The sequence below is a fragment of the Streptomyces sp. NPDC085460 genome, from assembly GCF_044541975.1.
In the GTDB taxonomy this organism is placed as follows: domain Bacteria; phylum Actinomycetota; class Actinomycetes; order Streptomycetales; family Streptomycetaceae; genus Streptomyces.
The window spans coordinates 225,375-281,951 of sequence record NZ_JBITTO010000010.1; the positions used below are offsets into that span (position 1 = coordinate 225,375).

Consider the following 56,577-nt stretch of genomic DNA (forward strand, 5'->3'; position numbering starts at 1 on the left):
GCCGCCGCTGACCTGGGCCTGGGTGTACTCCAGGAAGGAGATCAGGCCGAGCTGGTAGACGGGGTAGACGAGGAGGGCGCCGAGGACGGCGAGGGCGGGCAGGAGGTAGAGCCAGGGGGTCCAGGCGGAGGTGCCGGTACGGCTCCGGGGGCGGCGCGCGGGGCGCTTCGGGGCGTCCGCCGGGGCGGGCGGGGCGGGGGCGGTGAGCGTCATGCGGGTCAGCCCGCCTCGGCGAAGGCCGCGTCCATCTTCTTCGCCGCGTCGGCGGCGGCGGTCTTGACGTCCTTCCGGCCGCTGGCGATCTCCTGGAGCATCGTGGGGACGACGAGCGAGGAGTCGACGCGGCCCCAGGCGGCGGTGGCGGGGACGAACTTCGTGCCGGCGGCGAGGGTGTCGATGAAGGGCTTCACGAAGGGCTTGCGCTCGGCGGCGGCGGTGCGGACGTCGGTGAAGGTGGGCAGGAAGCCCATCGCGTCGAAGAGTTCGGCCTGGGTCTCCTTGCCGGTGAGGCTCTTCATCAGCTCCACGGCGAGGGTGCGGTGCGAGGTGGACTTGAGGACGCCGACGTTGTTGCCGCCGGCGAAGGCGGGGGCGATGGAGCCGGGGGTGGTGCCGGGCAGCGGGACGACCGCGTACTTGCCCTTGACCTGGCCCGCCTCGACGGCCGCGTGGCTGAAGTCGCCGCCGATGGCCATGCCGGCCTTGCCGGCGGCGAAGGCGGTGACGGTGGCGTTGCCGCCCATCTGGGCGCAGGTGGCGGCCGGGCAGTTGTCGTCGGCGAGGAGCGAGGTGTAGGTGCCGAGGCCCTTGAGGGCGGCCTCGGAGGTGAGCGCCGCCTTGTAGGCGCCGGAGCCGTCCTCGGTGGCGAGGTCGCCGCCGGCGGCCCAGACGAAGGGCAGGGCGCCGTAGGTGTAGGCGCCGCCGACGGCGATGCCGTACAGCTCGGGCTCGGCCTTGCGGATCTTCCTCGCGGTCGCGACGAGCTCGTCCTGGGTCTTGGGGGCGGTGAGGCCGTGCTCGCGGAAGACGTCGGTGCGGTAGTAGAGCGCGCGGACGCCGACGAAGAGCGGGGCGCCGTAGACCTTGCCGCCGACGGTGACGGACTCCCGGGCGGTGGGGTCGGTGTCGGCGGCCTGGTCCCAGGCGGAGAACTCGGCGGTGACGTCGGCGAGTCCGCCGTCCTTGACGTAGCCGGCGGTGTCGGTGTTGCCGAACTCGATGACGTCGGGGGCGGACTTCGGGTCGTTGAAGGCCGCCTTGACGCGCTGGGCGCGGGTCTCGACGGGGATGTACTCGACCTCGACGTCGGCGCCGGGGTGCTTCTTCTCGAAGGCGGCGACGGCCTTGTCGACGACCTTCTCCTTGGGCTGGTTGGCGACCTCCTGGAAGAGCCAGACGCGCAGGGTGCCGCTCTTCTCGTCCCCGCCGGCGGCGGGGGCGGAGGTCTGGGGCGCGCAGGCGGCCAGGACGAGGGCGGCGAGCGGCAGGGCGACGGGGGCGGTGATCCGGGCAGGAAGCTTCATGGGTTCCCCTCCGAGCAAGCGTTGCAACATACGCAACGGGCGTTTCGCAGTGCACAACAACAGCGGTGAGGTTAGGCGCGCCCGGCGATCACGACAAGAGGTCTCGACCACTTCGGGCCGGGGCGCGGCGTCCCGCGCGGGCCCGGAGCGGCGTGCGGCACGGCCCGGCCCGGCCTCCCGTTCGCTCCCGGCCCGGCCTCCCGCACGGCCCCCGGAAGCGCGTCCGCGCGGCCCCGGAAACGCGAAACGGCCCCCGTCGCGCGCACCGCTGGTGCGCGTGACGGGGGCCGTTCCCGACGGGACCGGAGAGGGGTTACTTCCCCTTGCCGCCCTTGTCCTTGTCCTTGTCGCCACCCGAGCCCATGGACTCGTAGATCTCCTTGCACATGGGGCAGACGGGGTACTTCTTGGGGTCGCGCCCCGGCACCCAGACCTTCCCGCAGAGGGCGACGACGGGAGTGCCGTCGAGGGCACTCGCCATGATCTTGTCCTTCTGGACGTAATGGGCGTAGCGCTCGTGGTCGCCGTCACCGTGGGACACCTGCGGCGTCGGCTCGACGAGGGTCCCCGTACCTGCCCCGCGCTCGGGCTCGAGAGTGCTCATGGCACCCAAGGGTACTGGGAGCGGCGGGCCTCAGTTGAGCGACGGGTCGTCCGGGTAGGTCGCGATCATCGCGAGCTCGCCGCGCTGCCGGCGGAGGACCTGGCGCCAGAGGGTCTCGGGGGTCGGCGAGGAGACGTCGCCGGGCTCGGACTCGACGACGTACCAGGCACCCTCGGTCAGTTCGGTCTCCAGCTGGCCGGGGCCCCAGCCGGCGTACCCGGCGAAGATGCGGAGCGCGCCGAGGGCGGGTCCGAGGAGCTCGGGCGGGGTCTCCAGGTCGACGAGTCCGATCGCGCCGAAGACCCGGCGCCAGCCGAGCGGCCCCTCGTCGCCGGGGATGACGGCGAGGCCGAGGGCCGCGTCGAGGGAGACCGGCCCGCCCTGGAAGACGACGCCCGGCTCGCCGGCGAGACCCGCCCAGGGGGCGAGCACGTCGCCGACGGTGACGGGGGTGGGCCGGTTGAGGACGACGCCGAGCGAGCCCTCGTCGTCGTGGTCGAGCAGCAGCACCACCGCGCGGTCGAAGTTCGGGTCCGCGAGGGCGGGGGTGGCCACGAGCAGCCGTCCTGTGAGCGAGGACACCTCGGTCATGCGACACATGATCCCGCATCTTCGGCCGTCGCGGGGGTTCTCGGGCACGATGCCGGGAAAGCGGTGGAGGCGGGACGAGCCTCGCAGGTCGGGAGGGGCGGGACAGGACGCCCCCGACCGCCCCGCCCGAACAACCGGACGGTGACAGTCCGCAAGATCGCGGAAACGGAGGGTGTTGTGCCGAATTCATTACATCTGCCAGGCACCCCGACCGGCCCGATCAGGGTCCAATGGCCCCTTACCCTTTTCTCTGGCCACCCGACCGACGACTCCGGAACGCGAGATTCATGACCGGCACAGACAGCCATGATGTACTGCTCGTCCATGGCGGAACCCCGCTGGAAGGCGAAATCCGCGTTCGCGGCGCGAAGAACCTCGTGCCCAAGGCGATGGTCGCCGCCCTGCTCGGCAGCGGCCCCAGCAGACTGCGCAACGTGCCCGACATCCGTGACGTCCGCGTCGTCCGCGGACTGCTCCAGCTGCACGGAGTGACGGTCCGGCCCGGCGAGGAGCCCGGCGAGCTGGTGCTCGACCCGACGCACGTCGAGTCCGCCAACGTCGCCGACATCGACGCCCACGCCGGCTCGTCGCGCATCCCGATCCTCTTCTGCGGCCCGCTGCTGCACCGCCTCGGCCACGCGTTCATCCCCGGCCTGGGCGGCTGCGACATCGGCGGCCGGCCGATCGACTTCCACTTCGACGTGCTCCGCCAGTTCGGCGCGACCATCGAGAAGCGGGCCGACGGGCAGTACCTGGAGGCCCCGCAGCGCCTTCGCGGCTGCAAGATCCGCCTCCCGTACCCCTCGGTCGGCTCGACCGAGCAGGTGCTGCTCACGGCGGTCCTCGCGGACGGCGTCACCGAGCTGTCGAACGCGGCCGTGGAGCCCGAGATCGAGGACCTGATCTGCGTCCTGCAGAAGATGGGCGCGATCATCTCCATGGACACCGACCGGACCATCCGGATCACCGGTGTCGACAAGCTCGACGGCTACACCCACCGGGCCCTCCCGGACCGCCTGGAGGCCGCCTCCTGGGCGTCCGCGGCGCTCGCCACCGAGGGCAACATCTACGTGCGCGGCGCCCAGCAGCGCTCGATGATGACCTTCCTCAACACGTACCGGAAGGTCGGCGGCGCCTTCGAGATCGACGACGAGGGCATCCGCTTCTGGCACCCGGGCGGCTCGCTGAACGCGATCCACCTGGAGACCGACGTCCACCCGGGCTTCCAGACCGACTGGCAGCAGCCCCTGGTCGTCGCCCTGACCCAGGCGTCCGGCCTCTCCATCGTCCACGAGACGGTGTACGAGTCCCGGCTGGGCTTCACCTCGGCGCTGAACCAGATGGGTGCCCACATCCAGCTGTACCGCGAGTGCCTGGGCGGCTCCGACTGCCGCTTCGGCCAGCGGAACTTCCTCCACTCGGCGGTCGTCAGCGGCCCCACCCGGCTCCAGGGCGCCGACCTGGTCATCCCGGACCTGCGCGGCGGCTTCTCGTACCTGATCGCGGCCCTCGCCGCCCAGGGCACCTCGCGGGTGCACGGCATCGAGCTGATCAACCGCGGCTACGAGAACTTCATGGAGAAGCTCGTGGAGCTCGGCGCGAAGGTCGAGCTGCCGGGCAGCGCGCTGGTCTAGCCACACGGGCCACGTGGCCTGGAGACGCCCTCGGGGCGTCTCCAGGCCCTGGAAGGCCCTGCGGGGCCTTCTCCCGGACGAACGGAAGGGCGGCCACCCCTGGAGGGGTGACCGCCCTTTCGCGCGCCTACAGGCCGCTTACTTGCCCTTGGCGGCTTCCTTGAGCTTCGAGCCCGCGGAGACCTTCACGCTGTAGCCGGCCGGGATGTTGATCGGGTCGCCGGTCTGCGGGTTACGAGCGGTGCGAGCGGCACGGTGGGTGCGCTCGAAGGTCAGGAAGCCGGGGATGGTGACCTTCTCGTCGCCCTTGGCGACGACCTCGCCGACGGTCTCGGCGAGGGCGGCCAGCACGGCGTCGGCGTCCTTGCGGGTCACCTCGGCGCGGTCGGCCAGCGCGGCCACCAGCTCACTGCGGTTCATGTTGTTACTCCCGTGTTCTTCTTGCCTGTGAGGCGTGAGATCGAAGCCGATGCTGCCAGGGGCCTCGGACAGTCCCCGGAACCGGGGCTGCCTCTCGTGGATCCCTCGCGCCCTGGGGGTTCCCCCCTGGACGAAGTCCTCGGGGGAGCATCCTGCCCCCACCAGCGGCGGGAACGCCAATCCGGCACCCCCTGGGGTCACACGAAAAGCGCCGGAGCCCCCTGGTGGTGACGTAGCGTCGACTCCCCGCAAACGGTGCGGAGCCGAAAAGCCACCCTAAAGGCGGGTTTACGGCTCCGCGAATCGCGACACGCTCGGGGTACCGCTCCCCGGTGACGTCAGGCGCCGGCGCCCGCGGCCTTCGCGGCGGTGCGGACCGCCCCGGCGACGGCGCCCGCGACCTTGTCGTTGAAGACCGACGGGATGATGTAGTTCGGGTTCAGCTCGTCCTCGGTGACGACGTCCGCGAGGGCGCTGGCGGCGGCGAGCATCATCTCGGTGTTGACCGTGCGGGACTGGGCGTCGAGCAGACCGCGGAAGACGCCGGGGAAGACCAGCACGTTGTTGATCTGGTTCGGGAAGTCCGAGCGGCCGGTGGCGACCACGGCGGCGGTCTGCCGGGCGGCGGCCGGGTCGACCTCCGGGTCGGGGTTCGCGAGCGCGAACACGATGGAGTCCTCGGCCATCGCGGCCACGTCCTCCGCGCCCAGCAGGTTCGGGGCCGACACGCCGATGAACACGTCCGCGCCGACGACGGCCTGCTTGAGGGTGCCGGTGACGCCCTCGGGGTTGGTGTTGTCGGCGATCCAGCGCAGCGGCGAGTCGGCCGGGGCGGCCACCAGGTCCTCGCGGCCCGCGTGGACGACGCCGTGGATGTCGGCGACGACGGCGTGCTTCACACCGGCGGCGAGCAGCAGCTTCAGGATGGCCGTACCGGCCGCGCCGGCGCCGGACATGACGACCCGTACGTCCCCGACGCCCTTGCCGACCACGCGGAGCGCGTTGGTGAGAGCGGCGAGGACGACGATCGCGGTGCCGTGCTGGTCGTCGTGGAAGACCGGGATGTCCAGGGCCTCGCGGAGCCGGGCCTCGATCTCGAAGCAGCGGGGCGCGGAGATGTCCTCCAGGTTGATGCCCGCGAAGCCGGGGGCGATCGCACGGACGATGGCGACGATTTCGTCGGTGTCCTGGGTGTCCAGGCAGATCGGCCAGGCGTCGATGCCGGCGAAGCGCTTGAAGAGGGCCGCCTTGCCCTCCATGACGGGCAGCGCGGCCTTGGGGCCGATGTTGCCGAGGCCGAGGACGGCGGAGCCGTCGGTGACGACCGCGACCGAGTTGCGCTTGATGGTGAGGCGGCGGGCGTCCTCGGGGTTCTCGGCGATCGCCATGCACACGCGGGCGACGCCCGGGGTGTAGATCATGGACAGGTCGTCACGGTTGCGGATGGGGTGCTTGGACGCCATCTCGATCTTGCCGCCGAGGTGCATCAGGAACGTACGGTCGGAGACCTTGCCGAGGACGACGCCCTCGATGTCCCGCAGCCGCTCGACGATCTCGTCGGCGTGCGCGGTGGAGGTCGCGGCGATGGTGACGTCGATCCGGAGCTTCTCGTGCCCCGAGGCCGTGACGTCGAGGCCGGTGACGGAACCTCCGTGGGACTCGACCGCCGCCGTGAGCTGCGAGACCGCGGTGCCGCTCGCGGGCACCTCCAGCCGGACCGTCATCGAGTACGAGACGCTGGGCGCCGTTGCCATGGCCGGGTTCCTCTGCTTTCCCTAGCTTCGTTGCTACGCCGCCCCGGCTCGTTGCCTGGCGGCGCCCTCCGATCGTCGCACCTACCTGCCGGTAGCAGGTAATGCGGTCATTTTGTTTTCGGAAAGTAGTTTCCACCATACGAGAGTCGTGCGAACAACAGAAGGGGCCCCGGTCATCGGAAGACGACCGGGGCCCCAACTTCGTATGTATGTCTAAGTGACACCGACCCGCCATGCTCGCCTCGCGGCAAGTGGTCCCTCTGAGGGACGAAGGTTGGGCCCGGGGGCTTGGATCGAGCCGGTGTCACGGACAAGGCTAACAAAGCCTCCGCGAAGGTGATTCCCCCGGCGCGTGTTGACCTGAATTCGCCACCGGGACACCCCCGTCCGGCCCCTGGATCCGCCCCGGGGAGCCCGTCCGGCCCCCCGCTCGGTCCCTCAGGAGGTCCGGCCCTCCGCTCAGTCCCTCAGCAGGTCCGGGACGCCCGCCTCGTCCGGCAGGTCGCGCTCCCCCGAGAGCACCGTGAGCGCCTGTGTCGAACGGGTGAGGGCGACGTACAGGACGCGCAGCCCCGCCGGGGACTCGTCGGCGATCTCGGCCGGGGAGACGACCAGGGTGGCGTCGTACTCCAGGCCCTTCGCCTCCAGCGAGCCCAGCGCCACCACCCGGTCGCCCAGGCCGCCGAGCCAGCGGGCGGCCTCCGCCCGGCGGTCCATGGCGACGACCACGCCGACCGTGCCCTCGACCTCGGCGAGCAGCCGCTCCGCCTCGGACCGCACGGTTCCGGCCAGATCGCCGCCCTTGGCGACGGCGACGAAGCGCGGCTCGACGCCGGTCGAGCGGACCGCCTTCGGCGACTCCTTGCCCGGCATGGCGAGGGCGAGGACCTTGGCGGCCAGCTCGGCGATCTCGGCCGGGTTCCGGTAGTTCACCGTCAGCTCGAAGCGGCGGCGCGGCCGGGAGCCCAGCGCCTCGTCCCGGGCGGCGGCGGCCTCGTCGGGGTCGGACCAGGAGGACTGGGCCGGGTCGCCGACGATCGTCCAGGTGGCGTGCCGGCCGCGCCGGCCGACCATCCGCCACTGCATGGGCGTCAGGTCCTGCGCCTCGTCGACGATGACGTGGGCGTACTCGGTGCGCTCGGCGGCGAGCCGCTCGGCCCGTTCGCGCTGGGTCTCCTCCCGTACCGGCATCAGCTCCTCCAGGCCGGTCAGCTGGTCCAGCGGGTCGTACTCCCGCTTCCGCTTCGGCCGGGCCGGGGCGCCGAGCAGGGTGTGCAGCTCGTCCAGGAGGGCCACGTCGTGGACGGAGACGCCCGGGCGGCGCAGCGAGCGGGCGATCCGGCGGACCTCGCCCGGGTTGAGGACCCGGCGGGCCCAGCGGCCGAGCCGCTTCTCGTCGGCCATGGCGTCGAGGACCTGGCGCGGGGTCAGCTCCGGCCACCAGGCGTCGAGGAAGCCGAGGAAGGAGTCCTCGGTGGAGACGTCCTCGTCGAAGGAGGAGCGCAGCTCGGCGGCGAGCTCCGGGTCGCTGTGCCGTCCGGCCGCGCCCGAGCGGGCGTACAGGGCGTCGAGGAGGAGCCGGCGGGCGCGCGGGCGCAGCAGGTTGACGGGCGCGGTGCCGGAGAGCACGTTCTGCCGGATCCGCCGCAGCTCGCCCTCCTCCAGTTCGAGCCGCCGCCCGAAGGCGACGACGCGGAGCAGCTTCGGCGTGTCGGGCCGGTCCAGGGCGCCTCGGGCGGCCTTGCGGAGCACGGCGAGCATCCGCGACGACCCCTTGATCCGGGAGACGGCGGGCTCGTCGTAGGTATCGGCCACGCTCCCGGCCGCGTCCTCGGCGAGATCGCCGAGCGCCCGGATGGCGACCTGCCCCTCCTCGCCCAGGGAGGGCAGCACGCCCTCGGTGTACGAGACGAGCAGCGGGGTCGGCGAGACGATCAGGATGCCGCCGGCGTACCGCCTGCGGTCCTGGTAGAGCAGGTACGCGGCCCGGTGCAGCGCCACGGCGGTCTTCCCGGTGCCCGGCCCGCCCTCGACGTACGTGACGGAGGCGGCGGGCGCGCGGATGACGAGGTCCTGCTCGGCCTGGATGGACGAGACGATGTCCCGCATGGTGTGGGAGCGGGCCTGCCCGAGGGCGGCCATCAGCGCGCCGTCGCCGATCACCGGCAGTTCGGCGCCGCGCAGGCTCGCCTTCAGCTCGGGGCGCATCAGGTCGTCCTCGACGCCGAGGACCCGGCGCCCCTTCGACCGGATGACCCGGCGGCGGACGACCCGGCCCGGCTCGACGGGCGTGGACCGGTAGAAGGGCGCGGCGGCGGGGGCGCGCCAGTCGATGACGAGCGGGGAGTAGTCGGCGTCCAGGACGCCGATGCGGCCGATGTGCAGGGTCTCGCCGATGTCGGCGGTGTTGTCGGGCCGGATGGCGTCGTCGGCGGGCTCCACGGACGTGTAGGCGCCGTCCGGCCCCTTCACCCCGTCCTTCCCGTCCAGCAGGTCGATCCGGCCGAACAGGAAGTCCTCGAACTCGTTGTTGAGCCGGTTGAGGTGGACTCCGGCGCGGAATACCTGGGCGTCGCGCTCGGCCAGGGCGCCGGGCGTGCCGACGTGCCCCTTCTGAGCGGCGTCGTTCATCAGGAACTCCGCCTCGTGGATCTTCTCCTCCAGGCGGCGGTAGACCTGGTCCAGATGTTCCTGCTCGACGCCGATCTCACGGTCTCTGACCGTGTCGACGGCTTCCTGCGCGGCCACTCGGGCCCCCTTCTGACGTGCACTGGGCAGCCGTCAAAGGTACGCCACCGGTGGCCGCCGTGTCAGGCGAGGGGCGGCGCCTCGTCGTGCAGGATCCGCTGGAAGAGGTGGTGGTCGCGCCAGGCGCCGGCGATGTGCAGGTACCGGGGCGCGGTCCCGATCCGCTCGAACCCGCTTTTGGCGAGGACGCGCTGGGAGGCGTGGTTGTCGGGCATGGCGCACGCCTCGATGCGGTGCAGGCCGAGCGTGTCGCGGGAGGCCCGCAGGACCTCCTCGGTGAGCGTGGTGGCGATGCCCCGCCCGTTGTACTCGCCGTCGACCCAGTACCCGAGGCTGGCGCTGCGGAACGGCCCGAGCACGATGCCGGAGAGGATTGCGGCGCCGACGATCCGCTCCCCGTCGACGGCGAACCACCGCCGCCCGCCGTCCGCCAGCCGCTCGGCCTGCGCCTCCGCGGTGTAGTACGCCTCCGCCCTGACGGGCTCGTACGCCCGCATGTGCGCGCGGTTCCGCGTGAGCGCGTCGGCGAGCGCGTGCGCGTCCCCGGCGACCGCTTCCCTGACCATGACCCCGTCAACCATGCCCGTACGCTACCGCCGCCCCGCTCCACGCCGCGCCCGCCGTACCGTCGCGGGCCTACCCCCCGCCGCCCTCCCCGTCCTCCGCCAGCGGGTCCAGCGACAGCCGGTAGCCGCGTTTGACGACCGTCTGGATGAGCTTCGGCGTGCCGAGCGACGCCCGCAGCCGCGCCATCGCCGTCTCGACCGCGTGCTCGTCGCGCCCCGCCCCCGGCAGCGCCCGCAGCAGGTCCGCGCGGGACACCACCCAGCCGGGCCGCCGGGCCAGCAGCCCGAGCAGCGCCATCCCGGCCGGCGGCACGGGCCGCAGCGCCCCGTCGACCAGGACCGCGTGGCCCCGGATCTCGACGCGGTGGCCGGCGACGGGCAGCACCCGGGACCGCGCGGGCAGCTCGGTGCAGAGGAGCTGCACGAGCGGACCGAGCCGGAACCGTTCGGGCTGGTACGTCGGGATCTCCTCGGCCTGGAGCGGCAGCGCCGTCACCGGCCCCACGCACACCGCGAGCGTCTCGTGCCGCAGCGCCTCGACGACCCGCTCCCGTACCCCCCGCTCCGCCGCCCGCGCGAAGAGCGACGCCGCCGCCGGGGCGCTGGTGAAGGCGACCGCGTCGACGGAGCCGGCCACCACCGCGTCGATGAGCCGGTCGAGCGGCCCGAGGTCCTCCGGCGGCATCCACCGGTAGACGGGCACGCCCACCACGCTCGCCCCGGCCGCGGTGAGCGCCTCGACGAAGCCGGGGAGCGGTTCGCCGTGGAGCTGGAGGGCGATCCGCCGCCCGGCGACGCCTTCGGCGAGGAGCCGGTCGAGGACCTCGGCCATGGACTCGGAGGAGGGCGACCAGGACTCGGTGAGTCCGGCGGCCCGTACGGCTCCCTTGACCTTGGGTCCGCGGGCGAGGAGTTCGACCCCGCGCAGCGCGTCGAGGAGTTCGGTGCCGTACCCCCAGCCCTCGGCCGCCTCGACCCACCCGCGGAAGCCGATCGCGGTGGTGGCGACGACGACGTCCGGCGTGTTGCCGATGATCTCCTTGGTGGCGGTGAGGAGTTCGGTGTCGTCGGCGAGGGGGACGATCCGCAGCGCGGGCCCGTGCACGACGGCCGCGCCGCGCCGGCGCAGCAGGGCGATGAGTTCGTCCGCGCGCCGGGCCGCGGTGACGCCGACGGTGAAGCCGGCCAGGGGTCCGTGTTCGTGCTGGTCCATGGGCATCGAGGGTGGCGCGGACGCGTGACGGTCGGGGTTCACGCGTATTTCCTGGTCGTTACGGTACGCGCCCGGCACCCCGTCTCACACCTTCGCGTAGCCGGGCCGGGTCTCCGGGTCCTCCGCGCCCTCCGCGGTGTCGGGGACCACGGGCGGGCGCCGAAGGTATACCGCCCAGGTGACGGCCATGCAGGCGGCGTAGAAGGCGAGGAAGGCGACGAAGGCGCCGGTGCCGGTGCCGACGGTCTGGAAGGACTGCCGGAAGGCGAGGTTGATGCCGAGGCCGCCGATGCCTCCGACGGCCCCGATGAGGCCCATGGAGGCGCCGGAGAGCCGCCGTCCGTACGCCTCGGCGGTCTCGCCGCTCAGGCCCTTGCGGTGCCCCTGGGCGAGGAAGATCGCCGGGATCATCTTGAAGGTGGAGCCGTTGCCGAGGCCGCTGAGGACGAAGAGGGCGATGAAGCCGACGAGGAAGACGGTGAGCGACTCGATGACGGAGGCCCAGATCACGACACCGGTCGCGGCGGACATGGCGGCGAAGGTGGCGAGGGTGATGCGGGCGCCGCCGTGCTTGTCGGCGAGGGAGCCGCCGAAGGGGCGGATCAGGGAGCCGAGCAGGGGGCCGATGAAGGTGAGCGAGGCGGCCTGGAGCGGGGTGCGGCCGAACTGGGTCTGGAGGACGAGGCCGAAGGCGAAGCTGTAGCCGATGAAGGAGCCGAAGGTCCCGATGTACAGGAACGCCATGATCCAGGTGTGGCGGGCCCGGACGGCCTCGCGGAAGGCCCCGGTGTCGTTCTTCACGGGCGTGAGGTTGTCCATGAAGAGCGCGGAGCAGACGGTCGCGACGATGATCAGCGGCAGGTAGACGCCGAGCACGATCCTCGGGTGCATGGCCCCCGCGGTGCCGATGACGAGGAGGCCGACGAGCTGGACGACGGGGACGCCGATGTTGCCGCCGCCGGCGTTCAGGCCGAGCGCCCAGCCCTTCTTCCGGAGCGGGAAGAAGGCGTTGATGTTGGTCATGGAGGAGGCGAAGTTGCCGCCACCGACGCCCGTGAGGGCCGCCACCAGGACGAAGGTGGAATAGGACGTGCCGGGTTCCATCACGGCGAAGGCGAGACCGGTCGGCAGGAGCAGCAACAGGGCGCTGAAGACGGTCCAGTTGCGGCCGCCGAAGCGGGCGACGACGAAGGTGTACGGGATGCGGATCAGCGCACCGACGAGGGTGGCGGTGCCGATGAGGAAGAACTTCCCGGCGGGGTCGATGCCGTACTCCGGCCCCATGAAGAGGACCATGACGGACCACAGGCTCCAGATGGAGAAGCCGATGTGCTCGGAGAGGACGGAGAAGACGAGGTTGCGACGGGCGATCCGCTCGCCCTTCTCCTTCCAGAAGGTCTCGTCCTCCGGTTCCCAGACGTCGATCCAGCGCCCGCGCATCTCGCACCTCCACGGTGTCGGATCCACTTCCGGATCCTGGTGCCCCCGACCCTAGGCAGGCCGCGTTTCAGGGCCGTGCCGCGAGGTGACGTCGGCGGAACCGTGCTCTCACCCGTACGAGGGGGGCCGTGTGAGCGCCGCGGCGGGGCTACCCCGGCACCCCGGGCTCCCCCTCGGGCAGCCAGGAGCCGGCCGGCCGGTCGCGCCAGCCCTCCCGCTCCCCCAGTTCGGCGGCGGCCGCGCGGAGGGCGTCGAGGCCGGGGTGGCGCAGGCCCTTGCGCCAGACGAGGCTGACGGGCGAGAGGGGGACGGGGTCGACGAGGGGCCGCAGGACGCAGCCGGGCATGGGCGGGAAGCCGACGACGGCGAGGACCGGGTGCCGGTGCTTGGCCATGATCCGCCGGAACTCCTCCTGTCCGACGGCGAGCGGCGCGGGCGGCGAGAGGTGGATGCCGCGCCCGTCGAAGAGCCGGACGGCCAGGTCGGTCCACTCGGGGGTGCGGTCGTTGCCCGCGCCGGCGTAGAGGTGTTCGCCGGCGAGCCGGCCGAGCGGCACCTCGGGCAGTCCGGCGAGCGGGTGGTCCTCGGGCAGGACGACCGCCATCGGCTCGTACCGCACGAACTGCGCGTCGAGCCGGGCCCGCAGGCCCGGCGCGAGTCCGCCGTACCGTCCGAAGGAGGCGTCGAGGCGTCCGGCCAGGATCTCTCCCGCGGCGCCGGTGAGCCCGGACTCGAAGCGGGCCATCAGCTCCTGTTCGGGGGCGAGTTCGCGGGCGCGGCGCAGGATGCGGTCGTGGACGAGGCCGGGCGAGTTGAGGTCGACGAGGAGCGGCCGGTGCTCGGTCCCGAAGGCGTCGCGGAGCGCGTCGTGGGCGTCGAGGACCCGCCGGGCGTACGGGAGGAGCCGTTCGCCGTCCGGGGTGAGGGCGACCTGCCGGGTCGTCCGCGCGAAGAGCGGGGCGCCCACCTCGCGCTCCAGGCGCCGGATGTCCCGGCTGAGCGCCTGCTGGGCGACGAAGAGGCGGCCGGCGGCGCGCGTGAAGTGCAGTTCCTCCGCGACGGCGGTGAAGGCGCGCAGCAGCCGGGGTTCGATGTCGTACGGTGTGACCACCCGCCGCATTCAACAACACAGGTGCGTGAATGGCGACCGTACAGGTGTTGGACGGTCCCGGCGGGCGGGCCCGAGCCTGGTCCCATGCCGCACCAGCTTCTCGTCCCCACCCCTGCGGGCCCGGGCCTGGCCCCCCGCTACCGCGAGCGCCCCGCCGCGCTCCCCCGCAACCCGTACCTCCGTCTCTTCGCCCTCCCCGGCACGCGCGCGTTCACCGCCGGGAACCTGATCGCCCGGCTGCCCTCGGGCATGTTCGGCATCAGCGCGGTGATCATGATCTCGGCGGCGTACGACTCCTACGCCCTGGCGGGTGCGGTCACCGCGACCGGCCTGGTGGCGGGGGCGCTGACGGCGCCCTGGACCGCCCGGCTGATCGACCGGCACGGACAGGCCGCGGTCGCCGTGCCGGCCGCCGCCGTCGCCGTCCTCGGGCATGTGCTGCTCCTGCTGTGCGTCCGGGGGCACGCGCCCGCGTGGGCGCTGTTCAGCGCGATCGCGCTGACCGCCACGACCCCGAACACGGGCGGCATGTCCCGGGCCCGGTGGGCGCACCTGCTGCGCGGCGACCCGGCGGCGCTGCACACCGCGAACGCCTTCGAGCAGGCCGCCGACGAACTGTGCTTCATGCTCGGCCCGGTGCTCGCGGCGGTGGTCTGCTCGGCGCTCTTCCCGGAGGCGGGCACGCTGGTGGCCGCCGTCCTGCTGCTCACCGGGGTGCTGCTCTTCACCGCCCAGCGCGCGACCGAGCCGCCGGTGGCCCCGCGCACGGCGGCGGGCTCGCCGCTGCGGGCGCCGGGGATGGTCCCGCTGCTCGTGGTCTTCGTCGCCACCGGCGCGATCTTCGGTTCGATGGAGGTGACGGCGCTGGCGTTCGTGGACGGCCCGGTCGCGGGCCCCGTCCTGGCGCTCCAGGCGGCGGGCTCCTGCGCGGCCGGCCTGCTCTACGGCCGGGCCCGCCGCACCGCGGGCCTGCGCGCCTGCCTGGCGGCGATGACGGTGGTGATGGCGGCCCCGCTGCTCGCCGCCTCGACGGGCTCCCTCCTGGCGCTGGCCGCGGGTCTTCTCGTGGCGGGCATGGCGACCGCGCCGACGATGGTCACGGGCATGGCCCTGGTCCAGCGGCTGACCCCGCCCGCCCAGCTGAACGAGGGCATGACCCTGGCGGTGACCGCCCTCCTGGCGGGCATCGCCACGGGCTCCGCCACCGCCGGCTGGACCGCCGACCACGCCCCGACCCCGCTCCTCGGCTTCGCCCTCCCGGTGACGGCGGCGGCCGTGGCGCTCGCGCTGTGCGCGGCGACCGGCGTCGGCCGCCGGGCTCGGTAGGGGACGCGGGAACGACAGAGGCCCGGCGGTCGCTCGCGCGACCACCGGGCCTCTGCCCACATGGGATGAGTGGAGATGGCGGGAATCGAACCCGCGTCCAACGGTGCGGAACCAGGGCTTCTCCGTGTGCAGTCTGGTACGAGTTTCTCAGCCCTCCGGATCACCCAGACAAGTCCGGAACGGGCTCAGTCACTGTGTGATTTCCCTCTTCACCCCGTGACCGGGATCAAGGTTTAGTCCCCTTCATGATGCCAGGATCCGGGTCGGGAACAGCCCCGGGCTGACACTTCGCAAGTCGCTACTTAGGCAGCGAGGGCGAAGGAATCGCGCTTGGTGTTGGCGATTATTGGTTTCGGCGCGTGGTTTACGAGATCATTGCCGCTTCCTCGACACGCTTCCCCTGCTTCGACATCCGCTGTCGAAACCGATCATCCCCATGTTGTTTTTTCAAAAGACGCGCCCTCGGTGGGGTGCGCTGCCCATCGTACGTGACCGGCGGCCACGGTTGCCAGCGGATTAACGCGCCTGGGCGGCCCGCTGGCGCCGCTTCGCCGCCGCGATCGCCCGCGCGGTCTCGCGCGTGTCCTGCTTCTCGCGGAGCGTCTGGCGCTTGTCGAACTCCTTCTTGCCCTTGGCGAGCGCGATCTCGCACTTCACCCGGCCGCCCAGGAAGTACAGCGCGAGGGGCACGATCGTGTGACCCGTCTCCGACGCCTTCTGCTCCAGCTTGTCGATCTCCGCCCGGTGCAGCAGCAGCTTCCGCTTCCGCTTCGCCGAGTGGTTGGTCCAGCTGCCCTGCATGTACTCGGGGACGTGGATGTTGTACAGCCACGCCTCATGGCCCTCGATCTGGACGAAGCCGTCCACCAGCGAGGCCCGCCCCATCCGGAGCGACTTCACCTCCGTACCCATGAGCGCCACGCCCGCCTCGTACGTGTCGAGGATGAGGTAGTCGTGGCGCGCCTTCTTGTTCTGCGCGATGAGCTTGCGCTCCGGCCCCTTGTCCTGGGCCTTCTTGGCAGGCTTGCCCTGCACGTTGACGAGTCCCTTAGCCATAGTGCGGTCATTTTCGCACTACGAGCCCCCTCCGAGGCCACTCAATACCGTGCGGGCCCGCTCCTCCGCCGCTTCCCCGGCCGGCAGGTCGGGCGCGATGCCCCGGCCGTCTACGTCGTGCCCGGCCGGGGTGCGGTAGTGGCCCACGGTCAGCTCGGCCACCGAGCCGTCGGGCAGGGTGCTCGGCATCTGCACCGATCCCTTGCCGAAGGTCCTGGAGCCGACGGTGACCGCCCGGCCCCGGTCCTGGAGCGCCCCGGTGAGCAGCTCGGCCGCGCTCATCGTCCCGCCGTCGATCAGCGCGACCAGGGGCCGGCCGGTGTCGCCGCCCCGCTCCGCGTACACGGAGCGCTGCTCGCCCTCGACGTCGTACGTGGCGACCAGTCCGCCGTCGAGGAAGGCGGAGGCGGCGGCGGCCGCCTCGTCGACGAGTCCGCCGGAGTTCCCGCGCAGGTCGAGCAGGACGCCCGCGCCGGCCGGGGCGGTACGGACCGCCTCCCGCACCCGCTCACCGGCGCCCTTGCTGAAGGCGGCGACCCGGATGACGACGGTCCGCGGGTCGGGGCGGGAGACCGTGACGGGATCGGTCGCGAGCCGCTCCCGGCGCAGGGTCTGGGTCCAGGTCATGCCGGACCGCCCGACCCTGAGGGTCACGGTGGAGCCGGGCACGCCGTCGCCGCGCAGCAGGGAGACGACCTCGGAGACGGACAGGCCGTCGGTCTCGCGTCCGTCGACGGCGAGCAGCAGGTCGCCGCTCCGCACCCCGGCCCGCGCGGCGGGCCCGCCGTCCCGCACCCGGGTGACCCGGACTCCACCGTCCCCGGCCCCGTTCCTGTCCCCGTCCCGGGCCCTGTCCCCGTCCTCGGGGGGCGTACGGCCCTGCTCGCGGTCCGCCGTCCCCGCGGAGAGGCCGACGCCGGTGTAGGCGCCGTCGAGGGACCGCTCGAACTCGGCGTACTCCCGCGGGTCGTAGACCGCGCCCCAGCGGTCGCCGCTGCGGCTGACGAACTCCTCGGCGGCCTGCTTGCCCGACTTGCCGTCGGCGGCGGCCTCGGCGGCGGCGCGGTGCAGGGCCGCCCGGTCGTAGACGGCCCGGTCCCCGGCGCCGGCCCGGGGCTCCGGCCCGGCACCGTCCTCCCGGGGGAGCGCGCCGGTCGCGGCGGCGGTGGCGAGGACTCCGGCGAAGACCAGCGTGAGAACGGCCCCGCGGACGACACCGCGGGGCCGGAGACAGAGGGGCACGGGGCCGGCCGGCATGGCGCCCACTCTAGGACAAGGCGGCGGCGCCCCTGAGGCTTTGGCCTCAGGACGCCATCCACCACCGAAGGTCTCTTCTCACACCTTCAGGTACTTGCGCAGCGCGATGAACGCCGCCACGGACGGCATCAGCAGGCCGATGACGATCACCAGCGGCAGCTGGGCGAAGACCACGTCCCAGCCGATGAAGTTCACGAGCGGCATCTGCTCGGCGAGGTTCAGGCCGTGGTCGACGAGGAAGTACCGGCCGGCGAGGAGCAGCACGCAGGCGAAGGCGCCGCCGATCAGGCCGGAGAACGCGGCCTCCATGATGAACGGCATCTGGATGTAGAAGCTGGAGGCGCCGACCAGCCGCATGATGCCGGTCTCGCGGCGGCGGCTGAAGGCCGAGACGCGGACCGTGTTGATGATCAGCATGAGCGCGATGACCAGCATGAGGAGCATCAGCGCGACGGCCGCGTAGTTGACGCTCCGCATCATGTTGAAGAGCGTCTCAAGGATGGAGCGCTGGTCCTGGACGGACTCGATGCCGTCCCGGCCGGCGAAGGCGGTGGCGACCACCTGGTACTTCTCCGGGTCCTTCAGCTTCACCCGGATCGACTCCTGCATCTGGTCCGGGGTGATGACGGAGGCGATGGCGGTGTCGCCGTACTGCTCCTTGTAGTGCTTGAAGGCTTCCTCGGCCGTCTCGTGGATGACGTTCTCCACGATGTCCATGTCCTTGAGATCGGCCTGGATCTGCTCGCGCTGCTGCTTGGTGACGGCGCCCTTGGCGCACTTCGGCGAGCCCGCGGCGTCCGTCTTGTTGCAGAGGAAGATGGAGACGTTGACCTTGTCGTACCAGTAGTCCTTCATCGTGGAGACCTGCTCGCGCATGAGCAGGGCACCGCCGAAGAGGGCCAGCGACAGGGCCACGGAGACGATGACCGCGAAGGTCATCGTCAGGTTGCGCCGGAGACCGACGCCGATCTCGGAGAGCACGAACTGAGCGCGCATGGTGTTCTGGTTCCCCCGCCGTCAGTGCTGGTAGCCGTAGACGCCGCGCGCCTGGTCGCGGACGAGGCGGCCCTTCTCCAGCTCGATGACGCGCTTGCGCATCTGGTCGACGATGTTCTGGTCGTGGGTCGCCATGACGACGGTGGTCCCTGTCCTGTTGATGCGGTCGAGCAGCTTCATGATGCCGACGGAGGTCTGCGGGTCGAGGTTGCCGGTGGGCTCGTCGGCGATCAGCAGCATCGGGCGGTTGACGAAGGCGCGGGCGATGGCGACGCGCTGCTGCTCACCACCGGACAGCTCGCCCGGCATGCGGTCCTCCTTGCCGCCGAGACCGACCAGGTCGAGGACCTGGGGGACGGCCTTGCGGATCTCGCCGCGCGGCTTGCCGATGACCTCCTGCGCGAAGGCCACGTTCTGCGCGACGGTCTTGTTCGGCAGCAGGCGGAAGTCCTGGAAGACGGTCCCGAGCTGGCGCCGCATGTGCGGCACCTTCCAGTTGGACAGCCTGGCGAGGTCCTTGCCGAGGACGTGCACCTGCCCATGGCTGGCGCGCTCCTCACGCAGGAGCAGCCGGAGGAAGGTCGACTTTCCGGAGCCGGACGAACCGACGAGGAAGACGAACTCCCCCTTCTCGATCTCCAGGGAGACTTCCCGGAGCGCGGGGCGGTTCTGCTTCGGATAGGACTTGGAGACGTTGTCGAATCGGATCACGGATGCACCACGGTCGGCCGGGAGTAGGTGTGCGTGACCTTACGCGAACCGGGAAGCCCCGCGCAGTCGCGCTCCGGGCTTGCGCGCTTTATCCTTTTTGGCCCTTCGGGGCGGGAGAGAGGCGTTCGCGGCCGGGGCGCGCCGGAACCTCGCGAAGCTGGCAGAGTGGTAGGGGGAACGTCCGGATCCTTCCGGACGTTGTCCTGGTGTGAGCCCCGTGCGGGAGGAGGAGAGCGTATGACCTACGACCGACTGGTGTGCGCCAACTGCGCGGCCCCGGTCGCCGAGGGTCGCTGCCCCGTCTGCCGGGCCAACCGTGAGCGCCTGGAGCCTCAGGGGCTGTCCCCCGCGATGGTACTGACGCTGGTGATCGCCCTGCTGGCGACGCTGGCGCTGCTGGCGGCGGTCCGCGCGGTGTAGCCCTCACCGGCCCCTGGGGCCGCGGAGGGCCGGGGAAAGCCCGGGAAAGCCGTACACGAGCCGGAAACGGTCGAAGGGCCGGGGAGGAAAGCCTCCCCGGCCCTTCTGTGTACCGCTAGGTCACTCAGGCGGCGGCGCCGCGCCCGCCCGCGACGAGGCGCGGGAGGAAGCGGAAGCCGATGCCGCCGGCGATCATGGTGGCGGCGCCGATGATCAGGAACGAGGTCTCGGCCGCACCGGTCTCGGCGAGCTCCTCCTTGGCCTCGCCCTGCTGGACCGGCTGGGAGCCGGCCTGCTGGGTGTCGGTGTTGTTGTTGGAGCCGGTCGAACCGTTGGAACCGGTCGAGCCGTCGGCGACGCACTCGACGCCGTCGAGCTCGACGGTGCAGTTGCCGGAGCCGCCGTCGGTGGCGGAGCCACCGTCGGTCGAGCCGCCGGTCGTGGTGGTGGAACCGGAGTCCGAGCCGGAGCCGGAGCCGCTGCCGTTGCCGGAGCCGCTGTCGGAGCCGTTGCCGGAGCCGTTCGAACCGTTGCCACCGTTGCCGGAGCCGTTCGAACCGTTGCCACCGTTGCCGGAGCCGTTCGAGCCGTTGCCGCCGTTGCCGGAGCCGCTGTCCGAGCCGTTGCCGCCGTTGCCGCTGGAACCGGAGTCCGAGCCGCTCGACGAGTTGCCGCCGTCGGTGGACGCGCCACCGTCGGTCGAGGCACCGCCGTCGGTGGACGCGCCACCGTCGGTGGAGGCACCACCGTCGGTCGAGGCACCGCCGTCGGTGGACGCGCCACCGTCGGTCGAGGCGCCACCGTCGGTGGACGCGCCACCGTCGGTCGAAGCGCCACCGTCCGTGCTGGCACCACCATCGGTGGTCGCGCCGCCGTCGGTCGTGGCACCGCCGTCGGTCGTGGCACCACCATCGGTGGTGGCACCGCCGTCGGTCGTGGCACCACCATCGGTGGTGGCACCGCCGTCGGTCGTGGCACCACCATCGGTGGTCGCGCCACCGTCGGTCGTGGCACCACCATCGGTGGTGGCGCCGCCGTCGGTCGTGGCACCGCCGTCGGTGGTCGCGCCACCGTCGGTCGTGGTGCCGCCGTTCTCGCCGCCCTCGATGTCACCGATGCTGGTGTTGCCGTCGCTGTCACCCAGCGCGCCGACGGTCACCTCAAGGGTCGAACCGTCGTTGCCGCTGCTGACAGCCTGCGCGGCGCCCGCCGCGGTCAGGGACGCACCGGCGATGATCACGGCACCGGCCGCGACTCGCGCCAGGCGGACTCGCGTCTTGTTGGTCATCTGGTTGCTACCCCCAGTAGCTTCATCTCGTCATGGGGCAGCGCCAGGGGCCCCGGGCACGGGAGGCGTCATGGTTACTGGACCTGCCCCCGTTCACACGCGCCCCAGATATGCGCATGCCATCCAGCCACCCTTCCGAGTTTCCGATGCAGCGTCAAGGCCGTTGCGCGTGCGATGCCCGAAAGATCACCAGTTGGCCGTCATATGACGATGCAACTGTGACGTAAACCCGGAACTACAGGCCCCGCGGCGGCAGTTCCCTTGTCGACAAAGCGTCCCGCCCACCCCCGAACCGCTTGCACCGGCGAACGCGCCGGGCCCCGCACCGAGAGGTGCGGGGCCCGGAAACGAACGCTGCGGGGTTACTTCGTCTGCTCCTGCTGCTTGCGCCAGCGGATGCCCGCCTCCAGGAAGCCGTCGATCTCGCCGTCCAGGACGGACTGCGGGTTGCCGACCTCGAACTCGGTCCGGAGGTCCTTGACCATCTGGTACGGGTGGAGGACGTACGACCGCATCTGGTTGCCCCAGGAGCTGCCGCTGTCCTTGAGGGCGTCCATCTTGGCCCGCTCCTCCTGGCGCTGACGCTCCAGCAGCTTGGCCTGGAGGACGTTCATGGCGCTCGCCTTGTTCTGGATCTGCGAGCGCTCGTTCTGGCAGGAGACCACGATGCCGGTCGGGAGGTGCGTGATGCGCACGGCCGAGTCGGTGGTGTTGACGCCCTGGCCGCCGGGGCCCGAGGCGCGGTACACGTCGACGCGGAGGTCCGACTCCTCGATCTCGACGTGGTCCGAGGACTCGACGACGGGGAGGATCTCGACGCCGGCGAAGGAGGTCTGGCGGCGGCCCTGGTTGTCGAAGGGCGAGATGCGCACCAGGCGGTGGGTGCCCTGCTCGACCGAGAGGGTGCCGTAGGCGTACGGGGCCTTGACGACGAACGTGGTCGACTTGATGCCGGCCTCTTCCGCGTAAGAGGTCTCGTAGATCTCGGTCGAGTAGCCGTGGCGCTCGGCCCAGCGCAGGTACATGCGCTGGAGGCGCTCGGCGAAGTCGGAGGCGTCGACGCCGCCGGCCTCGGCGCGGATGTTGACCAGCGCCTCGCGCTCGTCGTACTCGCCGGAGAGGAGGGTGCGGACCTCCATCTCGTCGAGCGCCTTGCGCACGGCGGTGAGCTCGGCCTCGGCCTCGGCGCGGGTGTCCGCGTCGTCCATCTCCTCGGCGAGGTCGAAGAGCACACCGAGGTCGTCGATGCGTCCGCGCAGCGCCTCGGCCTTGCGGACCTCGGCCTGGAGGTGGGAAAGCTTGCTCGTGATCTTCTGCGCCGCCTCCGGGTCGTCCCAGAGGGACGGGGCCGCGGCCTGCTCTTCGAGCACGGCGATGTCTGCCCTCAGCTTGTCGAGGTCCAGGACGGCCTCGATCGACCCCATGGTCGAGGAGAGGGACTTCAGCTCTTCGGATACATCGACGACTGCCACGCGTCCAGCGTAACGGCTCCCGGCCGGGAGCCGAACCTGTGCCCGTCCGGCCTTTGGGCGGACGTGGTCACGGCTGCGCGGGCCCCGAGGACGGCCGGGAGTCCTGGGGCGGGCTTCCGCCGTCCCCGGCGAGCGCCAGATAGCCGCCGACGCCGAGCGCGCCCGCGGCGACGGCGGCGGCGATGCCGAGGGCGATCCGGCGCTTGCGGACCGCGCCGGAGCGGTTGCGGGCCGAGCCCGGTCTGCGGGCGCCGGCCGGGCGCGGGGCGCGGGCGGTGCCGTGCGGGCCGCCGGACAGCTCCTCGGGGCCGGGCACGCGCATGGAGGTGTGGGTGTCGCGGTGCGAGTCGGCGGAGGCTCCGGGCACCAGCGGGACGGCGGCGCGGCGGCGGCCGGTGTCGGTGGGCGCGGCGGTGGAGGTGGCGTACGCCGGGTCCTCGTACGGCTCCTGCGGCGCGGGCTCGGCGTCGGGCTCGTCCACGTCCAGCGGCGGGATGCCCTTGAGCAGCGGCAGGACGTCGGCGAGGCGGGCGGCCAGCTCGGAGGCGCGCAGCCGGGAGGCGGGGGCCTTGGCGAGGCACTGGACGAGCAGCTGCCACAGCTCCTCGGGGATGCCGGGGAGCGGGACGACGGTCTCGGTGACGTGGCGGCGCAGGACGGCGCCGGGGTGGCCGCCGCCGAACGGGGTGAAGCCGGCGAGGAGTTCGTACAGGACGGTGGCGAGGGCGTAGATGTCGACGGCGGCGCGCGGCGGGAGGCCCTCGACGATCTCGGGGGCGAGGTAGTCGGGGGTGCCGATGATCCGGGTGGCCTTGGTGCGGCCGGGGGTGTCGATGAGCTTGGCGACGCCGAAGTCGGTGAGGAGGGCGGGGTGGGCCCCGCCGGGGCCGATCGGGCCCTCCATGTCGAGGAGGATGTTCTCCGGCTTGACGTCCCGGTGGACGACGCCGGCCGCGTGGGCGGCGGCCAGGCCCTCGGCGACGTCGCGGATGATCGCGACGGCGGCCTCGGGGGCGAGCCGGCGCTCGCGGTCGAGGCGGGTGCGCAGGTCGGTGCCGCGGACCAGGTCCATGACGAGGGCGAGGTCGTTGCCGTCGACGACGAGGTCGCGGACCTTGACCACGCGCGCGTGGTCGAGCCCGAGCAGGGCGGTCCGCTCCTGCACGAAGCGGCCGACGAGCTCCTGGTCGGAGGCCAGGTCCTCGCGCAGCAGTTTGACGGCGACGGGGCCCTCGGGCCCCTCGCCGAGCCACACCGTTCCGGCGCTGCCCCGCCCGAGGATCTGGTGGGTGGTGTAGCGGCTGCCGATGTTCCGTGCCAAGACTGCTCCCTCAGCGGCTGCGGTTCGCGTCAAAGTTACGCGTCCGCGGGCGCCGGGCGGCACTTCCGAGGGGAAATCACCCCTCGGAAGTCGACAAATCGGCAGAGTTGCCTGCTCCGACCCCTGGTTACCGCCGGTAATCAGGGGGTGGTGGTGCCGCCCGATCCGGAGGATCCCGTGGCGTCGCCGATGGTGGAGATCCAGTCGGTCACCGTCGCGATGCCGTCCCCGATGGCCTGCCAGTAGCCCTTGCCCTGGGCGATCCAGTCCTGGAGCGGGGTGAGCTCCCAGACGAGCCAGCCGGCCACCACGAAGAGGACGATCATGACCAGGCAGCCCTTGAGGCAGCCGAGGCCGGGGATCCGCACCGGGTTGGCGCTGCGGCGGCGCGGCTCGCGCGGGGCGGGCGGCTGGGGCTGCGGCTGCTGGGGCTGCTGCGGCGGCGCGTACTGCTGCTGGGGCTGCGGCGGCGGGGCGTACTGCTGCTGCTGAGGGGCGGGCTGCTGGTACTGCGGCGGGCGCGGCGCGGGGCGCTGCTGCTGCTGGTACGGCGGCTGCTGCGGCTGCTGCCGGTAGGGCGGCGGGGGCTGCTGCTGGTACTGCTGCGGCGGCGGGCCCTGCTGGTACGGCGGGGCCTGCGGCGGCTGCTGCGGGCGGCGCGCGGGGCGGCGGCGCAGCGGGTCCTCGCTGGGGTCCAGGTACTGGACCTGGGTCTGCTCGTTGCGGTCCCGGGCGGCGCGGAGCTGGCTCTGCCAGGGGTGCGGGTCCTCCGCCGGCGGGTTCGGCGGCACGGCGGGCATGACGGCGGTCGGGCCGGCCGCCCCGGCGGGGGCGCCGGTGGGCAGCACCGTCGTGGGGTCCGCGGCGCCGGCCGGTCCTCCGGTGGGCAGCACGCTGGTGGCCGCGGCCGGGTCGAACTGTCCGCCCGCGCCGGCGGGCAGCACCTGGGTCGGGTCGGCGGCGCCGGGGGTCCCGGGGACCTGCGCCGGGTCCGGGTCGGGGGCGAGCAGGGCGCCGACGCCCTCGGCCGCCTCGATCTGGGCGGGCGAGGAGTGGACGCCGATGCCGGCGGCGACCGTGCGCAGGCCGCGCGCCAGGTTGACGGCGCTGGGCCGCCGGTCGGGGTCCTTGCTGAGGCAGCGCTCGATGACCGTCCACAGGGGCGCGGGCACCGTGGAGGGGCGCCGGGGCTCCTCGCTGAGGTGCATGTGGAGGACTTCGAGGGCGGTGCCGCCGGCGAACGGCGGACGGCCGGTGACCAGCTCGTACAGGAGGATGCCCGCGCCGTAGATGTCGACGGCGGAGGTCTGCGGGCGGCCCTCGGCGGACTCCGGCGCCACGTACGCGGGCGTGCCGACGAACTCGTGGGTGCGGGTGAGGCCCGGGGAGTCCGCGAGGCGCGCGATGCCGAAGTCGGTCAGCATCGGGTGCATGGCGCCGTCCCGCTCGGCCAGCAGCACGTTGGCCGGCTTGAGGTCGCGGTGGACGACCCCGTCGGCGTGGCTGGCGGCGAGCGCGTCGGCGATCTGCGCGGTGAGCAGGGCGGCGGCCACCGGGGTCAGCGGGCCGTTCTCCCGCAGGTAGCGGTGGAGGTCGGGGCCCTCGACGAGGTCCATGACCAGGGCGAGGACATCGCCCTCGACGACCAGGTCGCGGGTGCGCACGATGTTCGGGTGCGTCAGCCGGAGGAGGACGGACCGCTCGCGCAGGAAGCGCATCACGATGTCCGCGTCGTTGGCCAGCTCCTCCTTCAGGACCTTGATCGCCACGGTCTCGCCGGGCTGGCCGGCCACGGCCGCCTCGGCGCCCGCCGTCTCCCGCTGGCGGGCTCGCCAGACGGTGCCCGTGGCGCCGCGGCCGAGCGGCTCCTCGAGCAGGTACTTGCTGCCGATTGGCCGCACGTCACGCGCTCCCTGCTGATCGTGGTCCTGGGTGGCCGGTCCCGCTCGGCGCGAGCCGAGCCGGGGCCCCGGAGGTCCTCTTGCTTCTCTGTTGTGACCCGTCCGGGTGTCCGACCCACTCTAGTGCCGCCGAACGGGTCACAGCCCGGTCGTCCACAGGCCGATTTCCGCTGGCGTGTCCGAGGGCTCCGGACCGCCGGACGGCGGGCCCGCCCGCCGGTGACCGCTGCCGGAACCCCACCCGGGTTCCGTCCGAACTTGTCCGGAAGAAGACGCTCCTGCGGCCGGGATGGTTGCCGCACCGGCCCCGCCGCCCGGGACGACCTGGCGCTTTCGCGTCACACCCGGCGGTTCCGGGCGAGGGTTCAAGATCACTCCGGGGTGACCCGGCGGCGGGTTGTCGGCGGCAGGTGCGAGGATGCCTCCAGCACGTCGCATCGGTGGGGTCGGGAGCCCCCCGCGCCGTGCCGACCTGTACCGGGCGACGCGTCCGTGCCGGGTGGGGGGAGACACGGGGCGGTCCCCTGCCGGGCATGTCGCGCAGAAGGGACCGCTGACGGCGATGCAGATCCGGCTGACCGTCCTCGCGCCGCACGCCGGCCACGGCGCCGGCCGCGCCTGCGACGTGCTCGTCACGGCCCCCGCGGGCACGGCGCTGTCCGCCGTGGCCTCGAACCTCGCCGCCGCCGTCACCGGCCCCGACGCGGCCGGCACCGGCACGCCCGTGCTGTACGCGGGCGCGGAGCGGCTGGACGCCCGCCGCTGCGTGCTGGGCGAGCCGCCGCTGGTCGACGGGGCCGTCCTCGCGCTCCACGCCCCGGACCCGGACGACCGGGCCGGCCTCGCCGCCACCGCCTCCTCCGCCGCCCGGCTGCACGTGGTGGCGGGACCCGACGCGGGCGGGGTGCACCTGCTGCACGGCGGGGCGATCCGCATCGGCAGGTCCGTGGAGGCGGACGTGCCGCTGGACGACCCCGACGTCTCCCGCGCCCACTGCACGGTGACCGTCGCCGGTGACGGCCGGGTCACCGTCGCCGACCTCGGCTCCACCAACGGCACGACGCTCGACGGCGCGCCCGTCGGCGACCGCCCGGTCCGGCTGCGCCCCGGGGCCCTCCTCCGGCTCGGCGAGTCCACGCTGCGGCTCTCCGTCCCCGGCGAGGCCCCGGCGGACTCCGGGACCCTCCCCACCTCCCCCGACGGCGAGGGCCACCTGCGCGTGCCCCTGCCGGAGCCCACCGCCACGCCGGACGCGGACGCGGCCGGCGCGTTCCCCGGGCGCGCCCCGGAGCCGGACGCGGGCACGCGCGCGTGGAGCGGGCCGGGCGGGACCACGGGCCGTACGGGCGCCGCCGACCCGTCGCCCTCCTGGACCGGGCACGGCCCCGAGACGCACGGCGCGGCCCGTGGCGTGCCGCTCACCGACGCGTGGACGGACGCCGGGCACCCGCGCGCGGGGGAGCCCGGCGGCGGTGACGGGGGCGAGGCCCCCGCCCGGTCCCGTACGGGCTCCGAGGGCGCCGACCCGGCCACCCGCAGGACCGGCCGGCGCGGGCTCGGCGCCTGGGCCCGGCGGCTCGCGGGCGGCCGCGAGGCGGACCCCGCGACGCCCGGCGCGCCCGCACCCCCCGGCTCGCCCGGCACGGCCCGGCCCGACGCGCCCGGCGACACCGCCGCGCCCGACACCTGGCCCGATCCCGCGGCCGTCCTGCTCACCGCGCTCGGCCCCGGCCCCCGGCTGTGGGAGCGGGCCCCGGACCATCCCGAGGCGCTGGTGGTCCGGCTGGGCACCGCCGACCGCGCGGAGCTGTCCGGGGTGCCCGTCACCGTCGGACTGCGCGAGGCCGGCTCCCTGGGCCTCGCGGGTCCCGCGGACCGCCTGGCCGGCCTCGCCCGGGCCGTGGTGGCCCAGCTGGCCGCGCTGCACTCCCCCGCCGACCTGGAGATCGTCCTCGTCAGCGCCGACCGGAACCGCTCCCTGGAGGAGCGGCGGCGCGCCTGGGGCTGGCTCGGCTGGCTCCCGCACGTGCGGCCCGCGCACGGCCAGGACTGCCGGCTGCTCCTCGCGTACGACCGCGAGCAGGCCCAGGCCCGTACGGCCGAGCTGACCCGGCGCCTGGACGACGGGCCGCTCGGGCCCGGCTGGGCCAGCGCGGACCGGGCGGCCGTCGCGGAGGCCGCCGCGCGGTACGCGGGCCCGGCGACGGTCGTCGTCGTGGACGGCGACCCGGGCACGGCCGCGCTGCGCGAGACCGTGGCCCGGCTCGCCGGGGCCGGCGCTGCGGCCGGCATCCATCTGCTCTGCCTGGCCGAGGCCCCCTCGGCCTCCCCCGCCTCGCCGGTCGCCGCCACCTACGAGGCGGCCTGCGCGGCCTCCCTCGCCTTCCGCGAGTGCGGCGCGGCCGCCCTGCTCAGCGGGGACGTGGCGACGGCGCTGCGGCTGCTGCGGACCTCCGGCGGCCGGGCCGCGGGCCACGGCACGGTCGGGGTCGTGGACGCGGTCTCCGTCGCCTGGGCGGAGCGCTTCGGCCGGGCACTGGCCCCGCTGCGCACGGACGCGGCCTCGGCCGTGCCGGGGCGGGCAGCCGCCCTGCCGCCGAAGGCCCGGCTCCTGGACGAGCTCGGCCTGGCGCGGGCCACACCCGCGTCCCTGATGGCCCGCTGGGCCTCCGCCGGGGAGGGGACGGCCGTCCTCGGCGCGGGCCCGCGCGGCCCGCTCTCCGTGGACCTCACGGCGGAGGGCCCGCACCTGCTGATCGAGGGCCCGGCGGGCAGCGGCCGCACGGAGCTGCTGCGTTCGGTCGCCGCCTCCCTCGCGGCCGGCGCCCGCCCCGACCGGCTCGGGCTGCTCCTGGTGGACGGCGCGGGCGGCGACCGCGGCGAGGGCCTCGCGGCCTGTACGGAGCTGCCGCACGTCACCGAGCACCTGGTGGCGTCGGACCCGGTCCGCATGCGGGAGTTCGCCCAGGCCCTGGGCGCGGAGCTGAAGCGCCGCGCGGAGCTGCTGGGGGACGCGGACTTCGCCGACCGCCGGAGCACGCGCGCGGTGATCGGCCAGCGGAGCCCGAGCGCCGCCGAGGCGGTCCCGCAGGGCGTCCGTGCGGGCCTCCGGCTCCCCGACCCGTCGGACGTCGGCGAGCGCCCGAGCGGCCGCACCCTGCGCACGGGCGCGGGCGCGGTGGGCGACACCCCGCCGGGGCTCCGGGCCCCGTACCAGGGCGCGGACGAGCTCGCCGACCGCCCCTCGGCCCGGGTCCCCCGCCCGGCCGACGAGCTCCCCGCCACCCCCAGCGACCGTCTGGCCGGCCGCGCGCCCGTGGGCGACCTCCCGGCCACCTTCGGCCGCCCGGGCGGCCGCGTCACCGACCTCCCGACCCGCCCCAGCAGCCGCACGCTCCACACCGACACCCCCGCCCCGGAAGCCCTGGGCGACACCCCGAGCGGCCGTACGCCGTACCCGGGCGCGGGCGACGTGCCGGGCGCCGGCAGCGGCCGTACTCCGTACCCGGGCGCGGGCGACCTTCCCAGGACCCCGAGCGGCCGTACGGCGTACCCGGGCGCGGGCGACGTGCCGGGGGCGTCCAGCGGGCGTACGGCCTACCCGGGCGCGGGCGCGGGAGACGTGCCGGGCGCCGGCAGCGGCCGTACTCCCTACCCGAGCGCCTCCGACCTCTCCAGGACCCCGAGCGGCCGTACGCCGTACCCGGGCGCCGGCGACGTGCCGGGCACCGGCAGCGGCCGTACGGCGCGGGGTGACGGCGGGCCGGGGGCGGGGGGCGCGCGCGTGCCGCGGCCGGGCGGCGAGGAGGACCACCTTCCGCGGCCCGCCGGCGGGCGGGTGCCGCTGCCGCGGCTCATCGTGCTCGTGGACGACTTCGACGCCCTCGTCGCCCCTCCCCTCGGCGCGGCGGGGCGGCCCGCCGCGGGGTCCGTCGTCCGGGCCCTGGAGGCGGTCGCGCGCCACGGCGAACGACTCGGGGTGCACCTGATCGCGACCTCCGCCCGGCCGGACAGGACCGCCGACACGGACCTGGCGCACGGCGCACGGCTCCGCGTGGTGCTGGACGCGCCGGCGAGCGCGCCCGGGCCCGACGCGCCGGCGCCCGGCCGGGGGCGGCTCGGCCATCCCGACGGGCGGGTGACACCGTTCCAGGCGGGCCGGATCACGGGCAGGATCCCGCGCACGGCGACACTGCGGCCGACCGTCGTCCCGCTGGAGTGGGAGCGGATGGGCGACCCGCCCGCGCGCCGCCCGGTCCGCGAGCTGGGCAACGGCCCGACGGACCTGGCCCTGCTCGCCAGCGCCCTGGACCGCGCGGCCCGCTCGGTGGAGGCCGCCCCGGTCCCCCCGCTCACCCACGCCTGATCCGGGTCCCGTCAGGCCGCCGGGCCCCTCACGCGGCCGGCGGCAGCGTCCGCAATCCCGCCACCGCGGCGCGGACGAGGTCCTCGACGTACCCCGCCGGAAGGTCGGTGCGGACGACGACCAGACGCCAGTAGAGCGGCCCCACGACGACGTCGAGGGCGCGGGCGGGGTCGGTCCCCTCGGGAAGCTCCCCGCGGGCCACCGCCTCGCGGACGATCTGGGCGACCACGCCCTCGTGCCCGTCGAGGAGCGCCGCGCGGACCGGCGCGGCGATCTCGGGCTGCCGGGCGGCCTCGACGAGGAGTTCGGGGATGACCTGTGACGCGATCGGGTGGCGCAGGGCGTGCGAGGCGACGGTGAGGAGGGCCCGTACGTCCCCCTCCAGCGAACCCGTGGCGGGCGCCGGCAGCCCCTGCGCGGCGACGGCACCGACCAGGTCAAGGACGAGGGCGAGCTTGGACTTCCAGCGCCGGTAGACGGCGGTCTTCCCGACCCCCGCGCGGCGCGCGATGCCCTCGATGGACATCCGGGCGAAGCCGACGGCGGCGAGCTCCTCGAAGACGGCGGCGCGGATGGCCTCGGTGACGTCCTCGCGGAGCACGGCGGCTCCGGCGGGAGCGCGGCGGGGCGTGGGGGTGCTCATGCACGGCATCCTAACCAACGGCGACGTCACGACGATACGGTTGCGTTCCGACGTCGAGGCGGCCTAGTCTCCTTCTCACGACGATACGAACCCGTCCCGTCGCAACGCCTACGTCCTGACGCCCCGCCACCGGCGAACCGGTCCCGGCGCCACCCCACCCCCCCTCCGTCGAAAGCGCCCGCACGTGACCCTGACGACACTGCCCCCGCCGCCGACCGCGACCCCCGCCTCCACCACCACGTCCTCCGCCACCACCGCCCGGCCGGCCCCCGCGCCCTCCGGCGAGGAGCTCCAGGCCCTCGCCCGCCGCCACGGCCTGTCCGTCAGCGGCGCACGCCCGTCCCTCCCCGCCTACGTGCGGCAGCTCTGGGCCCACCGCGACTTCATCGCCGCCTTCGCGACGGCCCGGCTCACCGCCCAGTACAGCCAGGCCCGGCTCGGCCAGCTGTGGCAGCTGATGACCCCGCTGCTCAACGCGGCCGTGTACTACCTGATGTTCGGCGTCCTGATGAACGTCCAGCACGGCATCCCCGACTACCTCCCGTTCCTCCTCACCGGCGTCTTCGTGTGGACCTTCACCGCCAACACGCTGACCGCCGGCACCCGCGCGATCAGCGGCAACATCGGCCTGGTCCGCGCCCTGCACTTCCCCCGCGCGAGCCTCCCCCTCTCCCTCGCGGTGCTCCAGCTCCAGCAACTGCTCCTGTCGCTCGGCGCGCTCGTCGTGATCCTGCTCTGCTTCGGGGAGTTCCCGACCTGGAGCTGGCTGCTCGCGGTGCCGGCGATCGCGCTCCAGGCCCTGTTCAGCGCCGGGGTCTCGCTCGCCCTCGCCCGGCTCGCCGCCCGCACCCCGGACATCAGCCAGCTGATGCCGTTCGTGCTGCGCACCTGGATGTACGTCTCGGGCGTGATGTGGTCGATCGGGTCGATGGCGTCGAGCGGGCGCTTCCCGGACTGGGTGGTCCTCGCCCTCCAGTGCAATCCGGCGGCGGTCTACATCGACCTCGTCCGTTTCGCCCTCGTCGGCAGCTTCACGGCGGAGAACCTGCCGCCCCACGTGTGGGCCCTGGCCGCCGGCTGGGCGGTGCTCGCCTTCGCGGGCGGCTTCGTGTGGTTCTGGAAGGCGGAGGAGACGTACGGCCGTGGCTGACCCCGAAACGACGACACCCGACCCCACCCCCACCCCCGACCTCGGCCCCGACTCCGGCTCCGACTCCGACTCCGACTCCGACTCCGACGCGACGACACCCGACCCCACCGTCATCGCCGACCGCGTCCACGTCTCCTACACCGTGCCGACCGGTCCCCGCGGCAGCCGCCGGGTGCACGCCGTGCGGGGCGTCGGCTTCGTCGCCCGGCGCGGCGAGGCAATTGGCCTGATCGGTTCGAACGGATCAGGGAAATCCACCCTCCTGAAGGCCATCGCGGGCCTCCAGCCGGTGGAGAGCGGCACGATCTACACCCGTGGCCGCCCCGCCCTCCTCGGCGTCGACGCGGCCCTCATGGGCGACCTCTCCGGCGAGCGGAACGTGATCCTGGGCGGGCTCGCCCTGGGCATGCGCCGCCCGGAGATCGAGTCCCGCTACGACGACATCGTCGACTTCTCCGGACTCGCCACCGGCAACCCCCTCGACGACCCGCTGTCCCGCCCCATGCGCACCTACTCCGCCGGCATGGGCGCCCGCCTCCGCTTCGCGATCTCGGCCACCGCCAGGAGCCACGACGTGCTCCTCATCGACGAGGCCCTGGCCACCGGAGACGCCCGCTTCCAGCGCCGCAGCCGCCGCCGGATCGACGAACTGCGGGCCGCGGCGGGCACGGTCTTCCTCGTCGCCCACTCCCACGCGACCATCCGCGACACCTGCGACCGGGCCCTGTGGCTGGAGTCGGGGTCGCTGCGGATGGACGGCCCGGCGGACGAGGTGGTGGCGGCGTACGAGGAGTTCACGAGAACCGGCACCGGCACGCCCTGACGACCGACCCCTCGCACGCCCCCACGCCCGCCCCCCGGCCCGCCCTCGGGCCGGCCCCCCGACCGCCCCCACGCCCGCCCCCCGGCCCGCCCCCGCGCCCGACCCCCTGAGCGGCCACCACCCCCCTCACCCCCCACCCCCCGGCAGCGCGCCACACAGCCGAACAAACCACGCATACCACCCATCCCGGACCTAAGGTCGGAGCGTGACGACGCCCGATCCCCCACCCCCCGGCTCGACCTCCACCGGCCCCGCCTCCGCAGGCCCAGCCATCTCCGCAGGCCCAGCCACCCCCGCCGGCCCAGGCGCCCCCGCCACCCCCGCGCCCCCCTCGCTCACCCGCTCGCCCTTCGACTCGGACACCTTCACGTCCGCCACCTTCGTCACCGTCGGGCACGGCCCCGTCCTCGCGCTGGCCGCCGTCTGGCTGGTCACGCGCCTGGGCATGCTGGCGCTGCTCGCCACCGACAGCCTCGGGATCGGCGGCGTCGGCCACGAGGTCCAGCTCCTCTACCGCTACTGGTACGGGCTGTTCGCCGACGGCACCTTCCCGCCCTCCGACCCCACCTGGCAGTACCCGCCCGGCGCCGGGCTCGTGATCATGGCGCCGGGGCTGCTGACGTCCTGGCTCGACTACACCCAGGCGTTCGTCGTCCTGACGCTGGTCGCCGACGCCGCCATCACCCTGGGCCTCGCGCTCGCCGACCGCTCCCGGCTCACCCACGGCGCCTGGTACTGGGTCTGCGCCCTGCCGCTCCTCCTCCATCTGCCGCTCGCCCGCTACGACGTCATGGCGACCGCCCTCGCCGTCCTCGCCCTGCTGCTGTTCAAGCTCCGCTCCCCGGCCGGCCACCGGCTCGGCGGCGCGCTCGCCGGGCTCGGCGCGATGGTCAAGGTGTGGCCGGCGCTCGCGCTGATCGGCACGCCCCGGGGCCGTACCACCAGGGAGGCGTGGACAGCCGCCGCCGTCACCGCCGTCACCCTCCTCTGCGTGCTCGCGCTCTGCTTCTCCGACTCGCTCGGCTTTCTGCGCCGGCAGGGCGCCCGGGGCATCCAGGTCGAGTCCCTGGGCGGCACCGCGCTCGCCCTCGCCCGCTCCGCGGGACTCTGGCCGGGGACGGCGGAGATCCGCTACGGGGCGTACGAGTACGTGGGCCCGTACGTCTCCACGCTCGGCCACCTCTTTCTGCTGCTCACCGTCGCCGCCGTCCTGTGGCTGGTGCTGTGGCGGCTGCGCGCGAGCCGCTGGTCCGAGGCCACCCCGCTCGACGCGGCCCTCGCCGCCGTGCTGCTCCTCACCGTGACGAGCCGGGTGATCAGCCCCCAGTACATGATCTGGCTGCTCGGCCTCGCCGCCGTCTGTCTGACCTCGCGCCGGACCGTGATGCGCCCGGTGGCGCTGCTGCTGCTCCCCGCGGCGGCGCTCAGCGCCCTGGCGTACCCGGTCCTCTACGCCGACGTCGTGCTCGGCACCCCGGCCGGTCTCGCGGTGATTGTCCTGCGCAACGGCCTCCTCCTCGCCGCGGCCGCCCTCGCCGCCCACCGCCTGTGGCGGGCCACGGTCGCCCCCGTACGGGAATAGACGGGAGGGCCCCGCCGGAAGCGCGAGGCTTCGGGCGGGGCCCTCCCGTCGGTCGACCGTCAGCTGTGCGTGCGCAGCAGCGTCCGCATCGTCCGCATGGCCACCGACAGGTTCGCCAGGTCGAAGGTGTCCGAGCCCTGGATCTCCTCCAGGGTCGTCCGCGCGCGGCCCAGGATCGCCGCGTTCTTCTCCTCCCACGCCTTGAAGCGCTCCTCCGGCGTCGAGGTGCCGTTCCCGGCGACCAGGACGTCCGAGGTCAGCGCCGCGTGCGCGGCGAAGAGGTCCTCGCGGATGGAGGCACGGGCCATGGACTGCCAGCGGTCGGCCCGCGGCAGCTCGATGATCCGGTCCATGAGGTCGGTGATCCGGAGCCGGTCGGCCAGGTCGTAGTAGACCTCGGCGACGGCCAGCGGGTCCTTCTCGATCCGGTCGGCGATCGCGACGATGTCGAGCGTCGGGAAGGCGGACGAGAAGCCGGCGACGCGCAGGGCCAGCTCCTCCGGGACCCCGAAGCCGGTCAGCTCGTCGAGGATCGACTGGTACCACTCGGCGTCCGAGCCGCGCAGCAGCTGCGGCAGCCGCTCCCACACCTGCTGGACCCGCTCGGCGAAGAAGTCGATGGTCTCGCCGATCGCGAGCGGCTGCGGCCGGTTGTTGAGCAGCCAGCGGGTGCCGCGCTCGACGAGCCGGCGGGAGTGCAGCCGCATCCGGGTCTGGACCTCGGCCGGGACCCGGTTGTCGAGGGCCTCGACGGCATCCCAGACCTCGCCGAGCCGGAAGATGGCCCGGGCCGCGGTCTGGGCGCGGACGATCTCCTCCAGGGAGGCGCCGGTCTCCTCGCGGAGGCGGTGCAGGAAGGTCGAGCCGCCGGTGTTGACGGTGTCGTTGACCAGGACGGTGGTGATGATCTCGCGGCGCAGCGCGTGCCCGTCGACGGCCTCGCCGAACTTCTCGCGCAGCAGCGTCGGGAAGTAGGCGTGGAGCAGGCCGGCCAGGTACGGGTCGTCGGGCAGCCCGGTGCCGATCAGCTCGTCGGCCACCGTGATCTTGGTGTACGCGAGGAGGACGGCGAGCTCGGGCTGGCTGAGGCCCCGCTCGGTGTTGAGCAGCTCGCGGATCTGCCGGTCGTTGGGCAGGAACTCCAGGGAGCGGTCGAGCGCCCCGTCGCGGCCCAGGCGGCGCATGAAGCGCTGGTGGGCGTGGAGCAGGGAGGGCGACTGGGCGACGGCGTTGGCGAGGGCGGTGTTCTGCGCGTAGTTGTTGCGCAGGACGAGCCGGCCGACCTCGTCGGTCATCTCGGCGAGGATCTTGTTGCGCTGCTTGACGGTCATGTCGCCCTCGGCGACGAGTCCGTTGAGCAGGATCTTGATGTTGACCTCGTGGTCGGAGGTGTCGACGCCGGCACTGTTGTCGATGGCGTCGGTATTGATCTTGCCGCCGGTGCGCTCGGGGCCGCCGGCGCGGGCGAACTCGATGCGGCCGAGCTGGGTGGCGCCGAGGTTGCCGCCCTCGCCGACGACCTTGGCGCGGACGTCGTGGCCGTCGACGCGGATGGCGTCGTTGGCCTTGTCGCCGACGTCGGCGTTGGACTCGGCGGAGGACTTCACGTAGGTGCCGATGCCGCCGTTCCACAGCAGGTCCACGGGGGCCTGGAGGATCGACTTCATCAGCTCGGCGGGGGTCAGCTTGGTGACGCCGTCCTCGATGCCGAGCGCGGCCCGCATGTGGGCGTTGACCGGGATCGACTTGGCGGTACGGGGGTGGATGCCGCCGCCCGCCGACAGCAGCGAGGTGTCGTAGTCGGCCCAGGAGGAGCGGGGCAGGTCGAAGAGGCGGCGGCGCTCGGCGTACGAGGTGGCCGCGTCCGGGTTCGGGTCGACGAAGATGTGGCGGTGGTCGAAGGCGGCGACGAGGCGGATGTGCTCGGAGAGCAGCATGCCGTTGCCGAAGACGTCGCCGGACATGTCGCCGACGCCGACGACGGTGAAGTCCTCGGTCTGGGTGTCGTGGCCGAGCTCGCGGAAGTGCCGCTTGACGGACTCCCAGGCGCCGCGGGCGGTGATGCCCATGCCCTTGTGGTCGTAGCCGGCGGAGCCGCCGGAGGCGAAGGCGTCGCCGAGCCAGAAGCCGTACGACTCCGCAACGCCGTTGGCGATGTCGGAGAAGGTGGCGGTGCCCTTGTCGGCGGCGACGACGAGGTAGGTGTCGTCCTCGTCGTGGCGGACCACGTCGAGCGGGGGCACGACCTCGCCGGCGACCATGTTGTCGGTGATGTCGAGCAGGGCCGAGATGAAGGTCTTGTACGAGGCGATGCCCTCGGCCAGCCACGCGTCCCGGTCCAGGGCGGGGTCCGGGAGCTGCTTGGCGACGAAGCCGCCCTTGGCGCCGACGGGCACGATGACGGTGTTCTTCACCATCTGCGCCTTGACGAGGCCGAGGATCTCGGTACGGAAGTCCTCGCGCCGGTCGGACCAGCGCAGGCCGCCTCGGGCGACCTTGCCGAAGCGCAGGTGGACGCCCTCGACGCGGGGCGAGTACACCCAGATCTCGAAGGCGGGGCGCGGGGCCGGCAGGTCGGGGATGGCCTGCGGGTCGAACTTCATGGAGACGTAGGAGTGCGGCTGCCCGTCCGCGGCCTTCTGGAAGAAGTTGGTCCGCAGGGTCGCCTTGATGACGGTGAGGAAGGACCGCAGGATCCGGTCCTCGTCCAGGCTGGCGACCTGGTCGAGGGCGCCGTCGAGCTCCTCCAGGATGCCGTCGGTGAGCTCGGTGCCGGCGCGCTGCCGCTCCGGGGCCATCCGGGCCTCGAAGAGGGAGACGAGGAGCCGGGTGGTGTGGACGTTGTCGCGGAGGGTGTCCTCCATGTAGTCCTGGCTGAACATGGCGCCGGCCTGCCGCAGGTACTTGGCGTAGGCGCGGAGCACCATCGCCTCGCGCCAGGTGAGCCCGGCGGAGAGGACGAGGGAGTTGAAGTTGTCGTTCTCGGCCTGGCCGGTCCAGGTGGCGGCGAACGCCTCCTGGAAGCGCTCGCGGGCGTCGTCGCCGGCGTAGTCGCCGCCGTTGCCGGTGGCCGCCGGCATCCGCAGGCCGAAGTCGTAGATCCAGGCGTGGGTGCGGTCGGCGCAGCGGAGCTCGTACGGGCGCTCGTCGGTGACCTCGACGCCGAGGCGGTTGAGGACCGGCAGGACGGCGGAGAGGGAGACCTGCTCGCCGGTCTTGTAGATCTTGAAGCGGCGCTCGCCGGGGCCGGCGGCGACGGGCTCGTAGAGGGAGAGCGCGAAGTCCTTGCCGCTGGCGGCGAGGGCTTCCATGCGGACGAGGTCGGCGACGGCGGCGCGCGGCGAGTGGTCCGCCTTGTAGCCCTCGGAGAAGGCGTTGCCGTAGCGGCGGAGCAGCTCGGCGGCGCGCTCCTCGCCGAACTCGGCGTTGAGGGCCTCGCCGAAGCCGTCGGCCCAGGAGCGGGCGGCCTCGACGAGCCGGGCCTCGATGCGGTCCACGTCGGCGTCGGTGAGGGCGGCGAGCTCGGTGCCGGGCTCGACGCGGATGACGAAGTGGAGGCGGGAGAGGATCGACTCGGTGTTCCAGGCGGTGAAGTCGACGGAGGCGCCGTTCAGCTCCTCCTTGAGGATGTCGATGATCCGCAGCCGGACACGGGTGGTGTAGCGGTCGCGCGGCAGGTAGACGAGGGCCGAGTAGTAGCGGCCGTACTCGTCCTGGCGCAGGTAGAGCCGGAGGCGGCGCCGTTCCTGGAGGTAGAGGACGCTGGTGACGACGGACTGGAGCTGGTCGACCGGGGTCTGGAACAGCTCGTCGCGCGGGTAGGTCTCCAGGATCTGGAGCAGGTCGCGGCCGTCGTGGCTGTTCGGGGAGAAGCCGGCGCCGGCGAGGACCTCCTGGACCTTGCGCTTGACGACGGGGACGCGGCGGACGGACTCGGTGTACGCGGCGGACGAGAAGAGGCCGAGGAAGCGGCGCTCGCCGATGACGTTGCCGTCGGCGTCGAACTTCTTCACGCCGACGTAGTCGAGGTACGAGGGGCGGTGGACGGTCGCGCGGCTGTTGGCCTTGGTCAGGATGAGCAGCTTGTGCTCGCGGGCCTTGGCGCGGGCGTCGGCGGGGAGCCGGCTGAAGGACGGGGAGACCGGGTGGGCGTGGTGGCCGGACTCGCCGTCGGTGTGGTGCGGGTCGGAGCGCAGGATGCCGAGGCCGGTGCCGGGGACGGCGGCGAGCGCGTCGCCGTCGACGAGCTCGTACTCGCGGTAGCCGAGGAAGGTGAAGTGGTCGTCGGCGAGCCAGCGCAGCAGCTCCTGGGCCTCTTCGACCTCGGTGGGCCGCAGGTCGGAGGCGGTGGGCTCGGAGCCGAGGCCGTCGGCGATGCGCAGCGCGGCGTCGCGCATCTTCTCCCAGTCCTCGACGGTCTCGCGGACGTCGGAGAGGACGCGGAGCAGGTCGGCGGTGATCTGCTTGAGGTCGGCCTTGTCGGTCTCGCGGTCGATCTCGACGTGGATCCAGGACTCGGCGAGCGCGTCGTGCGGCAGCTCGCCGTGGATCTGGGCCGACAGGACCTCGATGAGCTTGCCGGTGATGTCACGGCGGACGAGGACCTGCGGGTGGATCACGACGTGGATGCCGCGGCCCTGGCGGGAGAGCTCGTTGGTGACGGAGTCGACGAGGAAGGGCATGTCGTCGGTGACGACCTCGACGACGGAGTGGCTGCTGGTCCAGCCGTTCTCCTCGACCGTCGGGGTGTGCACGCGGACGTTCGCGGTGCCCTGGGGGCGGTTCTCCGCGAGCCGGTAGTGGGCGAGCGCGGCACCGAACACGTCGTCCGGGTCGCGGTCGGTGAGGTCCTCGGGCGCGGTGTGCAGGTAGTAGCGCTGGAGGTAGTCGAACACGGTGTCCCGGTCCGGGCGGCCGCCCTCCGGGCCCGTCGGAAGTCGCCCCCCGACCGGGCTGTGCTCAGCTACACGGGCGGCCCTCTCGAGCAGCTCGGCCTTTGCTTCGTCCAGCTTGGTCTGCATGTCCTCTGACTCCTGTCGCGCGCCGTTGCGTGACGTCGGTGGGTAGGGCAGAACGCCTCGACGCGGTGATTCCGGTCGAAGTCGACGTTATGCCCGGCTGAGAGATGCCCGGACGGAATCCGGCCACGGAGGGCGGCGATTCCGGACGGAGGGGATCGGCGCACGCACGGGCGGCCCGGCCGCGTGAGCGGACCGGGCGGCAGCCGGGGGCAGCATTGCCCCCGCGGCGTATCGCGCTGATCACGGGAAAAGCCTATCGCTCAAGCCCCCTGCCCCGTCATGAGCCGTATGTGTACAAAAGCGGGGGTGGAAGTTTGACGTTCTGGACAGCGACACATGCACTGTTGGCGGATCGCGCGGAACGGTGCAGCGTGGACGCGAGCACGACGAAGACCGACCAGCCCTGAGACCAGGAGAGTCATGGCGAAGATCTTGATCGTGACGGGGGACGCGGCCGAGTCCCTGGAGGTGTTGTACCCGTACCAGCGTCTGCTCGAAGAGGGGTACGAGGTCGACATCGCCGCTCCGGCGCGCAAGCAGCTCCGGTTCGTGGTCCACGACTTCGAGCCCGGTTTCGACACGTACACGGAGAAGCCGGGCTACACCTGGCCCGCGGACCTGGCGTTCTCGGAGGTCGATCCGGGCGACTACGTGGCGGTGGTGATCCCCGGCGGCCGGGCCCCGGAGTACCTGCGCAACGACCCGGAGCTCCGCAAGATCCTCAAGTCGTTCTTCGACGCGGACAAGCCGGTGGCCCAGATCTGCCACGGGCCGCTGCTGACGGCGGCGGTCGGCGGCCTGGTGGGGCGCCGGGTCACGGCGTACCCGGCCCTTGAGCTGGACATGCAGTCGGCGGGGGCCGACTTCCAGGACTCGGCGGCGGTCGTCGACGGGCTGCTGGTCTCCTCGCGCGCCTGGCCGGACCACCCGACGTGGATGCGCGAGTTCCTGAAGGTGCTGCGGACGAAGGGCTGAGGGACGCGGACGGGGGCCGCCCCTCGGACGGCCCCCGTACGCCTCGCTACACCAGCTCCTCCGCGACGGCGACGGCCTCCTCCAGGGAGTCCACCACCGGCACGCCGACCCGCTCCAGCGAGGCCCGGCTGTGCGACCCGCCGGTGAAGAGCACGGCCTTGGCGCCGACGTGCGCGGCGGCCACGGCGTCGTCCGCCGCGTCGCCGATGACGACGATCCGCTCGGCCGGGACGCCCAGCGCCTCCAGGTGACGCACCATGTTCGCGGACTTGCCGTCCGTGGACCGGTCGGTGCGCCCGTCGACCCGGACGAACCGCTCCGCGATCCCGTGCCGCCGCACCAGCGGCAGCAGCTCGGCGTGCGGCGCCAGCGAGAGCAGCGACTGGGTGGCCCCGGCGGCCTGCCGGGCGGCCAGCAGCTCGGCGGCGCCCACCGTCAGGCCGCAGCCCTCCGCCCGCTCCCAGTAGTACCGGTGGAAGATGCCGTCCATCAGCGTCCACTCGGCGTCGGTGGGCAGCCGGCCCATCAGCCGCTCGTAGAACTTCGGCACCGGGACGGTGTACAGCTCGCGGTACCGCTCCAGGGTGAGCGGTGCGAGGCCGAGCTCCGCGAAGGCGGCGTTGGTGGCGCCGATGACGGCGGCGATGTCGTCGAGCAGGGTGCCGTTCCAGTCCCAGACCAGATGCTTCCCCGTGTGCTTCCGCATGTGCTGCTTCCCCATGGACCGACGGTACAGGCCGCGGCCTCAGCCGAGGAGAGAGGGGATCTCCTGGACTCCGAACCAGAGCAGCTCGTGGTCCTCCGCCCCGTCCACGACGAACCGCGCGTCGTCGTCGCCCTGGTCCGCGGCGCCCAGCGCGGCGGCCGCGGCGGTGACGTCCGCCTCGGCGTCGTCCGCGTCGGCGTGTACGGCGGCGGCCTTGGCGAGCGCCACGGCGGACGCGATCCGCACCTCGCCGATCGCGCCGGCGTCGAGCCCCCGGTCCGGGTCCGCGACGGCCTCCTGGTCGGCGACGTCGACGGCGACGACCACCCGGCGCCGCGGCGCCTCCGGGTCCCCCGCGACCAGCCGCAGCGAGGCGGCGGCGGCGCGGCTGAGCGCCGCGTACTCCAGCTCCTCGATGTCGTCGGAGACGTACCACTCGCGCAGCGCGGGCGTGACGGCGTAGGCGGTCAGCGGGCCGGGTCCCAGCTCGCCCGCCTTGTGCGCCTGTGCGAGACCGGGAAGGGTCAGAGGGACGTACACGCGCATGGCTGGCCGCTTTCGTAGTCGGAAACGCCCTCAGGATACGTCCGGCCCCACCACCCCGGGATGTCCACCCGTGGCCGGGAACCCCCCTGATAGGTGAATCACTCACCGTGTCCGCCCCGGCCGCCACGACCCTTGCGACGCCCGAACCGCCCCCAGTACAAGATCCCCACGGAAAGTTACCGACCGGTACCACCCGGTCACCCTCCGAAGGGACCCCCATGCGCCACCCCCAGCCGACTCCGCTCCCCCACCCCCGCACCGAGCCCCCCGCCGCCCTCCGCACGGCCCTCCCGCCCACCACCGAACACCCCGCCGCCCGCCACCCGGCCCCAGCGGTGGCCGGCCCCCGCCCGGCCACCGGCACCGCCGCCCGCAGGCCCGGGGGCCCCGCCGACGGCCTCGGGGGCCGCCCGCGCGCCACCGTGCCCGCGCAGGGCGCGGCCGGCGGGAGGTCCCGGTGCGCCGGGGCCGGCGCGGGCCAGGCCCGGCGGACACGGCCCGTGCACACCGCCTTCGCGGAGCGCCTCCTCGCGGTACTCAGCGGAGACCGGCCCGTCCACTCCATGCTGGGGCTGACCGTCGGAGACGCCTACGAGCAGCTGGTCCGCCTCGCGCCCAGGACGGCGGCCCGCGGCCCGGGACCCCGCCCGGTGCTCCGCAGGTGCGCCGCCCAGCCGCACTCCGGCGACACCGTCCTGGAGGTCTTCGCCTCCCTCGCCGCGGGCCACCGCGTCCGCGCCCTCGCCTTCCGCCTGGAACTCGGCCCCGACCACCGCTGGCGGTGCGCCGCCGTCGAACTGGACGGCCTCGGCCGGCTCGTCGGCGGCGCCGCCCACCCATGACGAAGGGCCCCGCCGGAACACCCGGCAGGGCCCTTCACCGACTCACCTCGAACCGACCCGTCCTCGGGCCGACCCGTCCTCGAACCGACCCGCCCTCGAACCGACCCGCCCTCGGGCCGGCCCGCCCCGGCCCGAGTCACCTCGGGCCGAGTCACCTCGGACCGGCCACACCCAGGGCCGCCCTAGGCCGAGCCGTCACTTCTTGCGGCGACGCCCGCCCGCGTTCTTCTGCGCCTTGCGGCGCTCCGCCCGCGTCATCCCGTCGCCCGCGTCGTCACCGTCCGACGCGAAGTCGCCCTCGACGACACCCCCGTCACCGTCCACCGACGGCGCGGAGAAGTGCAGCCGGTCCGGCCGCTGCGGCGCGTCGAGCCCCTTCGCGCGGATCTCCGGACGCCCGCCCGCCGGAGCGGCCTCGGCCTTGTCCAGGGACGGCGCGCCGGCCTGCACCGGAACCTCCTCGACCTGCTGCTCGACCTGGACCTCCAGGTTGAACAGGTAGCCGACGGACTCCTCCTTGATGCCCTCCATCATCGCGGTGAACATGTCGAAGCCCTCGCGCTGGTACTCGACCAGCGGGTCCTTCTGCGCCATCGCGCGCAGGCCGATGCCCTCCTGGAGGTAGTCCATCTCGTAGAGGTGCTCGCGCCACTTGCGGTCGAGGACCGACAGGACCACCCGGCGCTCCAGCTCACGCATGATCTCCGAGCCGAGCTGCGTCTCCCGCGCCTCGTACTGCGCGTGGATGTCGTCCTTGATGGACTCCGCGATGAACTCGGCGGTGATGCCCGCGCGGTCGCCCGCCGCGTCCTCCAGCTCCTCGACCGTCACCTTCACCGGGTAGAGCTGCTTGAACGCGCCCCACAGCCGGTCCAGGTCCCACTCCTCCGCGAAGCCCTCGGCGGTCTCCTGGCGGATGTAGTCGTCGATCGTGTCGTCCATGAAGTGGCGGATCTGCTCGTGCAGGTCCTCGCCCTCCAGGACGCGGCGGCGCTCGCCGTAGATGACCTCACGCTGCCGGTTCAGCACCTCGTCGTACTTCAGGACGTTCTTGCGCGTCTCGAAGTTCTGCGTCTCGACCTGCGACTGCGCGGACGCGATCGCCCGCGTGACCATCTTGTTCTCGATCGGCACGTCGTCCGGCACATTGGCCATGGCCATCACGCGCTCGACCATCTGCGCCTTGAACAGACGCATCAGGTCGTCACCGAGCGACAGGTAGAAACGGGACTCGCCCGGGTCGCCCTGACGGCCCGAACGACCACGCAGCTGGTTGTCGATACGCCGCGACTCGTGCCGCTCGGTGCCCAGCACGTACAGCCCGCCGAGGTCCTTGACCTCCTCGAACTCCGCCTTCACCGCCTTCTCGGCCCGCTCCAGCGCACCGGGCAGCGCCGCCGCCCACTCCTCGACGTGCTCGACCGGGTCCAGACCCGCCTGGCGCAGCTCCGCCTCGGCGAGGTCGTCCGGGTTGCCGCCGAGCTTGATGTCGGTACCGCGGCCGGCCATGTTCGTGGCGACCGTGACGGCCCCGCGGCGACCGGCCTGGGCGACGATGCTGGCCTCACGCTCGTGGTGCTTGGCGTTCAGCACCTCGTGCGGCACACCCCGCTTGGAGAGCTGCTGCGACAGGTACTCCGACTTCTCGACCGACGTCGTGCCGACCAGGACCGGCTGGCCCTTCTCGTGCTTCTCCACGATGTCGTCGACGACCGCGGCGAACTTCGCCACCTCGGTCCGGTAGATCAGGTCGGACTGGTCCTTGCGCTGCATCGGCCTGTTCGTCGGGATCGGGACGACGCCGAGCTTGTAGATCTGGTGGAACTCGGCCGCCTCGGTCATCGCCGTACCGGTCATGCCGGACAGCTTGTCGTAGAGGCGGAAGAAGTTCTGGAGGGTGATCGTGGCGAGCGTCTGGTTCTCGTCCTTGATCTGCACGCCCTCCTTGGCCTCGATGGCCTGGTGCATGCCCTCGTTGTAACGGCGGCCGGCGAGGATACGGCCAGTGTGCTCGTCGACGATCATGACCTCGCCGTCGATGACGACGTAGTCCTTGTCCTTCTTGAACAGTTCCTTCGCCTTGATGGCGTTGTTCAGGTACCCGACGAGCGGGGTGTTCACCGACTCGTACAGGTTGTCGATGCCCAGCCAGTCCTCGACCTTGGCGACACCCGCCTCGTGGATACCGACCGTGCGCTTCTTCTCGTCGACCTCGTAGTCGCCGGTCTCCTCGATGCCCTTCAGCTGGTTGCCGGGCTCGCCCCTGGTCAGGCGGGTGACCAGCTTCGCGAAGTCGCCGTACCACTTGGTGGCCTGGTCGGCGGGGCCGGAGATGATCAGCGGCGTACGGGCCTCGTCGACCAGGATCGAGTCGACCTCGTCGACACACGCGTAGTTGTGGCCGCGCTGCACGAGCTCGTCCTTCGACCACGCCATGTTGTCGCGCAGGTAGTCGAAACCGAACTCGTTGTTCGTGCCGTACGTGATGTCGCACGCGTACTGCTCACGACGCTGCGCCGGGGTCATGTTGGCCAGGATGCAGCCGACCTGCAGACCCAGGAACTTGTGGACGCGGCCCATCATCTCGGAGTCGCGCTCGGCCAGGTAGTCGTTGACCGTGATCAGGTGCACGCCCTTGCCGGAGAGCGCGTTGAGGTACGCGGGGAGCGTGCCGACGAGGGTCTTGCCCTCACCGGTCTTCATCTCGGCCACATAGCCGAGGTGGAGCGCGGCACCACCCATGATCTGCACGTCGTAGTGGCGCTGGCCGAGGACGCGCTTCGCGGCCTCGCGGACCGTGGCGAAAGCCTCCGGCAGCAGGTCGTCGAGGCTCTCGCCGTCGGCGTACCGCTGCTTGTACTCCTCCGTGAGGGCCCGCAGGTCGGCGTCGGAGAGGTTGACGAAGTCCTCTTCGATGGAGTTGACCTGGTCCGCGATGCGGTGCAGTTTGCGCAGGATCTTGCCTTCGCCTGCACGCATGAGCTTGTTGAAGACGGACACTGAGGCTGGTCTCCTTGCCGGTCGGGCCTGGCACTGGGTCTTGTCACGGACACGAGCGCGGGCACGGCAGGTGGTCCCCACCGCAACGGCCATCGTAAGCGAGACCACCCTCACGGAGGGAGGCCCGCAGGGCCGCCACCGCACGTCCGCCCGCAAAGAGAACGCACGAGGTGCTCGGAAGGTGCCGCGCCTTCCGAAAAGTGCTCGCCTCCGCCCGGCACGCGTCCCCACAATCCGGGCATGGATCCCATCACGCTCACCAGCGAACGCCTCCGGCTCCGCGGCTTCGTCCCCGAGGACGAGGACATCGTGTACGCCCACTGCCAGGACCCCGCCATCCGCCGCTGGACGACCGTCCCGGACCCGTACCCCCGCGAGGCCGCCGCCTTCTTCCTGAACCGCCTGGTCCCCGACGGCTGGCGCGACGACACCGACTACAGCTTCGCCGTCGAACCGCTCGACGGCGGCCCCCTCATCGCCGCCACCGGCCTGCACGACCGCGGCCAGGGCGTCTGGGAGGTCGGCTTCTGGCTGGCCCCCGAACAGCGCGGCAAGGGCTACATGGCCGAGGCCGTCCGCACCGCCGCCCACTGGGCCTTCACCGGCCTCGGCTGCGTCCGGCTCATCTGGCGCGCCGAGGTCGGCAACACCGGCTCCCGCGCCGTCGCCGAACGCGTCGGCTTCACCCTCGAAGGCGTCCAGCGCGCCGGCCTGCTCCACCACGGCACCCTCAGGGACGCCTGGATCGGCGCACTGCTCCCCTCCGACTTCGGCCTCCCCAGCCCCGTCCCCTACCTCCCGCCCCGCGACGCCCCGCCCACCGTGGACCCCCGTCCGGCCGCCCGCCCCGAGGGCTCCGGCACTGTCGGTCCGGGGGCCTAGGGTTTCCGCATGACGACCGTGCCGACCACTCCCCAGACAGCCCCGAAGCCCGCCCCCCAGCCCGTCGCCGAGCTCTCCGCCGCCGAAGCCCGCCGCATCGCGCTGCGCGCCCAGGGCTTCCTCGGAGCGCCCGACCGCAGGGCCGGGGTGCGCGGGGTACTCCGTCACCTCGGCCAGGTCCAGCTGGACACCATCTCGGTCCTCGCCCGCTCCCACGAACTGATCCCGTACGCGCGCCTCGGCGCCGTCGGCCGCCCCGCCGTGGAGGAGGCGTACTGGTCGGACGGCCACGCCTTCGAGTACTGGTCGCACGCCGCCTGCATCCTCCCCGTCGAGGAGTGGCCGCTCTTCGCCTTCCGCCGCCGCGCCTACCGCGACCGCCCCCAGTGGCACCACGAGCTGGCCGACGGCTCCTACGCCAAGGTGATCGACCAGCTGCGCGCCGAGGGCCCCCGCACGGCGACCGAACTCGGCGGCGCCAAGAACAAGGGCGAGTGGTGGGACTGGTCCGACACCAAGATCGCGGTCGAGCGGGCGCTGATGTTCGGCGAGGTCGTCGTCACCGAACGGCGCGGCTGGAAGCGGGTGTACGACCTGGCGGAGCGGGCGATCCCCGGGGAGCTGCGCCACGACGACCTGGACGACACCGAGTGCGTGCGCCGGCTCGTCCGGCAGGCGGGCGAGGCGCTGGGCGTGGGCACGCGCGCGGACATCGCCGACTACCACCGGCTCAAGGCCGAGCAGTTCGACGCGGTGGTGGCGGACTCGGGCCTGGTGCCGGTGACGGTGGAGGGCTGGGGGAAGCCGGCCTGGGCGGACCCGGCGGCGCTGGCCACGGAGCCGCGCGGCCGGCACCGCACGACGCTCCTCTCCCCCTTCGACTCGCTGATCTGGGAGCGGGCGCGCACGGAGCGGATCTTCGGCTTCACCCACCGCCTGGAGGCGTACGTGCCGAAGCCGAAGCGGGTGCACGGCTACTTCGCGATGCCGGTCCTGGCCGGCGGCCGGCTCGTCGGCCGCGTGGACCCCGCCCGCGAGGGCCGCACCCTGGTGGCCAAGCAGGTCTCCCTGGACGGCCCGAAGGCGGTCCCCGCGGTCGCCCAGGCGCTCCGCGAGGCCGCGGACTGGGTCGGCTGCGACACGGTCCGCGTCGAGCGCGTGGACCCCCCGGAGCTGACCCCGCGGCTCACGAATACGCTGGACGCGTGAACGCCTAACGGATCTCGGCCTACCGGATCTCCGCTTGCCGGATCTCCGCTACCGGATCTCCAGGATCTTCTCCCGCATCGCGTAGACCACGGCCTCCATGCGGGAGTGGAGCTGAAGCTTCTCCAGGATGTTCCGCACGTGGTTCTTCACCGTGTTCTCCGAGATGAAGAGCTCCTTGGCGATGTCCCGGTTGTTCATGCCGGTCGCGACGAGCTTGAGGACCTCCAGCTCGCGGTCGGTGAGCCGGGGCGCGGGGACGAGCCTGCGCTCGTCCGTGCGCTGGATCATCGACTTGAACTCGGTGAGGAGCTTCGACGCCATCGACGGGCTGATCTGCGACTGCCCGTCCGCGACGGCGCGGATCGCGGTGGCCACCTCGTCGGTGGAGATCTCCTTGAGCAGGTAGCCGGTGGCCCCCGCCTTGATCGCGTCGTAGAGGTCGGCCTCCTCGTCGCTGATCGTCAGCATGATGATCTTCGCGCTGGGGGCCACCTCCTTGATGGAGGTGCACGCCTCGATGCCACCGCGCCGGGGCATCCGTACGTCCATCAGGACGATGTCGGGCAGCAGGTCCGCCGCCTTGTCGACCGCCTCGGCGCCGTCGCCCGCCTCGCCGACGACCTGGATGTCCTCCTCATGGGCGAGGACGATCTCCAGTCCGCGCCGGAAAAGCGCGTGGTCGTCCACGACCAGCACCCGGATCGGCTCCTTGCGCGCCGCCTCGCTGGCCGATTCCGATCCTTCCGGAGCATCCTCATGGGCGAGCGCACCGCGCTCGTGCCCGCTGAGCACCGGGCCGAAGCTGTCTGCCATCGTTCCTCCCCCTGAAGGCCGTGGCCTGAATTCGTTTCCGGTCCCCCAACCACTGCCCGGGAAGCACCGGTTGGCGTGCACGCCATGATTTCATGCCCCGGCGGTCCCGGGGTGGCCCCAGGGGCACACAGGGGTGCCCCTGGCGATCGCGAGAAGCGCTCCAGGGGCACCGGACGGGACGTGTGAGGCGGGTGGTGCGGTACCGGACGGCCGGGCCGTCCGGTCTGCCGTTCGACGGGTCAGCCGCCGAGCGCACCGCCCGCACCGCCGCTGTTCTCGGCGAGCGGGTCGTTCTCCAAGTGGATGACGCCGTAGTCGTACGCGTGGCGCCGGTAGACGACGCTCGGCTGCTTGGTCTCGGCGTCGACGAAGAGATAGAAGTCGTGGCCGACCAGTTCCATCTCGTAGAGGGCCTGGTCCAGCCCCATCGCGGCGGCCTTGTGCGTCTTCTCGCGGACCACCAGCGGGCCTTCGCCCTGGACCTCGATCGAGCCCATCATCGTGGTGGGCACCTCGCCGCCGGTCTCGTCGGCGACGAGCTCGCCCTGCCCGTTCAGCTGGGCGACACCGGGGACGACGTCGGCGACCTCCGCCGCGGAGAGCCGCCCGTTGCCCCGGCGGGTGTAACGCTTGTCGTGCTGCTTGCGAAGCCTGGCCTCCAGCTTGTCGCTGGCCAGGTCGAGGGCCGCGTACGGGTCGCCGGCCGACGCTTCCGCCCGGATGACCGGGCCTCGGGAGTGGAGGGTGATCTCCACCCGGTCGGACCTGTCGGCCTGCCGCGGGTTGGGCTCCTTGGACACCTCGACGTCGAGGCTGATCACCTTGCCGTCGAGCTTCTGGATCTTCTCCAGCTTCAGCTTCTCGGCCACGTGCTTGCGGAACCGCTCGGGCACCTCGGTCTTGCGGCCCTTGACGACGATGTCCACGCAGAACTCCGTTCCCGGATCGCCCACCCGGCTCCTAGGCCGGCGGGCATCTCCCTTTGCACCAGCTCCGGCGGTCTCACCGAAGCTCGGACTTGGCGACTTCGACCTCCTCCTCCCCAGCCGACAAGATCGCCACCCCATCGACGAGAGGTTAATTCGCCCTGAACTCCTGTCCTGTAGGCGCAACCATATGTGCGGTGAGGGCGGGCATTCACGCCTCCCTCACAACCGAACATAGCCCCTTCGGACGGGTGTCGGCACCCGCTGCCGAGACTTACCTCCATTCGGGCGCTTTCACCTCTCACCACCTGCAACGATCCAAGTTCTTGGCGAGTTCCGGTTTATTTCGAACGAGGCGGGAGATGATGCGATCACAGCCGCCACCCGCTGTTCGAATTCGTGCTGCGCGAAATCACTCCGGGATCTTTCCGCCGCCCCGTCGGTGAACGGCGGGTGTACGACTCCGAGGGCGCGCGCCGCCTCCGCGAGCGTCGCGCCGGTCGTCATCACGTCGTCCACGAGGACCACCCGACCCGCCGCCAGAAGCCGCCCGCCGCCCGGCACCACCTCCAGCGCCCCCGCCAGGTTCGCCCGCCGCCCGCGCGCCCCGAGCCCCGCCTGGTCCGCCACGGCCCGCCGCTGCCGCAGCACCGGCACCACCCGCGCCGCTCGCCCCGCCCCCCGCAGCCGCGCCGCCGCGGCCAGAGCCACCCGCCGCGTCGGATCATGCCCCCGCGCCCGCACGGAGCGCCGCGAGGACGGCACCGGCACCAGGAGCAGCGGACGGCCCCCGGAGCCGCCCACACCGGCCTCCACGGCCCGCGCGAGCACATCTCCCAGCACCCGGCCGAGCCCCAGCGCCCCACGCTCCTTGTGCGCGATCAACAACGCCCGCACCACGCCCTCGTACGGCACGGCGGCATGCACCACGGGCAACCCCGGCGGCTCGGGCACGGGCCACACCCTCCGGGGGCCCACCCCTCCCCCTCCCCCGCCCCCACTCCCCCCGTCGCCACCGGCACCCACGCCGACACCGTCGCCGTAACCACTCCCGCCGTCGCCCGCCAGCACCCCCGCGCACCGCGCGCACAGTCCCGTGCGAGGCGCCCCGCACCCCTCGCACGCGCCGGGCAGCACCAGCCCGGAGATCTCGCGCCACCAGCCCCGCATACGTCCACTCTGTCGGGGCCGGGACGGCGCCGCCACCCCTGTGGACAAGGCCCTGTGGACAACTCGGCAACCGCGGAACAGCCGGCCCCGCGCTACCCCGGCGCCCCATCGATCCCCGGGGCGGGGCTACCCGGGGTAGACCGGCTCGTTCCCCGACTTCACCACCGGCTGCCAGTTGGCGCCCGGCATCAGCCGCACGATGCCGTCGTTGCCGGAGGAGGCGATCAGGGGTTCGGTCTCCCGGTGCGGCGCGGCGACGCCGTTGACCCCGTTGAGGCCCGGCAGCACCGAGCTCGCGGAGGTGGAGCCGTCGGTCTGGAGGTAGCGGATCTGCTGCACCCCGCCGGCCTCCCGGCCGACCACGACGAGCCGGGAGGGACCGGCCCAGGAGACGGACGAGACCGATTCCATGCGCGGCGCGGCGGGCTGGAGCCCGTCCACCGACACGACCTGCTCGTCCATGCCGTCCTGCCGCTCGATCCGGCCGATCTGGAGGGTGGTCCGCCCGTCCCGGGTGATCAGGAGCGCGATGCGCACCCCGTCCGCGGAGACCCGCAGCGACTCGACGCGGGTGTCCTCCGTCAGCCACGGCGTGTGGACCTCGATCCACTTGCCGTCGCCGTCGGGTACGAGAATCAGTCTCTGGTGGCCCTTGGCCCGGTCGGCGACCCACAGGTTGCCCTGCCCGTCCCAGCTGGGCTGCGAGAGCCGGTTCTTCGGCCCGGCGGCGGCGCCGGCCGCGCTCCTGAACACGGCCGGCGGCTGCTCCTGCTCGGTGGTGATCGAGGAGACGTAGAGCGAGCCGCCGTCCTTGGAGACGCCGGCCGCCCGGGTCCCGCCGCGGGCCACGGCGATCGAGCCCAGCGGCTCCGCGCCCCGGCCCAGCGGACCCGGCACGTCGGCCGTCTGGACCGTGTCCTTCCCGCCGCTCTGGAGCGCCTTCATCCGGCCGTCGTCGTCGATGAAGTACGGGGTCTCGGCCTGCCCGGTGTCCCGGACCGCCTCGAACTCGGCGGCCTGCGCCTTCCCGAGCCGGCACACGACGTTGTTGTCGACGTCCTGGAGCTCCACCTGGTCGACCCGTACGGAGGGCAGGTCGCCGAGGGTGACGAGCAGCTGGGCGGCGAGCCGCCGGCACACCTCGCCGCCGAACCGGTCGGCCTTCACGTTGAGCGGCACCTTGAGCGTGGACTGGTCGTCCGTGCTCAGCGTGGTGACGCCCGCCTTCAGCCCCGTGCCCGACGGGAAGGGCGCGTCGACGGCCGGCCGCAGCCAGTTCGTCGGCCCGGCGAGGAGCGACTTCACGGTCTGGGTCACCGGGTCCATGCGGGTGACGGGGTCCTGCCGCTGCCGGATGTAGACGGGGTCGGCGACGAGCCGGTTCTCGCCGGAGGCGAAGTAGTACTTGTTGACCGACCGGTAGTTGCGGAGGAAGTCGGCCTCGCCGAGGACCAGGCCGGGCGGCAGGGTGTCGATCCGCCACTCCTTGTCCTTGCCGTTGGCCACGGGCTCCTGCACGACGTGGATCGCCTGGGCGTACTCCACCGGGCTGATCGCCTGGTAGGCGTGCCGGGAGTCCACGGTCGCGATGGTCCGGCCGGAGATGGGGTAGGCGCGGCCCCGGTTCTCGGGGTCCGCGTGGCGGTCGGCCGGCTCGCGGTCGGGCGCGGTGGAGAGCACCGTGATGCTCTGTTCCGGCTTCCAGTTCTTCGCGGCCTTCTGGGTCAGGTACTTGCGGGCGGTCGCGAAGCCGGGGTCGTCGCTGGTCATGGCCTCCAGGAAGCCGTCGACGATATCGTCCGGGTTGGCGTTGTCGCGGGGGGCGACGGCGTAGACCCGCACCTGCGAGTCCCCGGGGTTGGCCCCCCGTACGGCCTGGACGTCACCGCTGTCGGGCATGGTGGCGCAGCCCGTCACCAGGAGTCCGCCGCAGGCGGCGAGCGCCAGCGTCCGTCCGCTCCGTCCCCGCCCCGCCCGCAGTCGCGCGTCAGCGCTCACCTGTGCCGTCCTCCCGCTCCGCGTTCCCCGCCGTGCCGTTGCCCCGGCCGTTGCCCCGGTCCTGACCTGTGCCGTGGCCGTGTTCCGTGTCCGCCGCCGTACGGGCCACCACCCGGGCCCCGCTGCCGGGCAGCGCCGCCGGGTCGACGGCCGCTCTGGGCGGCCCCGGGATCCGCGGCGGTACGGGGGAGAGCGGGGGCCGCTCCCCGGCCGGCTGGACCGGCACGGAGGCGTTCCGGGCGGTGTCCTGCGTGCGTGCCGCGGCGGCCTGCTCCCGGTTGCGCCGGGAGTCGGCGGGCTCCAGCGGTATCGGGGAGCCCCGCAGCGGCTCGTCGGCCGTGCGCGGCAGCGTCAGGCGGAACTGGGAGCCGCCGCCGGGCTCGCCCCATGCCTGGAGCCAGCCGCCGTGCAGTCGGGCGTCCTCGACGGCGATCGACAGGCCGAGGCCGGTTCCGCCGGTGGTACGTGCGCGTGCCGGGTCGGCCCGCCAGAAGCGGTTGAAGACCCGGGTGGCCTCGCCCGGCTTCAGGCCGACGCCGTAGTCGCGTACGGCGACGGCGACGGCCCCGCCGGCCGCGGCCAGCTTCACGACGACGTCCCGGCCCTCGCCGTGCTCGACGGCGTTGACCACGAGGTTGCGCAGTACGCGCTCGACGCGGCGGGCGTCCGCCTCGGCCACGACGGGCTGCTCGTCGCCGACGACGACGATCCGGGTGCCCTTGCGTTCGGCGAGCGGCTCGGCGCCGCCGATGACCCGGCGCACCACCTGCCGCAGGTCGATCGGCTCGGCTTCGAGGGCGGCGGCGCCGGCGTCGAACCGGCTGATCTCCAGCAGGTCGGAGAGGAGGGATTCGAAGCGGTCGAGCTGGTCGCCGAGGAGTTCCGCGGAGCGCGCGGTGACGGGGTCGAAGTCGACCCGGGCCTCGTGGATGACGTCGGCCGCCATCCGGACCGTGGTCAGCGGGGTCCGCAGTTCGTGCGAGACGTCGGAGACGAAACGCCGCTGCATCCGCGACAGCTCCTCCAGCTGCTGGATCTTCAGCTGGAGGTTGGACGCCATCTTGTTGAAGGCTTCACCGAGGCGCGCGATGTCGTCCTCGCCGGTGACCTTCATCCGTTCCTGGAGCCGGCCCGCGGAGAGCCGTTCGGCGATCCCGGCCGCCATGCGTACGGGGGTGACGACCTGCCGCACGACGAACCAGGCGATCGCCCCGAGCAGCACCACCACGAAGAGTCCGGCGGTCGCCAGGGTCGTCTTGACCAGGGCGAGGGAGTCCTCCTCCTGGGTGAGCGGGAAGAGGTAGTAGAGCTCGTACTGCTTGCCCTCGGCGTCGTTGAGCCGCTTGCCGATCACGAGCCCCGGCTCGGACGGCTTGTCGCTGGTGTAGTGGATGCGCCCGAACTTCTGGTACGGCACGTTGCCCAGCGCGACGTTGTGCCGCAGGGCGACGGGGACGGACCGCGCCGGGTCGACCTCGCCGGAGGCGCGGGCGCCGCGGCTGGCGGTGTCGCTGGAGTCCAGCGAGAGCGCGACCACGTTGAAGGCGTTCTGGCCGCCGCTGGCGAGCTGCTCCACGAGGGTGGAGCGCCAGTTCACCGAGGAACCGGCGCGTACGCCGTCCTCTCCGGGCACGTTCGGGGTGGTCGCCGCCCGGTCCTGGGCGGCGGAGAACCCGCCCGCGGCCTGGATCTGGGCGGCCTTCTCCTTGGTTTCGAGGAGGCCGTTGCGGACCTGCCCGATGACGACGAGGCCCAGCAGCAGGACCACACCGAGGGACATCAGGAGGGTGCCCGCGACGACCCGCAGCTGGATGTTCCGCCGCCACAGCCGTACGGCCGGAAGCAGCGGCCGGCGGATCAGCCGGGCGACGATCCGGAAGACCCGGCCGCCCGGCGTCCCGTCCTGGAGCAGTCGTCCACCGCGTATCAGGCGGCCGGAACGCGAGCCCCCCCGTCCCGGTCCGGCAGCCCGCCCCGTACGGCCCCCGGGGTCCGGGGACTCCGGAGCAGTACTGCCCTTGCTCATATCAGCTCGGTCCCGCCTTGTAGCCGACGCCCCGGACGGTCACCACGATCTCCGGCCGCTCCGGGTCCTTCTCGACCTTGGAGCGGAGGCGCTGGACGTGCACGTTCACCAGCCGGGTGTCGGCGGCGTGCCGGTAGCCCCACACCTGTTCGAGGAGCACCTCGCGGGTGAAGACCTGCCACGGCTTGCGCGCGAGCGCGACCAGCAGGTCGAACTCCAGCGGGGTGAGGGCGATCGACTGCCCGTCCCGCTTCACGGAGTGCCCGGCCACGTCGATGACGAGGTCCCCGATGGTGAGCTGCTCGGGCGCGGGCTCCTCGGAGCGCCGCAGCCGCGCCCGGATGCGGGCGACGAGCTCCTTCGGCTTGAACGGCTTGACGATGTAGTCGTCGGCCCCGGACTCCAGGCCCACGACGACGTCGACGGTGTCGCTCTTGGCCGTCAGCATCACGATGGGCACACCGGACTCGGCCCTGATGAGCCGGCACACCTCGATGCCGTCCCGTCCGGGCAGCATGAGGTCCAGCAGCACCAGGTCCGGCTTCGCCTCCCGGAATGCGGAGAGAGCCCGGTCGCCGTCCGCGACGAACGACGGCTCGAACCCTTCACCCTTGAGCACGATCCCGAGCATCTCGGCCAGTGCGGTGTCGTCGTCGACGACGAGAACGCGTCCCTTCATATCGACATCATCCCATTTCCGTATCAGTCTCAAGGCGGCTGGTGAGATACCTCACTGACCTGCGACAACGCCTCGGACGGGTCCCCCTGACTCCCCGTGTACGCGCGCTCCGCCGCCAGTAACGACTGTCACCCCCGTGCCCCCGCGGTCGCCCAGAACCGTACCCCGCCGGGAGCCGAACGCCCACGTTCCGGAGCAAGCTTCGTACCCCTCTACGAGAAGGGGGTTCCGCTCAGGTCCATGCCGGGGCCCCTCGTGACACGATGGCGGTCGGCCCGCCGCCCGACCGTGGACGGCCGCCGTGACCGAGCCGGTTCGCCGACCGGCACCGCGACCCAATCCGCCGAGGTGGACGACCGTGAACGACACTCCGGGCCGGAACAAGCCCGGATCCGCCCCTTCCGACGGCCAGGACGACGTCCCCGCGATCCCCGGGCCGTCCTCCCCCACGGAGCCGAACGACTCCGCGTCCCAGTGGTCGAAGGACCAGCCGCCCGCCGGCCGTTGGTCGCCGCCGACCGCCGGCCGCGACCGCCCGCCGGCTCCCGGTCGCGCCTGGTCGACGCCCCCGCAGCGCGCCGGGGGCGGCCAGGGCGCCCCGGTGGCCCCGAAGCCGGGTGTGATCCCGCTCCGCCCGCTGGGTGTGGGCGAGATCCTCGAAGCCTCGGTCGCGACGCTCCGCCGCTACTGGCGGACGGTGCTGGCGGTCACGGTCCCCGTGGCCGTCGTCACCCAGGTCGCCCTGATGTTCGTCCAGCGTTATCTGTCCTCGGAGGTGCCGACGCTGCACGCGGACGCGACTCCGGCGGAGCAGCTGGAGGCGGCCTCCGCGTACCTGCGGGCGTCCGTGACCGAGCTGGCCCCGACCATGCTGGTCTCGGTGGCGGCCTCGGTCTTCGTCAGCGCCCTGCTGACGGTGGTGGTGAGCCGGGCCATCCTGGGCCGCCCGGTGACGCTCTCCGAGGCGTGGCGCGAGGCGAGCCCCCGTCTGCCCCAGCTCCTGCTCCTGTCCCTGGCGCTGCCGCTGGCCGCCGGTCTCCTCGCCTTCGTGGCGATGCTCCCCGGCCTGCTGCTCGGCGGCGCCGGCGGCGCGTCGCTGGCCGTCCTCGGCGGCGCGGCCGCCCTGGTCGCCATCGTCTCGCTGCTGATCCGCTTCAGCCTGGCCTCTCCGGCGCTGATGCTGGAGCGCCAGGGCATCGTCCCCGCGCTGAAGCGCTCCGCGAAGCTGGTCGCCGGCTCCTGGTGGCGGATCTTCGGCATCACCGTGCTGACGCAGCTCCTCATCACCGTCTTCACGATGGTCCTGGCGATCCCGTTCACGGCGGTCGCGTTCGCCGTCGACGGCGTCGGTACGGGCTCCGCCTTCGAGCTCACCTGGACCTATCTGATCGTGATGGCGGTCGGCGGCATCATCAGCAGCTCTCTCACGTACCCGATCGCCGCCGGCGTCACGGTGCTCCTCTACGTGGACCAGCGCATCCGCCGCGAGGCCCTGGACGTGGAACTCACGAAGGCCGCCGAGTCCCCTTCCCAGCACTGACCCCGTCCCCTCGAAAAGCTCCCGTCCTCCGCCCCAGGGCATCGAGGACGGGAGCTTTTCTCGTACCCGGGAAAGCCCGTAGCGCCCGCTTCACGGCGATACGAGTCACCCCCAGGCACAGGGGCGCACGGCACCCGGACGAAGCCACCCAGCCCCCCGTGAGGGCCTTCACGGCGCCCGTCCCGTACGACACCACCGGCCTGGTGAAGCCGGCGTAGGGACGGGTACCCCTGAAACGCAGAAAAGCCCCGCACCATAAGGTGCGGGGCTTTCCCACAATGATTGTTCGGCGGCGTCCTACTCTCCCACAGGGTCCCCCCTGCAGTAC

The 56,577-nt window shown here is 73.0% G+C and carries 42 protein-coding genes and 1 other RNA gene (1 of these 43 cut by a window edge); 12 read left to right on the forward strand and 31 right to left on the reverse strand.

The window, feature by feature from the left end; translation table 11 throughout:
* The 4 genes from ACIGHB_RS26580 to ACIGHB_RS26595 form a co-directional block, all read right to left on the reverse strand.
* Positions 1 to 213: the 5' end (the start) of a sugar ABC transporter permease gene (locus tag ACIGHB_RS26580; protein WP_360311993.1), read on the reverse strand. It extends 741 nt beyond the left edge of the window; the window shows 213 of its 954 coding nt (coding positions 1-213); the start codon lies at positions 211 to 213; its stop codon lies beyond the left edge, outside the window.
* A 5-nt stretch (positions 214 to 218) separates the two neighbouring features.
* A complete protein-coding gene (locus tag ACIGHB_RS26585; RefSeq protein ID WP_360311991.1) occupies positions 219 to 1,523 on the reverse strand; it encodes an extracellular solute-binding protein in 1,305 nt (434 codons plus the stop codon).
* A 313-nt stretch (positions 1,524 to 1,836) separates the two neighbouring features.
* A complete protein-coding gene (locus ACIGHB_RS26590) occupies positions 1,837 to 2,127 on the reverse strand; it encodes a DUF3039 domain-containing protein (protein ID WP_037879418.1) in 291 nt (96 codons plus the stop codon).
* 30 nt (positions 2,128 to 2,157) lie between these two features.
* Positions 2,158 to 2,718 carry a YqgE/AlgH family protein gene (locus tag ACIGHB_RS26595; RefSeq protein WP_360320396.1) on the reverse strand — a complete coding sequence of 187 codons (561 nt, stop codon included), beginning with the start codon at positions 2,716 to 2,718 and terminating at the stop codon, positions 2,158 to 2,160.
* A 287-nt stretch (positions 2,719 to 3,005) separates the two neighbouring features.
* Between ACIGHB_RS26595 and murA the strand changes: the two genes are divergently transcribed.
* Positions 3,006 to 4,352, forward strand: a complete 1,347-nt coding sequence (gene murA / locus ACIGHB_RS26600) for a UDP-N-acetylglucosamine 1-carboxyvinyltransferase (protein WP_360320393.1) — start codon at positions 3,006 to 3,008, stop codon at positions 4,350 to 4,352.
* A gap of 138 nt (positions 4,353 to 4,490) precedes the next feature.
* On the opposite strand, the gene ACIGHB_RS26605 is transcribed toward murA, so the two are convergent.
* The 7 genes from ACIGHB_RS26605 to ACIGHB_RS26635 all read right to left on the reverse strand — a co-directional run bounded on the left by ACIGHB_RS26605 (position 4,491) and on the right by ACIGHB_RS26635 (position 13,604).
* Positions 4,491 to 4,772 carry an HU family DNA-binding protein gene (locus ACIGHB_RS26605; RefSeq protein ID WP_017237029.1) on the reverse strand — a complete coding sequence of 94 codons (282 nt, stop codon included), beginning with the start codon at positions 4,770 to 4,772 and terminating at the stop codon, positions 4,491 to 4,493.
* A gap of 338 nt (positions 4,773 to 5,110) precedes the next feature.
* On the reverse strand, positions 5,111 to 6,526 hold the full coding sequence (locus ACIGHB_RS26610) for an NAD-dependent malic enzyme (RefSeq protein ID WP_360320390.1): 1,416 nt from the start codon (positions 6,524 to 6,526) through the stop codon (positions 5,111 to 5,113).
* A 459-nt stretch (positions 6,527 to 6,985) separates the two neighbouring features.
* On the reverse strand, positions 6,986 to 9,274 hold the full coding sequence (locus ACIGHB_RS26615) for a HelD family protein (RefSeq protein ID WP_399916401.1): 2,289 nt from the start codon (positions 9,272 to 9,274) through the stop codon (positions 6,986 to 6,988).
* 62 nt (positions 9,275 to 9,336) lie between these two features.
* Positions 9,337 to 9,855 carry a GNAT family protein gene (locus ACIGHB_RS26620; protein ID WP_360320384.1) on the reverse strand — a complete coding sequence of 173 codons (519 nt, stop codon included), beginning with the start codon at positions 9,853 to 9,855 and terminating at the stop codon, positions 9,337 to 9,339.
* 55 nt (positions 9,856 to 9,910) lie between these two features.
* Positions 9,911 to 11,053: a uroporphyrinogen-III synthase gene (locus tag ACIGHB_RS26625; protein ID WP_399916403.1), complete on the reverse strand. Its 1,143-nt coding sequence runs from the start codon at positions 11,051 to 11,053 to the stop codon at positions 9,911 to 9,913.
* 84 nt (positions 11,054 to 11,137) lie between these two features.
* Entirely contained in the window at positions 11,138 to 12,493 is a 1,356-nt protein-coding gene (locus ACIGHB_RS26630) for a nitrate/nitrite transporter (RefSeq protein WP_399916405.1), read from the reverse strand.
* Between the two features lie 148 nt (positions 12,494 to 12,641).
* Positions 12,642 to 13,604, reverse strand: coding sequence for a LysR family transcriptional regulator (locus tag ACIGHB_RS26635; protein ID WP_399916407.1), 963 nt, complete (start codon positions 13,602 to 13,604; stop codon positions 12,642 to 12,644).
* A gap of 84 nt (positions 13,605 to 13,688) precedes the next feature.
* Between ACIGHB_RS26635 and ACIGHB_RS26640 the strand changes: the two genes are divergently transcribed.
* A complete protein-coding gene (locus tag ACIGHB_RS26640) occupies positions 13,689 to 14,930 on the forward strand; it encodes an MFS transporter (protein ID WP_399916409.1) in 1,242 nt (413 codons plus the stop codon).
* 67 nt (positions 14,931 to 14,997) lie between these two features.
* Here ACIGHB_RS26640 and ssrA read toward each other — a convergent pair.
* The 5 genes from ssrA to ftsE all read right to left on the reverse strand — a co-directional run bounded on the left by ssrA (position 14,998) and on the right by ftsE (position 18,950).
* Positions 14,998 to 15,366, reverse strand: a transfer-messenger RNA (tmRNA) gene (gene ssrA, locus ACIGHB_RS26645).
* An 80-nt stretch (positions 15,367 to 15,446) separates the two neighbouring features.
* Positions 15,447 to 15,986: an SsrA-binding protein SmpB gene (gene smpB, locus ACIGHB_RS26650; RefSeq protein ID WP_360320369.1), complete on the reverse strand. Its 540-nt coding sequence runs from the start codon at positions 15,984 to 15,986 to the stop codon at positions 15,447 to 15,449.
* Positions 15,987 to 16,004: 18 nt separating this feature from the next.
* Entirely contained in the window at positions 16,005 to 17,243 is a 1,239-nt protein-coding gene (locus tag ACIGHB_RS26655; RefSeq protein WP_399916411.1) for a S41 family peptidase, read from the reverse strand.
* A gap of 78 nt (positions 17,244 to 17,321) precedes the next feature.
* Entirely contained in the window at positions 17,322 to 18,239 is a 918-nt protein-coding gene (gene ftsX, locus ACIGHB_RS26660) for a permease-like cell division protein FtsX (protein ID WP_360320363.1), read from the reverse strand.
* A 21-nt stretch (positions 18,240 to 18,260) separates the two neighbouring features.
* Positions 18,261 to 18,950 carry a cell division ATP-binding protein FtsE gene (gene ftsE / locus ACIGHB_RS26665; protein WP_360320360.1) on the reverse strand — a complete coding sequence of 230 codons (690 nt, stop codon included), beginning with the start codon at positions 18,948 to 18,950 and terminating at the stop codon, positions 18,261 to 18,263.
* A gap of 237 nt (positions 18,951 to 19,187) precedes the next feature.
* Here ftsE and ACIGHB_RS26670 point away from each other — a divergent pair, with 237 nt between their 5' ends.
* Positions 19,188 to 19,370, forward strand: coding sequence for a hypothetical protein (locus ACIGHB_RS26670; RefSeq protein WP_360320357.1), 183 nt, complete (start codon positions 19,188 to 19,190; stop codon positions 19,368 to 19,370).
* 124 nt (positions 19,371 to 19,494) lie between these two features.
* On the opposite strand, the gene ACIGHB_RS26675 is transcribed toward ACIGHB_RS26670, so the two are convergent.
* From ACIGHB_RS26675 to ACIGHB_RS26690, 4 genes are all read right to left on the reverse strand, one after another.
* On the reverse strand, positions 19,495 to 20,658 hold the full coding sequence (locus tag ACIGHB_RS26675; RefSeq protein WP_399916414.1) for a hypothetical protein: 1,164 nt from the start codon (positions 20,656 to 20,658) through the stop codon (positions 19,495 to 19,497).
* 362 nt (positions 20,659 to 21,020) lie between these two features.
* Positions 21,021 to 22,130, reverse strand: a complete 1,110-nt coding sequence (prfB, locus tag ACIGHB_RS26680) for a peptide chain release factor 2 (protein WP_200423761.1) — start codon at positions 22,128 to 22,130, stop codon at positions 21,021 to 21,023.
* Between the two features lie 67 nt (positions 22,131 to 22,197).
* Positions 22,198 to 23,451, reverse strand: coding sequence for a serine/threonine-protein kinase (locus tag ACIGHB_RS26685; protein WP_399916416.1), 1,254 nt, complete (start codon positions 23,449 to 23,451; stop codon positions 22,198 to 22,200).
* A 140-nt stretch (positions 23,452 to 23,591) separates the two neighbouring features.
* Positions 23,592 to 25,352 carry a serine/threonine-protein kinase gene (locus ACIGHB_RS26690; protein WP_399916418.1) on the reverse strand — a complete coding sequence of 587 codons (1,761 nt, stop codon included), beginning with the start codon at positions 25,350 to 25,352 and terminating at the stop codon, positions 23,592 to 23,594.
* A gap of 562 nt (positions 25,353 to 25,914) precedes the next feature.
* On the opposite strand from ACIGHB_RS26690, the gene ACIGHB_RS26695 reads away from it, so the two are divergent.
* On the forward strand, positions 25,915 to 29,718 hold the full coding sequence (locus tag ACIGHB_RS26695) for an FHA domain-containing protein (protein WP_399916420.1): 3,804 nt from the start codon (positions 25,915 to 25,917) through the stop codon (positions 29,716 to 29,718).
* Positions 29,719 to 29,746: 28 nt separating this feature from the next.
* Here the strand turns inward: ACIGHB_RS26695 and ACIGHB_RS26700 are convergent, their stop codons facing one another.
* Positions 29,747 to 30,361 (reverse strand): TetR/AcrR family transcriptional regulator, encoded by a 615-nt coding sequence (locus tag ACIGHB_RS26700; RefSeq protein ID WP_360319680.1) that lies wholly within the window; start codon positions 30,359 to 30,361, stop codon positions 29,747 to 29,749.
* Positions 30,362 to 30,545: 184 nt separating this feature from the next.
* Between ACIGHB_RS26700 and ACIGHB_RS26705 the strand changes: the two genes are divergently transcribed.
* The 3 genes from ACIGHB_RS26705 to ACIGHB_RS26715 all read left to right on the forward strand — a co-directional run bounded on the left by ACIGHB_RS26705 (position 30,546) and on the right by ACIGHB_RS26715 (position 33,916).
* Complete coding sequence (locus tag ACIGHB_RS26705) at positions 30,546 to 31,511, forward strand: ABC transporter permease (RefSeq protein WP_399916422.1); 966 nt, start codon at positions 30,546 to 30,548, stop codon at positions 31,509 to 31,511.
* Positions 31,512 to 31,623: 112 nt separating this feature from the next.
* Positions 31,624 to 32,334, forward strand: coding sequence for an ABC transporter ATP-binding protein (locus tag ACIGHB_RS26710; RefSeq protein WP_399916460.1), 711 nt, complete (start codon positions 31,624 to 31,626; stop codon positions 32,332 to 32,334).
* Positions 32,335 to 32,539: 205 nt separating this feature from the next.
* A complete protein-coding gene (locus ACIGHB_RS26715; protein ID WP_399916424.1) occupies positions 32,540 to 33,916 on the forward strand; it encodes a glycosyltransferase 87 family protein in 1,377 nt (458 codons plus the stop codon).
* A 59-nt stretch (positions 33,917 to 33,975) separates the two neighbouring features.
* Here the strand turns inward: ACIGHB_RS26715 and ACIGHB_RS26720 are convergent, their stop codons facing one another.
* Entirely contained in the window at positions 33,976 to 38,937 is a 4,962-nt protein-coding gene (locus ACIGHB_RS26720) for an NAD-glutamate dehydrogenase (protein WP_399916426.1), read from the reverse strand.
* 420 nt (positions 38,938 to 39,357) lie between these two features.
* Here ACIGHB_RS26720 and ACIGHB_RS26725 point away from each other — a divergent pair, with 420 nt between their 5' ends.
* Positions 39,358 to 39,912: a DJ-1/PfpI family protein gene (locus ACIGHB_RS26725; protein ID WP_360319672.1), complete on the forward strand. Its 555-nt coding sequence runs from the start codon at positions 39,358 to 39,360 to the stop codon at positions 39,910 to 39,912.
* Between the two features lie 46 nt (positions 39,913 to 39,958).
* On the opposite strand, the gene ACIGHB_RS26730 is transcribed toward ACIGHB_RS26725, so the two are convergent.
* Together ACIGHB_RS26730 and ACIGHB_RS26735 are read right to left on the reverse strand one after the other, a co-directional pair.
* Positions 39,959 to 40,633: an HAD family hydrolase gene (locus tag ACIGHB_RS26730; RefSeq protein ID WP_360319670.1), complete on the reverse strand. Its 675-nt coding sequence runs from the start codon at positions 40,631 to 40,633 to the stop codon at positions 39,959 to 39,961.
* Positions 40,634 to 40,657: 24 nt separating this feature from the next.
* Entirely contained in the window at positions 40,658 to 41,164 is a 507-nt protein-coding gene (locus tag ACIGHB_RS26735) for a DUF6912 family protein (protein WP_360319668.1), read from the reverse strand.
* 218 nt (positions 41,165 to 41,382) lie between these two features.
* Between ACIGHB_RS26735 and ACIGHB_RS26740 the strand changes: the two genes are divergently transcribed.
* Positions 41,383 to 42,006 carry an Rv3235 family protein gene (locus ACIGHB_RS26740; RefSeq protein ID WP_399916429.1) on the forward strand — a complete coding sequence of 208 codons (624 nt, stop codon included), beginning with the start codon at positions 41,383 to 41,385 and terminating at the stop codon, positions 42,004 to 42,006.
* A gap of 195 nt (positions 42,007 to 42,201) precedes the next feature.
* Here ACIGHB_RS26740 and secA read toward each other — a convergent pair whose 3' ends face one another.
* Positions 42,202 to 45,006 (reverse strand): preprotein translocase subunit SecA, encoded by a 2,805-nt coding sequence (gene secA / locus ACIGHB_RS26745; protein WP_360319666.1) that lies wholly within the window; start codon positions 45,004 to 45,006, stop codon positions 42,202 to 42,204.
* 240 nt (positions 45,007 to 45,246) lie between these two features.
* Here secA and ACIGHB_RS26750 point away from each other — a divergent pair, with 240 nt between their 5' ends.
* Positions 45,247 to 45,888, forward strand: coding sequence for a GNAT family N-acetyltransferase (locus ACIGHB_RS26750; protein ID WP_360319664.1), 642 nt, complete (start codon positions 45,247 to 45,249; stop codon positions 45,886 to 45,888).
* Positions 45,889 to 45,897: 9 nt separating this feature from the next.
* Positions 45,898 to 47,097, forward strand: a complete 1,200-nt coding sequence (locus ACIGHB_RS26755) for a winged helix-turn-helix domain-containing protein (RefSeq protein ID WP_399916431.1) — start codon at positions 45,898 to 45,900, stop codon at positions 47,095 to 47,097.
* A gap of 48 nt (positions 47,098 to 47,145) precedes the next feature.
* On the opposite strand, the gene ACIGHB_RS26760 is transcribed toward ACIGHB_RS26755, so the two are convergent.
* The 6 genes from ACIGHB_RS26760 to mtrA form a co-directional block, all read right to left on the reverse strand.
* The gene (locus ACIGHB_RS26760; RefSeq protein WP_388878456.1) at positions 47,146 to 47,910 is read right to left on the reverse strand and encodes a response regulator; all 765 of its coding nucleotides are present in this window, start codon (positions 47,908 to 47,910) and stop codon (positions 47,146 to 47,148) included.
* A 239-nt stretch (positions 47,911 to 48,149) separates the two neighbouring features.
* Entirely contained in the window at positions 48,150 to 48,836 is a 687-nt protein-coding gene (hpf, locus tag ACIGHB_RS26765) for a ribosome hibernation-promoting factor, HPF/YfiA family (protein ID WP_376597442.1), read from the reverse strand.
* Between the two features lie 294 nt (positions 48,837 to 49,130).
* Complete coding sequence (locus ACIGHB_RS26770; protein ID WP_399916434.1) at positions 49,131 to 50,006, reverse strand: ComF family protein; 876 nt, start codon at positions 50,004 to 50,006, stop codon at positions 49,131 to 49,133.
* A gap of 126 nt (positions 50,007 to 50,132) precedes the next feature.
* Positions 50,133 to 52,004, reverse strand: coding sequence for an LpqB family beta-propeller domain-containing protein (locus tag ACIGHB_RS26775; protein ID WP_399916436.1), 1,872 nt, complete (start codon positions 52,002 to 52,004; stop codon positions 50,133 to 50,135).
* Positions 51,994 to 54,030 carry an MtrAB system histidine kinase MtrB gene (gene mtrB, locus ACIGHB_RS26780; protein ID WP_399916438.1) on the reverse strand — a complete coding sequence of 679 codons (2,037 nt, stop codon included), beginning with the start codon at positions 54,028 to 54,030 and terminating at the stop codon, positions 51,994 to 51,996. The genes ACIGHB_RS26775 and mtrB overlap by 11 nt, the downstream gene beginning before the upstream one ends.
* A gap of 1 nt (position 54,031) precedes the next feature.
* Positions 54,032 to 54,709, reverse strand: a complete 678-nt coding sequence (gene mtrA, locus ACIGHB_RS26785; RefSeq protein WP_360319652.1) for a two-component system response regulator MtrA — start codon at positions 54,707 to 54,709, stop codon at positions 54,032 to 54,034.
* Between the two features lie 358 nt (positions 54,710 to 55,067).
* Here mtrA and ACIGHB_RS26790 point away from each other — a divergent pair, with 358 nt between their 5' ends.
* Complete coding sequence (locus ACIGHB_RS26790) at positions 55,068 to 56,249, forward strand: glycerophosphoryl diester phosphodiesterase membrane domain-containing protein (protein ID WP_399916441.1); 1,182 nt, start codon at positions 55,068 to 55,070, stop codon at positions 56,247 to 56,249.
* Positions 56,250 to 56,577 lie beyond the last annotated feature (328 nt).

Bases quoted from the DNA above. Each gene is read 5' to 3' on its own strand.
- ACIGHB_RS26585 (WP_360311991.1), bottom strand. From the start codon at position 1,523: ATGAAGCTTCCTGCCCGGATCACCGCCCCCGTCGCCCTGCCGCTCGCC.
- ACIGHB_RS26590 (WP_037879418.1), bottom strand. From the start codon at position 2,127: ATGAGCACTCTCGAGCCCGAGCGCGGGGCAGGTACGGGGACCCTCGTC.
- ACIGHB_RS26595 (WP_360320396.1), bottom strand. From the start codon at position 2,718: ATGACCGAGGTGTCCTCGCTCACAGGACGGCTGCTCGTGGCCACCCCC.
- murA (WP_360320393.1), top strand. From the start codon at position 3,006: ATGACCGGCACAGACAGCCATGATGTACTGCTCGTCCATGGCGGAACC.
- ACIGHB_RS26605 (WP_017237029.1), bottom strand. From the start codon at position 4,772: ATGAACCGCAGTGAGCTGGTGGCCGCGCTGGCCGACCGCGCCGAGGTG.
- ACIGHB_RS26610 (WP_360320390.1), bottom strand. From the start codon at position 6,526: ATGGCAACGGCGCCCAGCGTCTCGTACTCGATGACGGTCCGGCTGGAG.
- ACIGHB_RS26620 (WP_360320384.1), bottom strand. From the start codon at position 9,855: ATGGTTGACGGGGTCATGGTCAGGGAAGCGGTCGCCGGGGACGCGCAC.
- ACIGHB_RS26625 (WP_399916403.1), bottom strand. From the start codon at position 11,053: ATGGACCAGCACGAACACGGACCCCTGGCCGGCTTCACCGTCGGCGTC.
- ACIGHB_RS26630 (WP_399916405.1), bottom strand. From the start codon at position 12,493: ATGCGCGGGCGCTGGATCGACGTCTGGGAACCGGAGGACGAGACCTTC.
- ACIGHB_RS26640 (WP_399916409.1), top strand. From the start codon at position 13,689: ATGCCGCACCAGCTTCTCGTCCCCACCCCTGCGGGCCCGGGCCTGGCC.
- smpB (WP_360320369.1), bottom strand. From the start codon at position 15,986: ATGGCTAAGGGACTCGTCAACGTGCAGGGCAAGCCTGCCAAGAAGGCC.
- ACIGHB_RS26655 (WP_399916411.1), bottom strand. From the start codon at position 17,243: ATGCCGGCCGGCCCCGTGCCCCTCTGTCTCCGGCCCCGCGGTGTCGTC.
- ftsX (WP_360320363.1), bottom strand. From the start codon at position 18,239: ATGCGCGCTCAGTTCGTGCTCTCCGAGATCGGCGTCGGTCTCCGGCGC.
- ACIGHB_RS26670 (WP_360320357.1), top strand. From the start codon at position 19,188: ATGACCTACGACCGACTGGTGTGCGCCAACTGCGCGGCCCCGGTCGCC.
- ACIGHB_RS26675 (WP_399916414.1), bottom strand. From the start codon at position 20,658: ATGACCAACAAGACGCGAGTCCGCCTGGCGCGAGTCGCGGCCGGTGCC.
- ACIGHB_RS26695 (WP_399916420.1), top strand. From the start codon at position 25,915: ATGCAGATCCGGCTGACCGTCCTCGCGCCGCACGCCGGCCACGGCGCC.
- ACIGHB_RS26700 (WP_360319680.1), bottom strand. From the start codon at position 30,361: ATGAGCACCCCCACGCCCCGCCGCGCTCCCGCCGGAGCCGCCGTGCTC.
- ACIGHB_RS26720 (WP_399916426.1), bottom strand. From the start codon at position 38,937: ATGCAGACCAAGCTGGACGAAGCAAAGGCCGAGCTGCTCGAGAGGGCC.
- ACIGHB_RS26725 (WP_360319672.1), top strand. From the start codon at position 39,358: ATGGCGAAGATCTTGATCGTGACGGGGGACGCGGCCGAGTCCCTGGAG.
- ACIGHB_RS26730 (WP_360319670.1), bottom strand. From the start codon at position 40,633: ATGGGGAAGCAGCACATGCGGAAGCACACGGGGAAGCATCTGGTCTGG.
- ACIGHB_RS26735 (WP_360319668.1), bottom strand. From the start codon at position 41,164: ATGCGCGTGTACGTCCCTCTGACCCTTCCCGGTCTCGCACAGGCGCAC.
- ACIGHB_RS26740 (WP_399916429.1), top strand. From the start codon at position 41,383: ATGCGCCACCCCCAGCCGACTCCGCTCCCCCACCCCCGCACCGAGCCC.
- ACIGHB_RS26750 (WP_360319664.1), top strand. From the start codon at position 45,247: ATGGATCCCATCACGCTCACCAGCGAACGCCTCCGGCTCCGCGGCTTC.
- ACIGHB_RS26755 (WP_399916431.1), top strand. From the start codon at position 45,898: ATGACGACCGTGCCGACCACTCCCCAGACAGCCCCGAAGCCCGCCCCC.
- ACIGHB_RS26760 (WP_388878456.1), bottom strand. From the start codon at position 47,910: ATGGCAGACAGCTTCGGCCCGGTGCTCAGCGGGCACGAGCGCGGTGCG.
- ACIGHB_RS26770 (WP_399916434.1), bottom strand. From the start codon at position 50,006: ATGCGGGGCTGGTGGCGCGAGATCTCCGGGCTGGTGCTGCCCGGCGCG.
- mtrB (WP_399916438.1), bottom strand. From the start codon at position 54,030: ATGAGCAAGGGCAGTACTGCTCCGGAGTCCCCGGACCCCGGGGGCCGT.
- mtrA (WP_360319652.1), bottom strand. From the start codon at position 54,709: ATGAAGGGACGCGTTCTCGTCGTCGACGACGACACCGCACTGGCCGAG.